The sequence below is a fragment of the Pseudomonas kuykendallii genome (assembly GCF_900106975.1).
GTDB classification, from domain to species: Bacteria; Pseudomonadota; Gammaproteobacteria; order Pseudomonadales; family Pseudomonadaceae; genus Pseudomonas_O; species Pseudomonas_O kuykendallii.
In genome coordinates, this window is the sequence record NZ_FNNU01000008.1 from 111,530 (window position 1) to 157,922 (window position 46,393).

Consider the following 46,393-nt stretch of genomic DNA (forward strand, 5'->3'; position numbering starts at 1 on the left):
TGAGCATGCTGGCGTGCAGGCACAGGCGTTCATGCGCGGCCAGCGCCTCTGGGTTGGCGTAGAGGCGGTCGCCCAGCAGCGGGTGGCCGATCGACAGCATGTGCACGCGCAACTGGTGCGAGCGCCCGGTGATCGGCGTCAGCTCGACGCGGCAGTGCCGTTCGAAGCGTTCCAGCACGCGCCAGTAGGTGAGGGCGTGCTTGCCCTGCTCGAAGTCGACCACATGGCGAGGCTTGGTCGGCGGGTCGTAGCGCAGCGGCAGCTCGATGCGCCCGCTGTCGAGCTCCGGCTGACCCCAGCAGAGCGCGGTGTAGGCTTTTTCCGTTTCGCGGTCGTGGAACTGGCGGGACAGCTCGCGGTGGCTGTCGGCGTCTCGGGCGAGCACGATCAGGCCCGAGGTTTCCCAGTCCAGGCGATGCACGATCAGCGCCTCGGGATAGCCGTTTTCCTGCAGCCGGGTGACCAGGCAATCCTTGTTGTCATCGGCGCGGCCGGGGACGGAGAGCAGCAGGGTCGGCTTGTTGATGACCAGCAGGGCGGCGTCCTGGTGGACGATTTCGATCTGGCTAAGCGGCATGGGCGTTCTGTGGGTTGGGCGATAAAAAACAAAAGGCGGCCTCGGCGGCCGCCATTCGTTCAACTTGGACAAAAATCCATCCCAGGCTCTGCGAGCTAGAGGCCCGCGCAGCAAGCCGAATGTATTTAGCGGTCCGGCAGGGTGATGTTCAGCTCAAGGATCGAGCAGCTGCCCTGGCTTTCCAGTGCGACCTGAACCTGATCCTGTTCAATGTTCACGTACTTGCGAATCACCTCGACCAGCTCCTTCTGCAGGGCGGGCAGGTAGTCCGGCTGGGTACGCTGGCCGCGTTCGTGGGCAACGATGATCGACAGACGCTCCTTCGCGATCGATGCAGTGGATTCCTTCTTGCGATCGCGGAAGAAGTCAAAAATGTTCATTCGCGACCTCCGAACAGTCGTTGCAGGAAGCCGGGTTTCTTGACGTCCAGGAAACGATGCGCGAGGTCCTTGCCGAGCAGGCGGTCGACCGCGTCGCTGTACGCCTGGCCGGCGTCGCTCTGCTCGTCGAGGATCACCGGGACGCCCTGGTTGGAAGCTTTGAGCACGGCCTGCGATTCGGGAATCACGCCGAGCAGGTTGATCGCGAGGATTTCCTCGACGTCTTCAACGCCGAGCATCTCGCCCTTGGTGACGCGCTCCGGGTTGTAGCGGGTCAGCAGCAGGCGTTCCTTGATCGGGTCGAGGCCCTGTTCGGCACGGCGCGATTTGCTCGCCAGCAGGCCGAGCATGCGGTCGGAGTCGCGTACCGAGGAGACTTCGGGGTTGGTCACGACGATGGCTTCGTCGGCGAAATACATCGCCAGGTGCGCGCCTTTCTCGATGCCGGCAGGCGAGTCGCAGATCACGTACTCGAAGGTTTTCGACAGTTCGTCGATGACCTTGCCGACGCCTTCCTGGGTCAGTGCGTCCTTGTCGCGCGTCTGGCTGGCGGCCAGCACGTAGAGGTTCTCCAGACGCTTGTCCTTGATCAGGGCCTGGGTCAGCGTCGCCTCGCCGTTGATGACGTTGACGAAGTCGTACACGACGCGGCGTTCGCAGCCCATGATCAGGTCGAGGTTACGCAGACCGACGTCGAAGTCGACGATGACGGTCTTGTGCCCGCGCAAGGCGAGGCCGGTACCGATGGCGGCGCTGGTGGTGGTTTTGCCCACGCCACCCTTGCCGGAAGTGACTACGAGGATCTTGGCCAAGGTGATTAACCCCAAAATGTAAGGAAGAGTGGGCATCCGCGGCCGGCGCAGGCCTGCGAATCGCCCTTGTATGGTCCTGACTGCCGGTGAGGATCGACCGCGTCCGATGGCGTCGTGAGCGGCTGCCGAAACCCGCTGCAGGTACCTGAAAAAGTGGCGGCAGTATCCGTTAAAGGCGGGTGATGTTCAACACGTCGCCCGCCAGGCCGACCTGCACCGGCTGGCCCCACAAGGGCTCGCGGCGGAGGTCTTCGGCGACCTTGTAGTGGCCGGCCACGGAGACCATTTCGGCGGCCAGCTGCTGGCAGAAAATGCGTGCCTTGGGGTCGCCCTTGACCCCGGCCAGGGCGCGTCCGCGCAACGGGCCGTAGACATGGATATTGCCGTCGGCGAGAAGTTCCGCCCCCGGGCTGACCGCCGCGATGACCACCAGATCGCCGCCCTGGGCATAGATCTGCTGGCCGCCGCGGATCGGCGTGGTAATTACCCGCGTCGGCTTGGCGACCGGTTCCGCCGGTTTCTCCGGCTTCTTCACCAGCGCCGCACCGGCGGTCGGATCGAGCGGCCGTTCGCGCGCGCCCGACGGTGGCAGCACCGGCAGATCCATGGAGTCGGCGGCGGCCACGTGCTCGAAGGTGTTGGAGCGGATCGCCAGGGTGCGCAGGCCGTGACGACGGCAGACGCTCATCAGCGCGGCGAGATCGAGACGCCCCTCGCTGGGCGACAGCTTGTCCAGCGCGAGGACCAGCGGCGTATTGCTGAAGAAGGCCGGTGCCTGTGCGACTTTGGCCGCCAGCTGGCGGTCGAGCCGCTGCAGGTCGTTGTGCGCCAGCTCCATCACGGTGATGGCGAGCATGCTGCCCTTGAGCTGGAACACGGGTTCTTGGTCGAGTAGGTCGGTTTGGCTCATGGTTTGCCCGAAACGTTGAATCGCGAGGACTTATAACGGGAAACGCGCTGCCCCGCCATAGCGCGGGGCGGCCCTCGGCCCTGCGTATCCGTCGGCGCGGCTTTCGGCGCGGCCCTCATTTGTCGCTAGAATGCCGGCTTTCTTCGCTGCCCGAGACCCGCATGGATCGTCCGCAATTCAGCCCCGCTTTTCTCCATCCGCGCTTCTGGTTGCTCTGGCTCGGGCTGGGGCTGCTCTGGCTTGTAGTGCAATTGCCGTACGCGGCGCTGCTCGCCCTCGGGCGCCTCGGCGGAGCAGCGATGTTGCGCCTGGCGGGGTCGCGTCGGCGCATCGCGGCGCGCAACCTGGAACTGTGTTTTCCCCATTTGTCGGAGAGTGAGCGAAAGGCGCTGCTCAAGGCCAATTTCGCCTCCATGGGCATCGCCTTCTTCGAAATGGCGATGAGCTGGTGGTGGTCGCGCGAGCGGCTCGCCCGGCTCGCCCATATAGAAGGGATCGAGCACCTGCAGCAGGCCCAGGCGCAGGGGCAGGGCGTGATCCTGATGGCGCTGCACTTCACCACGCTGGAAATCGGCGCCGCGCTGCTCGGCCAGCGCCACACCATCGACGGCATGTACCGCCAGCACAAGAACCCGGTGTTCGACTACGTGCAGCGCCGCGGTCGCGAGCGGCACAACCGCGACGCCACCGCCATCGAGCGCGAGGACGTGCGGGCGATGCTCAAGGTCCTGCGCGCCGGGCGGGCGATCTGGTACGCGCCGGACCAGGACTATGGCGCCAAGCAGAGCCTGTTCGTGCCACTGTTCGGCATTCCCGCCGCCACCGTCACCGCCACCAGCAAGTTCGCCCGGCTCGGCCGCGCCCGCGTGGTGCCCTTCACCCAGGAACGCCTGGCCGATGGCAGTGGCTATCGGCTGACGCTGCACCCGCCGCTGGCGGACTTCCCCGGCGAGAGCGAGGAGGCCGACTGCGCGCGTATCAATGCCTGGGTCGAGCAGGCGGTCAGCCAGTTACCGCAGCAGTACCTGTGGGCGCACCGGCGTTTCAAGACGCGTCCGCCGGGGGCGCCTAAGCTCTACTCCTAAAGTCCCCAGGATGAGCCATGAGTGAAAGCAAAGCCGCGCCGGTCACCGGTTTGATTCTTTCCGGCGGTGGCGCCCGGGCGGCCTACCAGGTCGGCGTGCTGGCGGCGATCGCTGACCTGTTGCCGGATACCGCGCGCAATCCGTTTCCGGTGATCGTCGGCACGTCCGCCGGTGCGATCAACGCGGTCGGCCTGGCCTGCGGCGCGCTGCATTTTCCCGAGGCGATCCGCAATCTCACCCAGGTCTGGCAGAGCTTCCATAGCGCCCAGGTGTACCGCAGCGACTGGCCGGGCGTGCTGCGCCAGGCCGGACGCTTCGTCTCCAATGCGTTGTTCGGGCTCGGGGGAGCGGCGCCGGTGGCGTTGCTGGACAGCGCGCCGCTGCGTGAGCTGCTGGCCGAGCGCCTGGATTTTTCCGGGATCGCCGCGGCGGTGGCGCGCCGTCAGCTGCGCGCGGTGGCGGTTTCCGCGTTCGCCTACGAGTCGGCGCAGGCGGTGACCTTCTACCAGGGCCGGGCGGCCATCGATCCGTGGTTTCGCCATCGTCGCGTCGGCGTGCCGACGCGTCTGGCCGTCGAGCACCTGATGGCCAGCGCGGCGATTCCGCTGATCTTTCCGCCGGTGAAGATCAACCGCGAGTACTACGGCGACGGGGCGGTGCGCCAGTCGGCACCGATCAGCCCGGCGCTACACCTGGGCGCGACGCGAGTGCTGGTGGTCGGCGTCAGCGGCAAGTCGCGTGGCAGCCTGGACGACGTGCAGATCGACAGGCCGCCCGTCGCGCGCAGCCAGCGCCCGCCAAGTCTGGCGCAGATCGGCGGGCACATGCTCAACAGCACCTTCATCGACAACCTGGAAAGCGACATCGAGCTGCTCGAGCGGCTCAACTACATGGGCGCGCTGGTGCCGGACGACGTCCGCCGGCGCGGCCTCGGGCTGAAACCGGTGGAGGTTCTGGTGGTGGCGCCGAGCAAACCGCTGGACCAGATCGCCGCGCGCCACCGGCGCGAGCTGCCGGCGGCGTTGCGGCTGTTCCTGCGTGGTCCCGGCGCGACCCGGGCGAGCGGCGCGGGGGTGCTCAGCTACCTGTTGTTCGAGGCCGGCTACTGCAACGAACTGATCGAGCTGGGCTACCAGGATGCCATGGCGCAGAAGGCGGAACTGCTGCGCTTTCTCGCCCTGGAGCCGAGCGTCGAGGCCCAGGCGTCCACGCGCTGAGCGCGTTTCAGGCCAGCACGCCGTTATGGAAGTCGCGTAGCGCCTGCTCGATTTCCTCGCGGCTGTTCATCACGAAGGGTCCGTACTGCACGATCGGCTCGCCCAGCGGCCGGCCGGCGAGCAGCAGCACGCGCGCGCCCTGGGCGCTCGACAGGCGCAGTTCGCCCTGTTCGGAGAGCCGCGCCAGGCGTCCCTGGACCACTTCCGCCGGCGCGTCGCCAGCGACCCGCAGCGTGCCTTCGTAGACGTAGAGCATCGGCCGCAGGCCGTCGGCGAGGCGCAAGTTCAGCTCGGCGCCGGCCGGTATCACTAGGTCGAACAGGTGAGGCTCGCTGTGCGGACGCTGCACGATGCCGTCGAGTTGCTGCTCGCCGTCGTCGAAGCGACCGGCGATGACCTTCACCTCGACGCCGCTTGCAGTGCGCAGGCGGGGGATTTCCGCGGCATCGAAGTCGCGGTAGCCGGGCTCGCCGAGCTTGTCCTTGCCCGGCAGGTTCAGCCAGATCTGGAAGCCGCGCATGGTGCCCTGTTCCTGCTCGGGCATCTCGCTGTGGATCACGCCGCGCGCGGCGGTCATCCACTGCACGCCGCCGCTCTGCAGCAGTCCGACGTTGCCCATGTGGTCTTCATGGCGCATGCGTCCCTCGAGCATGTAGGTGATGGTCTCGAAACCGCGGTGCGGGTGCGGCGGGAAGCCGGCGATGTAGTCGTCCGGGTCGTTGGAGCCGAACTCGTCGAGCATCAGGAAGGGATCGAAGCGCTCGATACCGGCGCCGCCGATCACACGGTTCAGGCGCACGCCGGCGCCGTCGGAGGCCGGTTGGCCGATGTGCTGGGCGATCACGCTGCGAAACGACGTCATGGGAATCTCCACGAAAGACAGGTGCCTATCTTAAGCGAAGGATTCGATCCGATGGTTGCGATTATCGCGGGATAACTATCGAAGAACTAGATGTTTCAGAGGCCCTCCCGCGCCGCAGCGTGGGAGGGTGGTTGGATCACTCGGCGATCTGCAGGTCGCGTGCGCGGGTGTAGACGTAGCGGACCTTCTCGTACTCGAACGGCGAGTTCAGCTGGCCGTAACGGAAGTTGGTGGTGTAACGCGCGTTGATCGAGCGCAGCAGGAAGATTTCCGGGTGATCCTCGGTGGCTTCGGCGACGTTGAGGAAGTTGACCTCGCTGTCGACCGCGAAATCGAACACCCGGCCACCGGCATCGCGCACGTTGGACGGGCCGAAGAACGGCAGCACCAGGTAGGGACCGTCGCCGACGCCGTAGAAGCCGAGGGTCTGGCCGAAGTCTTCGCTCTGCTTCGGCAGGCCGATGCGCGATGCCGGGTCCCACAGGCCGAACACGCCGACCGTGGTGTTGACCAGCAGCCGCCCGGTGGTTTGCAGCGAACGCTTGCCCTTGAGCTGCAGCGCGCTGTTCAACAGGTTGGGTATGTCGCCCAGGTTGCCGAAGAAATTGCTCACGCCGCTGCGCACGAAGCGCGGCGTGACGTACATGTAGCCGCGCACGACGGGCAGCAGCACCCATTCGTCGAGGCGGTAGTTGAAGTGGTACATGTGCCGGTTGAAGCGCTCCCACGGATCGTAGATTTCCAGCGCTTCGAGGGTCGCGCGCTCGAATTCGGTCTGATCCAGGCCGGGGTTGAACTTCAGGCTGTCCAGCGGACGGGTGAAGCCGTCGGGGTCGGTGTCCGCCTGGGCGGCCATCGGCAGCAGCAGGCTGAGGGCGAGCAGCAGCGGTTTGGCGAGGCGAGCGAGTTGCACGTATGGGGTCGTCATAATGCGATCGTTCCCTGAATGGGCCGGCGCCTGGGCGCGAAGGTGAGCGTCAGCCACGGAAGAAGTCCAGCATGGCCTGGGTGTTGACCTTGTAGTTGAGGTTGCCGAGGTGGCCGCCGTACGGGTAGACGGTCAGCCGCTCGCCGAAGGTGCGGCGCAGGAAGCCAAGGTCGCCGGGACCGAGAATCACGTCGTCGGCGTTATGTAGCACGGCGATCTTCGGGCTGTTGCGCAGGTAGTCCTCGAGCCCGTAGAGGCTCACCGCATCGACCAGTTGGGTGAAGCTGCCGCCGTTGTGCCGGGCGCGCCACATCGGGATCAGCTGGTTGGTCATGTAGCAGTCGAAATCGCACTGCAAGGCGCGCTTGAAGAACGGCGTCAGGCTGGTGCCCTCGGTGATCGGGTAATTCGGCGGAATGATCAGCCCGCGCCGGTTGATCAGGTCCGAGGTGAAGGCGATGTCGGCCGAGGCGAAGCGGAACACGGTGCCGATCAGCATCGCCATCTGTTCGTTGGTCAGGCGCTGCCTGGACTGCTGGAAGTCGTAGAGCATCGCCTCGCTGAGGTCGATGTAGCCCTTCTGCTGGAAGTACAGCGAGAGCTTGCGCAGCATCAGTTCGTAGAAGGTGGTGCTGTCGGTGACGCCTTTCACCTCGGTCTGCACCAGGCGGTCGAGGTTGCTCACCGAGGTGTTCAGGTTGACCGGCGGGTTGATCAGCAGCACGCGCTTGAAGTTGAAGCTGCGCCGGGTTTCATCGAGATGGCTGACGAACGCCGCCTGCAGGCCGCCGAGGCTGTAGCCGGTGAGGTAGTACTCGGTCACCGGCAGGTCGGGATGCTGCGCGCGCACCGCCTGCATGACCCGGTAGAGGTCGTCGGCATCGTCGGCGGAAATACCCGGCGTGGCGTAGCGCGAGGCGGAGGCCATGAAGTCGTAGCTGGTGGGCGAGGACAGCTGCACGACGTGGTAGCCGGCCTGATAATAGAGCTTCTTCAGGAAGTCCATGGTGCTGTTGGCGTAGTTCGAGCCCGTGCCGGCGATGATGAACATCAGTGGCGCCGGCTTGCTCTGCTGGGCGAGCCGGTAGTGCATCTTGGTCACCGGCCAGAAGTTCTCCGGCAGCTCGAACTCGCGCTCCGGCCGCAGCAGCAGGGCGTAGTCGGCCTGGTCGATGTCGGTGTCGAAGGGCAGGGCGGGACGCAGCGCCGTGGGCGTAGTGGCGATGGTCGCCTCGAACGGGTTGTGCAGCGGGAAGCCGTAGGTGGCCGGATCGACATCCGCGGCCCACAGCGGCGCACTCAGTAAGCTGCCAAACAATGCGGCTAAGCGAAGAATACGTGGCATGGAAGTTCCCTTTCGGAAAGAAGGCGTTCTGAGTAATCCGCAGGCTATGACAACCGCGGGACCAGCAAAGTGCCAGCAGTTCGGGAGGTGTCGTTCACGACCGCTACAGGGGCGCGAAAAACGCCCGCTGCGGCAGCAGGGCCCCGACCATCGTCCGCGTCCGGCACCTGACCGGATCGGTTTCCCGCCGCTATGCGGCTCACGAGGAAAGCTGAACCCATTCTACCCGCGACGCCGCCGGTAATAATTGCACCGGTGTGTGCGGTTTGCAGGGGCATGGCTGGCGGCTATTCTGTGCGCCTTTCTCGCCGGAGTCGCCCTTCATGCGCCGCAAGCCCGTGATCCTGCTGTTGATCTGCCTGTCGTTGTGGCTGGCCGCCTGTCTCGCCCTGCGCTACGGCTTCATGCAGGACAGCCGCTGGGTCGGTGCCTGCGCCGACGATCCGCTGCGCTGGGAGTGCCAGGTCCGTTCGGTGCTTGGGTTGACCATCCATTTCCGCATCCTGGCCTGGGCGGCGCTGATCACCGCCGTGCTCGGTTTTCTCCTGCCGGGGGTCGCCGGCCGCCGGGTCGCCCTGCTCGGCATGCTCTTCGCGCTGCCGGCGCTGATCCTTTATACCGCCAGCCTGGCGGTATTCGCCGTGGTGCTGTCGGCGCTGCGCCTGGTGCGCGCGCCACGGCAGATTGCGGCGCGCTGAACCCGCTGCTCAGCCCGCGATCGCCCTCGGCGGCTGGCGCAGGCAGCGGCACAGGGCAAGGGTCAGCAGCAGGCTGACGACAGCCCAGCCGATCGCCTGCTGGTTGCCCAGGGTTTCCTCGACCAGCTGCGGAACGATGCCCAGCCCGACGAACGCCGCCAGCAGCGTCAGCTCGCGGCGCGGGCCGGCGACCGGGCGGCACAGGTAGACCACCGCCGGCAGCAACAGCGCGGCGCTGGGAAAGCTGCGATAGCGCGCGTCGAAGACCAGCGCCAGCATCATCACCGCACCGGCGAAGCCCGCCGCCGCGATCCACCAGCCACCGCGCGCTTCCAGCCAGGCGAACGCTCGCCCGCGGCGCCCCAGGGCGAGCATGGCGTGAGCCAGCACCAGCAGGTTGAGCACCACCAGCGCCGCGGCCCACAGCCATTCGCCGACGAAACGGCTGGTGACCCAGGCCAGTTCGCACCACAGCGCGATACTGCCGGCGCCGAGCCCGGCCAGCAGAGGCAGCAGCAACGCCGAACGGGTGGATGACGGGCGCCCGCCCACGAGCAGTCCGGCGGCGAAGATCGCCAGCGAGAAGCCCAGCCAGATCGGCCAGTTCGGCAGGTTGGATACCGGGCCGGCGAGCACTGCCTTCTCCTGGCGGTCGGCGTCGAACAGGCCCCAGTAACCGCCCACCGCGCCTTCGCTGGCGCGCTTCCAGGGCTGGTCGAAGGCCTCGATCAGGTTGTAGCGCCAGCCGTGCTGCTCGGCCATGGCGACGAACCCGCGGATGAACTTGGCCTGGTTGACCAGGCTCGGTACGGCGGTTTCGCGCTGGCGGCCCTCGCTGGGCCAGCCGGTTTCACCGATGAGGATGTCCTTGGGGGCGAACTTCCTGCCGAATTCCTCGCGAATCTGCGCGACGTGGCCGAGCGCATCGTCGATGCCCGCCGGCTCGTCTTCCCAGTACGGCAGCAGGTGGATGGTGAGGAAGTCCACGGCCGGCGCGACTTCCGGGTGCTGCAGCCAGAATTCCCAGACGTCGGCGTAGGTCACCGGCTGGCTGACCTGGGCCTTGACCTGGCCGATCAGCTGCGCCAAGCGCGCGCCGGTGACTTCCTTGCGCAGCAGCGTCTCGTTGCCGACGATCACCGCCGTGACCACGTCGGGATTGGCCTTCGCCGCGGCGATCAGCGCGTCGACTTCCTTCTGCGTATCCACCGGGTTGCCGTTGACCCAGGCGCCGAGCATCAGCTTGAGCCCGTGTTTGCGCGCCAGGGCCGGGATTTCCTCGAGGCCGGTCATCGAGTAGGTGCGCACGCACTCGAAGCGCTTGGCGAGCAGCGCGAGGTCCGCGTCCATGCGCTCGGGGCGCAGGATGAAGGGCTGGTCGAAGGGCGACTGGTCCTTGTCGAACGGGCTATAGGAGGCGCATTGCAGCTTGTGCGAGGGCGTGGCCGCGTCGGGCAGCAGCACCGGCTGGCCGATGGCATACCAGAGGCCGAAAAGGGCAAAGACGGCGAGCAGGCTGGCGAACAGGTAGGGAAGAGCGGGGAAGGAGATTTTTTCCGGCATGATCGGCTGCGCCTGGGAACAAGTCGCGCATCTTACCCGCAATCCGGTGACCGATCAGCCCGGGCGGAGCGTTGCAAAATGCTTCACGCCAGGCGGTTTGATGGGCTTTCCGTCGGTGCGGGCCGATGGGCGGTGCGCGGGCGTCATCCGGCTGTCATCTGCCTTTCGTAGCGTCGCGCAAAACCACAGAAGAAGAGAATCCGCATGGACGATTACCAGGAAGAACTGCTCGAACGTCGCGCCGCCGAAGACGCCATGCTGGACACCAGCGAAGACGCCAGTGAGATGTGATCAGCCGACCTGGCGCTGGGCGCGGCGGAATTCGCCGGGCGTTTGCCCGCTCCAGCGCTTGAACGCGCGCTGGAAGGCTTCCGCCGAGGCGAAGCCGAGCAGGTAGGCGATCTCGCCGAAGGCCAGTTCGGTGTCGCGGATGTAGGCCATCGCCAGGTCGCGGCGGGTGTCGTTGAGGATGGCGCGGAACTGCGTGCCTTCCTCGGCGAGCTTGCGCCGCAGGGTCCAGGTCGGCAGTTGCAGGCGTGCCGCGACTTCCTCCAGGTCGGGCTCGCGGCCATTGAGCAACGGGCCGATCAGCCGGCCGATGCGCTCGCTGAGGCTGCGCGTGCGGGTCTGCTGTTCCAGTTCCGCTTCGCAGATTTCCAGCAGATGACGCCAGGTGCTCGGGCAGTGCTCGGGGTTGCGTAGCGCCAGGGTGTCGCGGCCGAGGCGCAACTGGTTGAATTCGCTGGAGAACTGCGCCGGGCTGCCGAACAGGCCGGCGTAGCGTTCCAGATACTCCGGCGGCGGGAATTCGATCTCGACGCGCTCGGCCACCAGGTGGCGGCCGACCAGCGCGCCCAGCTGGCTCAGCCAGCCGGCCAGCACCGAGTCGACGACGAAGCGGTTGTAGGCGTTGTACGGGCTGATCGAATAGAAGCGCAGCCAGGCCCCGCGGGTGTCCTCGTGGAAACTCGACTGGCCGCGGTAGTTGCTGGCATAGAGCGGCTCGTAGCGGATCAGCGCACGCGCCGCTTCGCGCACCGTCGGCGCCTGCGCGGCGCTGACGCCTGCCAGGCCGAGCTGTGGCAGCCGGCTCAGGCGACCCATGTCCAGGCCCAGGCCGGCTTCTCCGCTGAGGCCGATGGCGGCATGGCCCAGGCGCATGAACCGCGGGATGGACAGGCGCGCACGCGGTTCGGCGAGGCGCGCGGCATCCAGGCCGTAGCTTTCCAGCAATGCGCCGGCATCCTGGCCGCGTTCCTCCAGCGCGGCTGCCAGCCCGTGAACGAAACCGACCGAAAGGTCGCCCAGGCGCACGCGGCGGGCTTTCACTGCGGCGCGATCCACAGGTTGAGCAGCTGGCTGCCCGGCGCCTGGCCGCGCTGCATTTCCACGGGCGTCAGCTCCACCCGGCGTGGCGCGCCGCCGACCGGCCAGCTCAGTTTGCCGCGCAAGTACAGCGGCTCGCTGACCTGTTCGCCATTGGCCGTGAGTACCCGGCTTTGCGGGTAGCCGGGCTGCCAGTCGCGCTCGATCAGCAGCTCGCGCTCGCCGATGTGCAGGCGCTGCGGCTCGCGCCTGTCGTGCGGTTGCGGCCAGGCTTCGCTGTAGAGCTCGCCGAGCACCTGGCCATCCGGGCCGAAGGCCAGGCTGACGGTGCGCAGCGGGCCGTCGCCAATCGCCAGCTGGCCGTTTTCCAGGTGCGGCAGCGGCAGGAGGATCGAGCCGGCGAGCAGGTTGACCCGGTACTCGCGCGCCAGCCCGGAGAACAGCTGCTGATAGTCCGCCGCCATGCGCCGGGCCTTCATCCGTAACAGCGCCTCGTCGAGGCGTTCGGCATCCAGATTCTGCATCAGCACCTGCACCGCCAGCAGCGGGTTGCCCAAGAGCATCCAGTCGCGCACCTCCTGACGGTCGCGCGCCTGGTACAGCTCGGTTTTCTCGCCGGCGGCAATCAGCCAGGTGCCGATGTGTTCGGGCAGCACCACCAGGGTCTGCGGGCTGAGCAGGCCGGCGGCGCGGGCGCGATCCAGCGCCGCGGCGAGTTTCAGGCGCAGGTGCGCCGGGCTCTGGTAGTCCACCGGGAACAGCTGCGGGCGGATAAGCAGCAGGTTGCCGGACGCGCCGGGCGTGCCCGCGTCGGTGCTCAGCTCGCTGCGCAGATCGGACAGGTAGTGGCTGGGCGGGCGGCGCTCGGCCCAGCCGACGAAGGTCGCCAGGCCGGCGATCAGCGCACCCAGGATCGACAGCAATAGCAACTTGCGCATGGACGCTCCATGAAGACGGTCGCGCACAGGGTAGGGAGGTAGGCTCGGCTTGCGCAACCCTGCGCTGCGCGCTGCGATCAATAAGTTGTCACTTTCGATCATTGAGTGGGCCCGGCGCCCTGACTATCGTCTGCCCATCGATTCCCTCCACAGATGAGGGGACATCCGTGCCACAGCCGATTTCCGGAGAAGCCATGACTACGCCTTACCCGCACCTGCTCGCGCCCCTCGACCTGGGTTTCACCACGCTGCGCAACCGCACCCTGATGGGCTCGATGCACACCGGCCTGGAGGAGAAACCGGACGGTTTCGAGCGCATGGCGGCGTACTTCGCCGAGCGCGCCCGCGGCGGCGTCGGCCTGATGGTCACCGGCGGCATCGGCCCGAACCTCGAAGGTGGCGTGTATTCCGGCGCGGCGAAGCTGACCAGCGCAGAGGAAGCGGCCAAGCACCGCATCGTCACCCAGGCGGTGCACGAGGCGGGCGGCAAGATCTGCATGCAGATCCTGCATGCCGGGCGCTATGCCTACAGCCCGAAATCGGTGGCGCCAAGCGCGATCCAGGCGCCGATCAACCCGTTCAAGCCGCACGAGCTGGACGAGGAGGGCATCGAGAAGCAGATCCAGGACTTCGTCACCTGCTCCGTGCTGGCCCAGCAGGCCGAGTACGACGGCGTCGAGGTCATGGGTTCCGAGGGCTATTTCATCAACCAGTTCCTCGCCGCCCACACCAACCACCGCACCGACCGCTGGGGCGGCGCCTACGAGAACCGCATGCGCCTGCCGGTGGAAATCGTCCGCCGCGTGCGCGAGGCCGTGGGCCCGAACTTCATCATCATCTATCGCCTGTCGATGCTCGACCTGGTGGAAGGCGGCAGCACCTGGGACGAGATCGTGCTGCTGGCCAAAGCCGTTGAGAAGGCCGGTGCCACCATCATCAACACCGGCATCGGCTGGCACGAAGCGCGTATCCCGACCATCGCTACCAAGGTGCCGCGTGCAGCCTTCACCAAGGTCACCGCCAAGCTCAAGGGGGAGGTGAAGATCCCGCTGATCACCACCAACCGCATCAACACCCCGGAAGTCGCCGAACAGGTGCTGGCCGAGGGCGACGCCGACATGGTCTCCATGGCGCGTCCGTTCCTCGCCGACCCGGAATTCGTCAACAAGGCCGCCGCCGGGCGCAGCGACGAGATCAACACCTGCATCGGCTGCAACCAAGCCTGTCTGGACCACACCTTCGGCGGCAAGCTGACCACCTGCCTGGTCAACCCGCGCGCCTGCCACGAGACCGAGCTGAACTACATCCCCACCGCGCAGGTGAAGAGGATCGCCGTGGTCGGCGCCGGCCCGGCCGGGTTGTCCGCCGCCAGCGTCGCCGCCGAGCGCGGTCACCAGGTCACCCTGTTCGACGCCGCCGGCGAGATCGGCGGGCAGTTCAACGTCGCCAAGCGCGTGCCGGGCAAGGAAGAGTTCTTCGAGACCCTGCGCTACTTCAAGCGCAAGCTGGAAATTAGCGGCGTCGACCTGCGCCTGAACGCCCGCGTCGGCGTCGAGGAGCTGGTCGCCGGCGGCTACGACGAGATCATCCTCGCCACCGGCATCGTGCCGCGCACCCCGGCGATTCCGGGTATCGAGCATCCCAAGGTGATCAGCTACCTGGATGCCATCCTCGGGCGCAAGCCGGTCGGCCAGCGCGTCGCCGTGATCGGCGCCGGCGGCATCGGCTTCGACGTCTCCGAGTTCGTCACCCACCAGGGCCGCTCCACCAGCCTCGATCGCGATGCGTTCTGGCACGAGTGGGGCATCGACACCGCGCTGGAGGCGCGTGGCGGTATCGCCGGGATCAAGGCCGAGGTGCCGGCGCCGGCGCGCCAGGTGTTCCTCCTGCAGCGCAAGAAGACCAAGGTCGGCGACGGCCTCGGCAAGACCACCGGCTGGATCCACCGCACCGGGCTGAAGAACAAGCAGGTGCAGATGCTCAATTCGGTCGAGTACCTCAAGGTCGACGACGCCGGCCTGCATATCCGCGTCGGCGACGGCGAGCCGCAAGTGCTGGAGGTCGACACCGTCATCGTCTGCGCCGGCCAGGACCCGCTGCGCGACCTGCACGACGGTCTGCTCGACGCCGGCCAGCAGGTGCACCTGATCGGAGGCGCCGACGTGGCCGCCGAACTCGACGCCAAGCGCGCGATCAACCAGGGGTCGCGACTCGCCGCCGCCCTCTGACGCGCTCACTCGCCGCGTTCACTCGCTGCCCGGCCGCCTCGTGCGTCCGGGCAGTTCTGTTATCTGTGTCATGGAACGGGGATTATCCGCGACAATCGGTCTTGGCCGGTCGCTGGCTGCTAAGCCGGTCACAGCCTCCAGGCGGCTGCATGCCCTAGACTCGCCCAACCGCTGGGCCGGTTCTTGCAAGCGGGCTTCCTGCCCAGGGCGTGCCGCGTCGAGCTGGCGATTGCAGAACGAGGAACCGAAACGATGCAGAACAAGCCGCAGATGGTCGAGGCCGTACTGTTTTTCGATGAGCAGGGCGTCTGCAAACAGATGCTGTTCGCCGAATTCGAGGCGGTGCTCGACGGCGTGGTCGACCTTCCCGGCTTCGCCGACCGGCAGATGCGCGCCGTCTACGTGCTGATCAATCCGCGCCTGCAGGTGCGCTCGGCGGTGTTCTTCTTCCTCGATTTCGACCCGAAAGGCGCCGCCGACCCTGGCTGGAACATTCCCCTGCGCCACCTCGCGGACCGCGCCGGACGTGGCCCGGACCTCGGTGGCGGGCCGATTCGCCTGGCCTGTCGCAGCCAGACGCCGGTGGCCTGGCTGCAACTGCACCTGTGGGAGCCGAGCGTCGAGCGCGGTGACTTCCAGGCGATCCGCGACGCGGTGCGGCGCAACAGCCTGGGCCTGCTGGCCGAGGAAGAAACGGCGTTGCCGGCGATGGCGCCGGAGCGTCTGCAGGTCGCTGCCGAAGACGCCTGGTACGCCGACCCTTCGCAGGAACTGGTGGAAAAACTCACCGAGCAGATGGGCCTCGAGCACCGCCAGAAAATCGCCGTGCTGGTGAAGCAGCAGCGGCTGCGTCTGGCCAGCCTCGGGCAGAATCATGAAGAGGAGCTGGCGCGCATCAAGCAGACCGCCGAGCGCCAGCACGCGCGGCTGCTCGACGAGGTCGCGGCTCTCCAGCAGGCGCTGGCCGAGCAGGAAATGGTGGTGTCGCAGTGGCAGGCGCGTTTTGCCGAGCAGGCCGAGAGTTTCCAGAAAAGCCGCGAGGAAATGACCCGCCAACTGCGCGCCATCGAGCGTAACGGGCGCATCGAGGCCGATGTGCTGCGTGCGCAGTTCGAGGCCCAGCTGGAAGAAAGGATCGCCCTGGCAGTGGCCGACTACCGCGAGCAGATCGCGGTGCGCGACGTGGAGCTGGCGTACCGCGACGAGCTGGATACCCAGTTGCAGGAGGATATCGAGCGGCTCAAGCGCGAACAGACCCGAGCGATGGTCGCCGACCGGCGCCTCGAACAACTGGCCGAGCTGGGCGTGGTGCTGGTGGTCTACCACCCCGGCGCCGGGCACCTGACCATTCCTCAGCCGGACGTGCCGCGCTACCTGGAAAACCCGCAGGCCTACGCTGCCGGCAAGTGCTTCGTCAGCGAGGCGCAGTACCGCGAATGGCTGGCGCACTACCAGCAGCCGACCTGCGACGCCGTGCTGCCTGGCGGCGAGCGCTGCGACGCGGCGCTGGAGCGGGTCGACATTCCGGGGCGCTATGTGGCCGGGGAATCCTGCCGCTGCGATCGCCACAAGGCCAGCCAGCGGCTGCGCACCGCCGGTTGAGTTCGCCGCTCCTGCCCGCCTGGGCGCCCCGGGCCGATCTCCATCCGCTGGCCTTCGACTGGCTGCAACCGGCCGGGGTCGAACTCGCGGTGCTGCGCCTGGATCGGATCGACACGCTGGTCTCCGGCAACAAGTGGTTCAAGCTCAAACCCCACTTGGAGCTTGCCGCCGCTGCCGGCAGGCGCGGGGTGATCAGCCTCGGCGGCGCGCATTCCAATCACCTGCATGCGCTGGCCGCCGCCGGCCGGCGCTTCGGCTTCCCCTGCGTCGGCCTGCTGCGCGGCGAGCCGCAGGATACGCCGACCGCGCGCGACCTCATCGATCTCGGCATGCAACTGCACTGGCTAGGCTACGGCGGCTATCGCGCCCGCCATCAAGCGGATTTCTGGGAGCCCTGGCAGGCGCGCTATCCCGATCTGCAGCCGGTGCCCGAGGGTGGCGGCGGGTTGCCCGGAGCGCAGGGCTGCATCGAACTGGTGGACATGGCGCGGCGGCAGCTCGCCGCGCTCGGCTGGAGCGACTACGACGGCTGGTGGCTGGCTGCCGGCACCGGGACCACGCTGGCCGGGCTGGTGCTCGGCGAGGCGGGTGAGCGACCGGTGCATGGAGCGCTGGCGGTGCCGGACGATCACGGCGTGGCGCGGCGTATCGGCGAGGTACTCGCCCAGGCCGGGCGGGACGACCGCGGCTACCGGCTGCATTCGGCCAGCCGCGGCGGCTTCGCCCGCGTCGACGCGCCGCTGCGCAGTTTCATCGCCGACAGCGAGCGCCGCAGCGGCGTGCCGCTGGAGCCGCTGTATACCGGCAAGGCGCTGCTGGCCCTGCGCGACGCCGTCGAGGCCGGGCAGTTCGCCGCCGGCACCCGGTTGATCTTCGTTCACACCGGTGGGTTGCAGGGGCGCCGCAGCCTGTCCGGCGCCTGAGGCTCACTCGCCCAGATGCGGCCATCGATCGGCGATCAGAAACACCCGCTCGACTTCCTGCCAGGCGCCGTGGCCATCCGCTTCCAGCCGCACCAGCAGCTGTGCGCGACTGTCTGCCGGCAACGCCGCCAGCCATTCGCCAAACTGCGGCAGCTGCCAGCGTTCGTCGGCGGTCACCCGCGCGGGCGCCAGCCAGGCCTGGCGCGGCAGCGGTTGCCAACTGCCGGTGCCCTGCGAGGCGGCGAACGCCGGCCAGTCGCGCTGGCGGACCCAGCGCCCACGGTCGTGCGCCGGATGGGCGCCGAGCGGCGACGCGCAGCCGTCGGGCCAGGGGTAGAACAGGCAGCCGCCGAGCCACAGGCGGGCGTCGGCCTGGCGCACGCCCAGCGCTTGGAGCGCGGCGAGGCCTTCGGGGCGCGCGGAAAGAGGCAGTTGGTGGCTGCTCAGGCGCTCCAGTTTCAGATCGAGACGATCACGTCCGCCGGGCCCGATCCAGTTCGCCGGATCGCCGCCGTCGCGTTTATCGGGACCGAGGTAGAGCTTCATCGCCAGTTCCAGGTGATGCACGCCCGGGCCATCGCGCAGCAGCAGGTCGAGTTCGCCCAGCGTGCGGTTGCCTTCGCGGATCGGCAGGTTGGCGGCGATCAGTTCTATATCCGGCGCAGCGTGCAGGGCGAACTGCCAGAGCTGTTCGTAATACAGGCCGAGGCGGCGGATCGGGTGGCGCTGCAGCCAGTCGCGCAGCGTGCGGTCGTCGTCATCCAGTCTCCACAGCCAGGCGGCCAGGCGCTGCGGGTCGTCGGCCCAGGCGCTGCCGGCCAGCGGATGACGCTGCGCCCAGGGCGCATCCTGCAGCAGCGGCGCGGACAGCAGCGCCCAGGCCAGGTCGCGCACGGCGGCGGACTGGAAGCGGCGGGGCAGGTCGGCGAGCGGGGCGAAGGGCTGCATGCTGCGAGCATAGCGCAGGCTTCGGTGGCGCTGGCGCACGGGATAAAGCGCGCTGGCACGGTGGTCTCACGCCAGTGGCCGGTGGCTTTGCCGTTGGTCTGCGGCGGACCTTTCGCCCATAATCCGCCTCTCCGCTAGCCCGAGCCCTGGAATCCCCATGGAGCAATTTCGCAATATCGGCATCATCGGTCGCCTCGGCAGTTCGCAGGTACTGGAGACCGTTCGCCGACTCAAACGCTTCCTGCTGGACCGTCACCTGCACGTGGTCCTCGAGGAGTCCATCGCCGAAGTGGTGCCCGGGCACAACCTGCAGACCGCCTCGCGGCGCATTCTCGGCGAGATCTGCGACCTGGTGATCGTGGTCGGCGGCGACGGCAGCATGCTCGGCGCGGCCCGTGCGCTGGCCTGGTCGAAGGTCCCGGTGCTGGGCATCAACCGTGGCAGCCTGGGCTTCCTCACCGACATCCGCCCGGACGACCTGGAAGCCAAGGTCGGCGAGGTGCTCGATGGCCAGTACAGCGTGGAGAACCGCTTCCTGCTGGAAGCCGAGGTGCGTCGCAATGGCGACTCCATCGGCGAGGGCGACGCGCTCAACGACGTGGTGCTGCACCCCGGCAAGTCGACGCGGATGATCGAGTTCGAGCTGCACATCGACGGCCAGTTCGTCTGCAGCCAGAAGGCCGACGGCCTGATCATCGCCACGCCGACCGGCTCCACCGCCTATGCGCTGTCCGCCGGCGGGCCGATCATGCACCCCAAGCTGGACGCCATCGTCATCGTGCCGATGTATCCGCACACGCTGTCCAGCCGGCCGATCGTGGTCGATGGCAACAGCGAGCTGAAAATCGTCGTGTCGCCGAACATGCAGATCTATCCGCAGGTCTCATGCGACGGACAGAACCATTTCACCTGCGCGCCAGGCGATACCGTGACGATCAAGAAGAAACCGCAGAAGCTGCACCTGATCCACCCGCTGGACCACAACTACTACGAAGTGTGCCGGACCAAACTGGGCTGGGGCAGCCGGCTGGGCGGAGGCGACTGATGCTCGACCCGGCGCGCGGCTACGACCTGATCGGCGACGTGCATGGCTGCGCACGGACTCTCGAACGCCTGCTCGACGGGCTCGGCTATCACCGCCAGGCGGGCGTCTGGCGCCACCCGCGGCGGATGGCGCTGTTCCTCGGCGACATCGTCGACCGCGGCCCGCGGGTGCGCGAGGCGCTGCATCTGGTGCGCGACATGGTCGCGGCCGGGCAGGCGCTGTGCATCATGGGCAACCACGAATTCAACGCGCTGGGCTGGAGCACGCCGGCGCCTCCGGGCAGCGGCTGCAGCTTCGTGCGCGAACACACGCCGCGCCACGAGCGGATGATCCGCGAGACGCTGGCGCAGTTCGACGGCCACCCGGCCGACTGGCGCGACTTCCTCGGCTGGTTCTACGAGCTGCCGCTGTTCATCGACGCCGGGCGTTTCCGCCTGGTGCACGCCTGCTGGGACAGCAGCCTGATCGAGCCGCTGCGCGCGCAGTTCGCCGATGGCCGCGTCGACGAGCCGTTCGTCCAGGCCTCGGCGGTGAAAGGCAGCTTCGCCTGCACGGTGTTCGATCGCCTGCTGCGCGGCACCGACCTGCCGCTGCCGCACGGGCTGACCCTGACCAGCGAGGAGGGCTTCACCCGGCGCACGTTCCGCACCAAGTTCTGGGAGGAGAGCCCGGCCACCTATGGCGATATCGTGTTCCAGCCGGACGCGCTGCCGGACAGCGTCGCCGAGATGCCGCTGTCGGAAACCCAGAAGAGCCGGCTGTTCCTCTACGGCCCGCACGAGCCGCTGCTGTTCGTCGGCCACTACTGGCGCACCGGCAAGCCGGCGCCGATCCGCGGCAACCTGGCCTGCCTGGACTACAGCGCGGTGATGTACGGCAAGCTGGTCGCCTATCGCCTGGACGACGAGCGCCGCCTCGATCCGCACAAGTTCGTCTGGGTCGACGTCGAGCGGCCGGAGTCGCTGCGATGAGCCGCGTCGCCGCCATGCGCCTGCCGATTGCCACCGACCTCAGCGGCTTCGTCGGCCTGCTGCGTAGCCTGAACGTTCCGTACCGAGTCAGCGAGGAATCCGGCGAGCAGGTGCTCTGGGTGCCGGGCGAGGAACTGGCGGAGCAGGTCCGCGATCTCTACACGCGTTTTCCGCACGGCAATCCGGAGCAGCCACCGAGCCGTTTCGTGCGGCCGTCCGGCAGCCCGCTGGCGCGCCTGAAACGCAGCCCGGCGACCGCCGCCGTGCTGCTGCTGACGCTGATCGTCGCGGCGCTCACGTTCCTTGGCGACAACTTCTCCAGCATCCGCTGGCTGACCTTCCAGGACTTCCGCATCCAGGGCGACTACCTGCAGTTCGTCCCGCTGGCGGTGAGCCTGGATGCCGGCGAGTGGTGGCGGCTGGTCACGCCGATGCTGCTGCACTTCGGCTTCCTTCACCTGGCGATGAACGCGCTGTGGTACTGGGAGCTGGGCGGGCGCATCGAGGCGCGCCAGGGCGCTTCGATGCTGCTGGCGCTGACGCTGCTGTTCAGCCTGGCGTCGAACGTCGGGCAGTACCTGTTCGGCGGCCCGGCGCTGTTCGGCGGACTCTCCGGCGTGCTCTACGGGTTGCTCGGCCACTGCTGGATCTTCCAGCGCCTGGCGCCCAATCCGGCCTACCAGTTGCCCAGGGGCGTGCTGGGGATGATGCTGATCTGGCTGCTGGTATGCCTGTCCGGCGTGATCGGCGCGCTGGGCTTCGGCTCGATCGCCAATGCCGCCCACGTCACCGGCCTGATCGCCGGCTGCGCGACCGGCCTGATCGGCGGCCTGCTGGCCCGCCGCTCATTGCCGTAGCACCGTAGGGTGGGCTTCAGCCCACCCGCGTCGTCGCATCGCGAGCGGCGCTCGCCACGGCGGGCATTCCGGTAGAATGGCGGCATTCCCCGACTGCGGAGCTGCCATGTCGACTTTTTCCGAGATGATCGAGAACATCACCCCCGAGATCTACCAGAGCCTCAAGCTCGCCGTTGAGATCGGCAAGTGGCCGGACGGCCGCAAGCTGACCCAGGAGCAGAAGGAACTGAGCCTGCAGGCGGTGATCGCCTGGGAGCTGCAGAACCTGCCGGAAGAGGAACGCACCGGCTACATCAGCCAGCAGTGCGCATCGCACTCCAAGCCGGAGCCGCAGGTCCTGTTCAAGTCGAACACCGTGCATTGAGGTCCGAGTCGTGTTGAGCGAGCTGGGCCGCGGTGCCCTGAGCAAGATGTCGGTGCGCCTCGATGCACCGGTGCAGTACGCCTTTCGTCTCGGCGAGCGGGAGGTTCCGGTCAATCCGCTGATCGGCCGTTCGCTGCGCCTGGAATACCTCGGCGCGATCCACTGCAGCCATTGCGGTCGCCAGACCCGCAAGAGTTTCAGCCAGGGCTACTGCTACCCGTGCTTCACCCGGTTGCCGCAGTGCGACCTGTGCATCGTCAGCCCCGAGCGCTGCCACCATGAGCTGGGCACCTGCCGCGATCCCGAGTGGGGCAGCAGTTTCTGCATGACCGATCACGTGGTCTACCTGGCCAACTCGTCGGCGGTGAAAGTGGGGATCACCCGCGCCAGCCAGATGCCGACGCGCTGGCTCGACCAGGGCGCCAGCCAGGCGCTGCCGATCCTGCGCGTCGCCACGCGCTTGCAGTCCGGGCTGGTCGAGGACCTCCTGCGCAGCCAGGTCGCCGACCGCACCAACTGGCGCACGTTGCTCAAGGGCGATGCTCCGCCGCTGGACCTGATCGCCGAGCGCGACCGTCTGCTCGACCACTGCGCCGAAGGGCTGCTGGCCTTGCAGCAGCGTTTCGGTCTGCAGGCGATCCAGCCGATCACCGAGGTGGCACCGCTGGAGATCCGTTATCCGGTGCACGCCTATCCGACCAAAGTGGTCAGTTTCGATCTGGACAAGACGCCCGTCGTCGAAGGTACCCTGATGGGCATCAAGGGCCAGTACCTGATCTTCGATACCGGCGTGATCAACATTCGCAAGTACACGGCGTACCAGTTGCTGGTATCGGCCTGACCCCCATTCCCGCCTCGGCCCTCGCCGGGGCTGCCAGGAGCCGAAAGATGCGCACCGAGCAAGCCAAGACGATCTACCTGAAGGACTATCAGGCACCGGACTACCTGATCGACGAAACCACCCTGACCTTCGAACTGCACGAGGACCACACCCTGGTCCACGCGCAACTGGTGATGCGGCGCAACCCGGAGAAGGGCGCCGGGCTGCCGCCGCTGGTCCTCGACGGCCAGGAACTGGAGTTGCTCGCGGTATCGCTGGACGACCGCGAGCTTGCGCCCGGCGACTATCAACTCGATGACAGCCATCTGACCCTGCAGCCGACCGCGGCCCGGTTCACCGTCGACAGCACGGTGCGCATCCACCCGGAGAGCAACACCGCGCTGGAAGGTCTGTACAAGTCCGGCAGCATGTTCTGCACCCAGTGCGAGGCCGAGGGCTTCCGCAAGATCACCTACTACCTCGATCGCCCGGACGTGATGAGCAAATTCACCACCACGGTGAGCGCCGAGCAGCATCACTACCCGGTGCTGCTCTCCAACGGCAACCCGGTGGCCAGCGGCAGCGAGGAAGGCGGTCGCCATTGGGCCACCTGGGAAGACCCTTTCAAGAAGCCGGCGTACCTGTTCGCCCTGGTCGCCGGCGACCTCTGGTGCGTCGAGGACAGCTTCACCACGATGAGCGGGCGTAACGTCGCCCTGCGCATCTATGTCGAGCCGGAGAACATCGACAAGTGCCAGCACGCCATGGACAGCCTGAAGAAGTCCATGCGCTGGGACGAGGAGGCCTACGGTCGCGAGTACGACCTGGACATCTTCATGATCGTCGCGGTGAACGACTTCAACATGGGCGCGATGGAGAACAAGGGCCTCAACATCTTCAACTCCAGCGCCGTGCTGGCCCGCGCCGAGACCGCCACCGACGCCGCCCACCAGCGCGTCGAGGCGATCGTCGCGCATGAGTACTTCCACAACTGGTCGGGCAACCGCGTGACCTGCCGCGACTGGTTCCAGCTGTCGCTCAAGGAAGGCTTCACCGTGTTCCGCGATGCCGGCTTCTCGTCCGACATGAACTCGGCGACGGTCAAGCGCATCGAGGACGTGGCCTTCCTGCGTACCCACCAGTTCGCCGAGGACAGCGGCCCGATGGCGCATTCGGTGCGCCCGGATTCGTTCATCGAGATTTCCAACTTCTACACCCTGACCGTCTACGAGAAGGGTTCGGAAGTGGTCGGCATGATTCGCACGCTGCTCGGCGCCGAAGGCTTCCGCAAGGGCAGCGACCTGTATTTCGAGCGCCACGACGGCCAGGCGGTGACCTGCGACGACTTCGTCAAGGCCATGGAGGACGCCAACGGCGTCGACCTCACCCAGTTCAAGCGCTGGTACAGCCAGTCCGGCACGCCGCGCCTGGAGGTCAGCGAGGCCTATGATGCCGCCGCGCAGCGCTACACCCTGACGTTCCGCCAGAGCTGCCCGCCCACCCCGGGCCAGCCGACCAAGGAGCCCTTCGTGATTCCCGTGGCCCTCGGCCTGCTGGACGCGCAAGGCAACGATCTGCCGCTGCGCCTGGACGGCGAGGCCGCCGCCGGCGCCAGCAGCCGCGTGCTCTCGGTGACCGAGGCCGAGCAGTCGTTCAGCTTCGTCGGCGTCGCCGCCAAGCCGCTGCCGTCGCTGCTGCGCGGCTTCTCGGCACCGGTCAAGCTGAGCTTCCCCTACGACCGCGACCAGTTGATGTTCCTCATGCAGCACGACTCCGACGGTTTCAACCGCTGGGAAGCCGGCCAGCAGCTGTCCGTGCAGGTGCTGCAGGAACTGATCGGCCAGCACCAGCGCGGCGAGGCCCTGGTGCTCGACCCGCGTTTGCTGCATGCGCTGCGCAGCCTGATCGAGGACGAGTCGCTGGATCAGGCGATGGTCGCCGAGATGCTCTCCCTGCCGGGCGCCGCCTACCTCAGCGAGCTCAGCGAAGTGGCCGACATCGACGCCATCCACGCCGCCCGCGAGTTCGCCCGCGCGCAGATCGGCGAGGCCCTGTTCGCCCCGCTGTGGCGGCGCTACCAGGCCAACCGCGAGGTGTCGCGCCACTCGCCCTACGTCGCCGAGGAAAGTCACTTCGCCCGGCGCGCGCTGCAGAACATCGCGCTGTCGTACCTGATGCTGGGCAACAAGCCCGAGGTGCTGGCCGCCTGCGTGGATCAGTTCGACAACAGCGACAACATGACCGAACGCCTGACGGCGCTGGCGGTGCTGGTCAACTCGCCGTTCGAGGCCGAGCGCGGCAGGGCGTTGCAGCTGTTCGCCGAGCACTTCAAGGACAACCCGCTGGTGATGGACCAGTGGTTCAGCGTGCAGGCCGCCAGCTACCTGCCGGGCGGGCTCGAGCGGGTGAAGGAACTGATGAAACATCCGGCCTTCACCCTGAAGAATCCGAACAAGGTGCGCGCGCTGATCGGCGCCTTCGCCGGGCAGAACCTGATCAACTTCCACGCCGTCGATGGCAGCGGCTACCGCTTCCTGGCCGACCAGATCGTCACGCTCAACGCGCTGAACCCGCAGATCGCCGCGCGTCAGCTGTCGCCGCTGACCCGTTGGCGCAAGTACGACGCCGCTCGGCAGGCGCTGATGAAGGCCGAGCTGGAGCGCATTCTGGCCTCGGGGGAGCTTTCCAGCGACGTCTACGAGGTGGTCAGCAAGAGCCTCGCCTGAGTCGCCCAGGGCCGGGGAACCGGCTCCGATTCGTTACCGGTGGGTCAGAAAAAGGCCACGGCAGTCGCCGTGGCCTTTTTGCATCATGGCGCTGAATAAGCCGTCAATCACGGGGGTTTGGCCTTAACAAAACATAACGACACGCCGATTGTCACAGCCCGTCAAAGTCGGCAGCATAGGGGCGCTTCAACCGCACTATCACCAATAACAATAATGGGGGAAAGGTGTATGAGTGAGCCCACGTGGCGCACCCGGTCCGGTCTGTCTGCGGTTTTCCGCCGGCGGATTCTGCGACTCCACTCGCCGTTGACCAACGCACTGTCGTTGTGTGCCGCGTTTTCCATGCTGGGCCTGGGCGCCATGCCCCTGCAGGCCGAGGAAAGCGCCACCCGCGAACCCCTCTACGCCATCGAGTCGCCCAAGGCCGTGCAAAGCCTGCTGCTCGACATCGCCCACGCCGGCGCGCGCCTGGTGGCGGTCGGCGACCGTGGCCACATCCTCTATTCCGATGACGACGGCAAGAGCTGGCAGCAGGCCAAGGTGCCGACCCGGCAGATGCTCACCGCCGTGTTCTTCCTCGACGACACGCTCGGCTGGGCGGTCGGCCACGATGCGCAGATCCTCGCCACCACCGACGGCGGCAAGAGCTGGACGCTGCAGTTCGAGGACCTGCACCGCGAGGCGCCGCTGCTGGACGTCTGGTTCCAGAACGCCGATCACGGCATTGCGGTGGGTGCCTACGGCGCGCTGCTGGAGACCGAGGACGGCGGCAAGACGTGGAACGACGTCAGCGACCGCATCGACAACGAAGACGGCTTCCACCTCAACGCCATCACTGCGGTGAAGGACGCCGGGCTGTTCGTCGTCGGCGAATCCGGCTCGATGTTCCGCTCGCCCGACTGGGGCCAGACCTGGGAGAAACTCGAAGGCCCGTACGAAGGCTCGCTGTTCGGCGCGCTGGGCACCGCCGAGCCGAACAGCCTGGTGGTCTACGGCCTGCGCGGGCACCTGTTCCGCTCCGCCGATTTCGGCGACACCTGGGAGCGCATCGAGCTGAAGACCGCCAGCGGCGGCAAGCTGGAGTTCGGTCTGTCCAGCGGCTCCTTGCTCGCCGACGGCTCGCTGGTGGTCGTCGGCCACGGCGGCAGCGTCCTCAAGAGCAGCGACGATGGTCGCAGTTTCAGCGTCTTCAACCGTCCCGACCGGATTTCCCTGGCCGCGGCGACCGCGGGTGCCAACGGTGAACTGATCCTGGCTGGACAGGGCGGTGTGCGTGTCTCCTCACCGACAGGCGCCGTGCTGGTCGAAAAACAATAACGCCGGGAGAATTGAATGAGTCCTCACCAACAGAACAAGGCGAGCCTGCTCGAGCGCCTGATCTTCAACAACCGCCCGGTGGTAATCCTGATCTGCGTGCTGGTCAGCGTGTTCCTGTTCTACCAGGCCACCCAGGTTCGTCCGTCCACCAGTTTCGAGAAGATGATCCCGCTGCAGCACCCGTTCATCCAGAAGATGATGGAGTACCGCAACGACCTGTCCAACCTCGGCAATACCGTGCGCATCTCGGTGGAAGCCACCGATGGCGACATCTTCTCCAAGGAGTACATGGAGACGCTGCGCAAGATCCAGGACGAGGTGTTCTACATCCCCGGCGTCGACCGTTCCGGGCTGAAGTCGCTGTGGAGCCCCAGCGTGCGCTGGAGCGAGGTCACCGAGGAAGGTTTCGCTGGCGGCGAAGTGATTCCGCAGACCTACGACGGTTCCGAAGCCAGCCTCAACGACCTGCGCAACAACGTGCTCAAGTCGGGGCAGATCGGCCGGCTGGTGGCGAACAACTTCAAGTCGAGCATCATCGACATCCCGCTGCTGGAGAGCTTCCCCGACCCGAATGACCAGGGCAAGCTGGTCAAGCTGGACTACCGCGAGTTCTCCCATCAGCTCGAAGACAAGATCCGCAACGAGTACCAGGCGCAGAACCCGAACGTGAAGATCCACATCGTCGGCTTCGCCAAGAAGGTCGGCGACCTGATCGACGGCCTGCTGATGGTGGTGGTGTTCTTCGGCATCGCCTTCGTCGTCACCCTGGTGCTGCTCTACTGGTTCACCTGGTGTATCCGCAGCACCATCGCCGTGCTCTCGACCACGCTGATCGCGGTGATCTGGCAGCTCGGCCTGATGCACACCGTCGGCTTCGGCCTCGATCCTTACTCGATGCTGGTGCCGTTCCTGGTGTTCGCCATCGGCATCTCCCACGGGGTGCAGAAGATCAACGGCATCGCCTTGCAGTCGAGCGAGGCGGAAAACGCCCTGACCGCCGCGCGGCGCACCTTCCGCCAGCTGTTCCTGCCGGGGATGATCGCCATCCTCGCCGATGCCGTGGGCTTCATCACCCTGCTGGTGATCGACATCGGCGTGATCCGCGAGCTGGCCATCGGCGCCTCCATCGGGGTCGCGGTGATCGTCTTCACCAACCTGATCCTGCTGCCGGTGGCGATCTCCTACATCGGCATCAGCAAGAAGGCCATTGAGCGCAGCAAGCGCGACGCGGTCACCGAGCATCCGTTCTGGCGCCTGCTGTCGAACTTCGCCAGCGCCAAGGTCGCGCCGGTGTCGGTGATCCTCGCGCTGATCGTCGCGGCCGGTGGCTTCTGGTACCAGAAGCAGCACCTGCAGGTCGGCGACCTCGACCAGGGCGCGCCGGAGCTGCGGCCCGATTCGCGCTACAACCAGGACAACGATTTCATCATCCGCAACTACTCGACCAGCTCCGACGTGCTGGTGGTGATGGTCAAGACCGAGGCCGAGGGTTGTTCGACCCACGCCACCCTGGCGCCGATCGACGAACTGATGTGGAAGATGCAGAACACCCAGGGCGTGCAGTCGGCGATCTCCCTGGTCAGCGTCTCCAAGCAGATGATCAAGGGGATGAACGAGGGCAACCTGAAATGGGAAACCCTGTCGCGCAACCAGGACGTGCTGAACAACTCGATCAGCCGCGCCGAGGGCCTGTACAACAGCGACTGCTCGCTGGCGCCGGTGCTGGTGTTTCTCGAGGACCACAAGGCGGCCACGCTCAAGCGTGCGATCCAGGCTGCGGAAGAGTTCAAGGCCGAGCAGAAGCCGGGCGGCCCGGAGTTCCTCCTCGCCGCGGGTAACGCCGGGATCGAGGCGGCCACCAACGAGGTGATCGCCAAGTCCGAGCTGACAATCCTCACCCTGGTCTACCTCTGCGTCGCCGGGATGTGCATGATCACCTTCCGTTCGTTCGCCGCCACCGTGTGCATCGTGCTGCCGCTGATCCTCACCTCGATTCTCGGCAACGCCCTGATGGCCTTCCTCGGCATCGGCGTGAAGGTCGCGACCATGCCAGTGATCGCGCTGGGCGTGGGCATCGGCGTGGACTACGGCATCTACATCTACAGTCGCCTGGAAAGCTTCCTGCGCGCCGGGCTGTCGATGCAGGAGGCCTACTACGAGACGCTGAAATCCACCGGCAAGGCGGTGCTGTTCACCGGCATCTGCCTGGCGATCGGCGTGGCCACCTGGATCTTCTCGGCGATCAAGTTCCAGGCCGACATGGGCCTGATGCTGACCTTCATGTTCCTGCTCAACATGTTCGGTGCGTTGTGGCTGCTGCCGGCCCTGGCGCGCTTCCTGATCAAGCCGGAGAAACTCGCTGGCAAGACGGGCGGGAGCCTGCTGTCGCACTGATCGTCGACGATGCGAAAACAACCGCGGCCCAGGCCGCGGTTTTTTTTCATGCGCCGTAAAGATAAGCGGGCTCGTGCAGGCGAGGGTTTGCCCCAGGCCGGGTGCAACCCGTGACTGGAGTGCACGGCGCAACGCCGCCCGCGTGGGTTTCACCCACCCTACGGATGGATCGCCGTGCGCAGCTCCCAGAGCAACCTCAGGCAAACACCGCCCACGTCGGTCGCGATCGACAGCCTCGCATCCAGGCGAATGCACCTGGCGGGAATGAACCTCAGCGTGGGTAGAGCGGCGGCAGGGGGCTGGGTTCCTGGGGCGTGGCGGCGGCTTCGGCGGGGGGCAGGGTGCGGATCGCCAGCCACAGGTCTTCGCCCTGCCAGTGCTGCCCGGTTTCGCTGTAGAGCGAGCCGTTGAGGCCGTCCAGCGCGTCCGACAGCGGGGTGAAACGCGCGGCCATGTCGGCGAGGGTCTCCGGCTGCTGGCGGGCCCAGGCGTCGAGCGCCTGGCGCGTCGCCTGAGTGTCGTTGGCCAGGCAGGCGCGCTTGAGATCGTCGAGCAGCGTGCGTGGGCTGGGCCCGGTGGGCGCCACCCGTTGCACGGCGGGTTGCCGGCGCGCGTGCCACCAGAGGCCGAAGCCGAGCAGCGTGGTGCAGGCCAGCAGCGCGCTGAGCACCTGCCAGGGCCACAGCGGTGCGGCGTACTCATCGGCTTGCGGCGCATCGGCGGGCGGCAGGGCGGGAGCCTCCAGAAGCGGATCGGCGACCACCTCGATGTGCCGTTCCGGCAGGGCGGTGCGTTCCAGGCGGTCCTCGGTGGTGTTCCACCAGACCACCTCCAGTGCGGGCAGGTCGATGCCGCCGCTGTGGATCGGCACCAGCGCCTCGCTCTGCTCGCGACTGCCGATCAGGCTCGAATCGGTGCTCTGGTTTGCCAGGCGGGGCTGGTCGGGATAGCGCCGCAGCGCATCGCTGCGGGTGTCGCCGATCGGCGGCAACTGGGCGCTGGAAAGGCCCTCGGCGCGCAGGATCAGGTTGCGCGTCAGCGAATCGCCGACCTTCACTTCGTTCGGCTCCGGGCTCCAGGCTTCCGACAGGCTGAGGGCGCTGGCCGGCAGCCAGGGGGCATCGGCCGGGTAGCTGGCCGGCTTGGGCAGCACCTGCAGCGGGATTTCCGGCGACTTCACCCGCGTCAGCCGGCCCGAGTGCGAGCCGAACGGCAGCAGGCCGCTGTTGGGCGCGTTCTCCACCAGGGTCGCGCTGAACGCCAGTGGCGGTATCTTCAGCGCGCCGCTCTGCTGCGGGAAGATCGCATAGCGCATCTCGATCACGCCGTGGCGCACTCCGCCGATTTCCTTCTCGTAGGTACGCGGTTCGCCGAGAGGCTCGACCCGAGCGTCGTCCATCTGCAGCGGTGTCAGGCTGCTGTCGTCGTACAGCGGCACCGAGTGGTAGATGCGCAGGGTCAGCACCAGCTGCGCCTGCACGTAGACCTTTTCGCGGTCGACGCTCGCATCGATGTACACCGGCGCCATCTTCGCGCTGCCGCCGCTGCCGGCCGGCTCGATGTACAGGGTGATCGGCTGGCTGCTGGCGTCGCCGAGCCTGAGCGGCGGGATCACCACATAGCCGGTCTGCTTGGGTTGCAGGGTGACGATCCAGCGCGTGACCTGGCGGGTTTCGCCATTGACCACGGCGAGGCGGTTGACCTGGCGCGTGCCGAGCACGTCGAACTGCGTGTCGAGGGCGCTCAGATCGGGCTTGCCGAACTGCGCGACATCGTCCGACTCCAGCGCCAGTTCCAGGGTGTCGCCCTCGTCGAGACGGGTGCGGTCGACGCTGGCGTTGAGTTCCAGTGCCTGGGCGAAGCCGGGCAGCAGGGCCAGCAGGAGAATGCCGAGCAGGCGCATCATGGTTGGTTTTCCTGGCGTTTCTTCTGTTCGTACCAGAACTTGCGGCGCAGCAGTTCGGCCGGATCGTCCGGTATCTGCCGCAACCATTGTTCGAGTGCCTGGCGCCGCTCGCCGTCCAGCGGCGAGTCGTCGGGGACGGGTCTCTTGGTGGTTTCTTCTTCGCCGGGCGGTGGGCTGGCGTCCTTCGGCGTCGGCTGCGGGTCCGGCGCGGCATCGCCGGCCGGTTGCGCGGGCGGTTTCTCGCGGTCATCGCTCGACGGCGGCGCGGGGCTGGAGGTGCGGTCGGGCGGTGCCTGTTCGCCAGGCTGCGCCTCCGGCGAGGGGCTGCCCTGGCTCGGGTTCTGCGGCTTTTCCTGCTGGCGCTGGCGCAGCAGCTCTTCCACCAGGGCCTTGTTCTTCTGCGCCGCGCTCAGGTCCGGCTGGCGTTCCAGTGCCGCATCGTAGGCGTCGATGGCTTCTTCCAGCTCGCCGCTTCTGGCCAGCGCGTTGCCGCGGTTGTAGTGGTCGGCGGCGCTGCTGCCCTTGGCGAAACGTTCGGCCGCCGCCGGATAGTCGCCCGCGCGATACAGCGCCTGCCCCTGCCAGCGCGGGTCTTCGAAGCGTTTTGCGGCTTCCGCCGGACGCTGCGCGTCGAGCAGGCGCTGGCCCTGCTGGTCGGGGCGCAGCCAGAGATCGTCGAAGCCGAAGGCGAACACCGGCTGCGGCAACACGAACAGCAACGGCAGGCAGAACAGCCAGCCGCGCCGGCCGGCGCAGGCAGCGATCAGCAGGAGCGGCAGCAGCAGCCAGTGCCCTTGGTCGGCCCACAGCGCCAGCTGGGTGACCTCGCCGTCCTCGCGCAGCCCCTGTGGCATGTCCAGCAGGCCGAGCTGCCGCAGGTCGGCCTCGTCGATGCGCGCCTGCGCGTAGCGGCCGTGCAGTTCGCCGGCGAAACGCTGCAGGCCGTTCTCGTCCAGCTTGGGCAGGAGAATCGCGCCCTGGTCGTCCTTGAGGAAACCACCGCCTTCGAGGGCGATCGGTGCGCCCTGGGGCGTGCCGACGCCGAGGATCAGCAACGCCGAGGCATGCCCGTCGAGGGCCTGGCGGATGCCCTGGCGCTCGCGTTCGTCGAGGCTGCTGCCGATCAGCAGCAGGCGGCCGCGGCCCTGCGCGCCCTGTTCGAGCAGGGCCAGCGCCTGCGCCACGGCGAGGTCCGCGCGGCGCCCCGGCTCTGGCATGATCGACGGCTTCAGCGCATCGAGCAGATTGCGCGCGGTGGAATGGTCGTTGGACAGCGGCACCAGCGTGTGGGCGCTGCCGGCATAGACGACGATCGCGGTCTGCGCCTCGGAGCGGGCCTCCAGCAGGTCGAGCAGCTTGCGCCGTGCCTGGGCCAGGCGGTTCGGCGTGGCGTCGGTGGCGAGCATCTCCGGAGTGAGTTCGAGCAGCACCACCAGCGGGTCGCTGCGTTTCTGGCTGACCTGCTCGGTGCGTTGCCAGCTGGGGCCGAGCAGGGCCAGCAGGGCGAGCAGCCAGGCCAGGCCCAGGGCGACCCAGGGCAGCCGGCTGCTGCGACCGCGTCCGCCGGAGAGCAGCACGTCGTGGAAGGCGGACGGCAGCAGCATCTGCCAGCGTCCGCTGCGCTGTTCGCGGTGCCAGAGGCGCCACAGCAGCCAGCCGAACAGCGGCAGCAGGAGCAGCCAGAACGGCCGCAGCCAATGTGGCCAGAGCGCGATCATGGGCGGCGACTCCAGCGCGGACGCTTGGCGAACAGCGGCTTGAGCCGCGTCAGTTTGCGCGGCAGGCGCTGGGCGAAACGCGGGTGCGGCCAGAGGGCGTGCGCCACCAGCGCCAGGCTGAGCAGCACCGCGGCGGCCAGCGGCCAGCTGTACAGCGCGCGGGCCGGGCGCGCCTGGGTCGGTTTCTGCGCCACCGGCTCGAGCCGGTCGAGGCTTTCGCCGATGGCTTTGAGTTCGTCCTGCGAGCGCGCCCGGAAATACTCGCCGCCGGTGAGGCTGGCGATCTGGCGCAGCGTCGGTTCGTCCAGGTCCAAGCCGGGATTCAGCCCCAGCAGGCCGAGGGTGCCGCTGTCGGCGGGGTCGGCGCCGATACCGATGGTGTAGACCTTCACCTGTTCTTCGGCGGCCAGGCGTGCGGCAGTCAGCGGATCGATCTGCCCGCCGTTGTTGGCACCGTCGGTGACCAGCACCAGCACGCGGCTGTCGGCCGGGCGCTCGCGCAGGCGCTTGACCGCCAGCCCGATGGCGTCGCCCACCGCGGTGTTCTTGCCGGCGATGCCGATCAGCGCTTCGTCGAGCCAGGTGCGCACGGTGTGGCGGTCGAAGGTCAGCGGCGATTGCAGATACGCCTGGCTGCCGAACAGGATCAGCCCGACGCGGTCGCCGCGGCGGCCTTCGATGAAATCGCCGAGCAGGCGCTTGACCAAGGTCAGGCGGCTCGCCGGCTGCTCGTCCCACTGCATGTCGGCGTAATCCATCGAGCCGGACACGTCCACCGCCAGCAGCAGGTCGCGGCCGCTGGCCGGCAAGGGCAGGGGTTCGCCGACCCACTGCGGGCGCGCCGCGGCGAGCAGCAGCAACAGCCAGAGCGCGGCGAACGGCGCCTGCTGGCGCCAGGCCGGCAGGTTGGCGCGGGCGCGTCGTCCGGCGAGGCCTTCGAGTTCATCGAGGAAGCTGACGTTGAGCGCCGCCTCGCCGCTGTCCGCGGGCGGCAGCAGGATGCGCAGCAGCCAGGGCAGCGGCGCGAGCAGCAGCAACCACGGCCAGGCGAACTCAAACATGCTTGCGCACCCAGATGTCGATGGCCTGCTGCAGGCCGGCGATGGCCTTGTCGTCGAGCCGGCATTGCGGCCGGTAGGCGCCGTCGACGAGGACCATCCAGCGCGTCAGCCCGGCCGCCGGGCAGCGGTTGTCGAGGAACGCCAGCCAGGCGCGCCCGCTGAGGGTCTCGCAGTGGTCGTTCGGGTAATGCGCCAGGCACAGGCGCTTGAGCAGCGCGTTGAGTTGCTGCAGCCAGGGGCCGGCCGGCGCGTCGTCGTAGGGCTTCGGCAACTGCTCCAGCTCGTGCAGGGCGGCCTGGCGCAGCGGGTCGAGACGTACCTCGGTGCGGCGTTCGCGGCGCCGCTGCGGTATCCGCCCGCGCAACCGCCAGAGCCCCCAGAGCGCGACCGGCAGCAGCGCCGCCAGCAGCCACCAGCCAGGTGCTGGCGGCCAGGCGGAAACCGGCGGCGGCGCGATCAGGGGCTGGAGTTGGTCGAGCGGGTTCATTTGCGTTTTTCCGAGCGCTGCACGTAGAGGTGGTCGCGCAACTGGTCGACCAGATCGCTGGCCGTGCTCAGCGGCAGCAGCGGCACGCAGAGCTTCTGCGCCAGGCGCTGCCAGCGCTGCCCGCGCTCTTCGGCCTGGGCGGCGTAGACCAGCCGCAGCTCGGCGGCGTGGGTGTCGAGTTCCAGCCGCGCGCCGCGCTCGGCGAAGCGCAGCAGCCCGGCCGCCGGCAGCTCGTGGTCGAGCGGATCGGAGAGCGGCAGCAGGACCAGGTCGGTGTGTCGCGCCAGGAGGGAAAGCTGCTGCTCGGCGGCCTCGGACAGCGCGCGCTCGTCGCACAGCACCAGCATCAGGCTGCCAGGGCGCAGCACTTCGCGGGCGCGGCGCAGGGCCAGGCCGAAGGCGTCGCGGTTCGGCTGCGCTTCGCTGTGCAGCGCCTGGTTGGCGCGCACCAGCCGGTTGAGCAGTTGCAGCAGGCTCTGCTTGCTGCGCCGCGGGCGGATTTCGTGGTGCTCGTGATCGCCGAACACCAGCCCGCCGATGCGATCGTTGTGGCCCAGCGCGGCCCAGCCGATCAGCGCCGCCGCGCGCGCGGCGAGCACCGACTTGAATTGCAGTGCAGAGCCGAAGAACAGCCGCCGGCTCTGTTCCACCAGGATGAACACCGGGCGTTCGCGCTCCTCGTGGAACAGCTTGGTGTGGGGCTCCTGGGTGCGCGCGGTGACGCGCCAGTCGATGGTGCGCACGTCGTCGCCGGCCTGATACACGCGCACCTGGTCGAAATCCACGCCGCGCCCGCGCAGCTTGGAATGATGCAGGCCAATCAGCGGGCTGCGCCGGCTCGGCGTGGAGAACAGCTGCACCTCGCGCACCCGGTGGCGCATGTCGATCAGCTCGGCGAGGTCGCTGCGAATGCCAGGCTGCAGCGGCAACGGGTGGGTGGTCACGCCACCGCCACCACGTCGAGGATGCGCTGGATCACCTTGTCCTGATCGACGCCCGAAGCCTCGGCCTCGAAGGACAGGATCACCCGATGGCGCAGCACGTCGAAGAGCATCGCCTGGATATCTTCCGGGCTGACGAAGTCGCGGCCGGCCAGCCAGGCGTGCGCGCGCGCGCAGCGGTCGAGGGCGATGGAACCGCGCGGGCTGGCGCCGTAGGCGATCCACTCGGCGAGTTCGGCGTCGAACTTGGCCGGGGTGCGCGTGGCCATGACCAGTTGCACCAGGTATTCCTCCACCGCATCGGCCATGTACAGACCAAGGATTTCCTTGCGCGCGGCGAAGATGGCCTGCTGGCTGACGCGGCGCTCGGGCAGGCTTTCGCCGTTCAGCGCTTCGCCGCGGGCCTGGGCGAGGATCTTGCGTTCGACGCTGGCGTCGGGGAAGCCGATCTTCACGTGCATGAGGAAGCGGTCGAGCTGCGCTTCGGGCAGCGGGTAGGTGCCCTCCTGCTCGATGGGGTTCTGCGTCGCCATCACCAGGAACAGCGGCGACAGATCGTAGGTGCTGCGGCCGACGCTGACCTGGCGCTCCGCCATGGCTTCGAGCAGCGCCGACTGCACCTTCGCCGGGGCGCGGTTGATTTCGTCGGCGAGCACCAGGTTGTGGAAGATCGGCCCCTGCTGGAACACGAAGCTGCCGGTTTCCGGGCGATAGATCTCGGTGCCGGTGATGTCCGCCGGAAGCAGGTCGGGGGTGAACTGGATGCGGTGGAATTCGGCCTCCAGGCCCTCGGCCAGGTCCTTGATGGCCTTGGTCTTGGCCAGCCCAGGCGCGCCTTCGACCAGCAGGTGGCCGTCGGCGAGCAGTGCCACCAGCATGCGTTCGACGAGCTTTTCCTGGCCGAGGATCTGGCTGGAGAGAAATTGTCGCAGCGCGACTAGCGCCTCGCGGTGTTCCATGGGGTCGATTCCGGATGAATGGCGAGCCAGAGCCGCTCGTCGAAGGCGTCGTATCTTAATCGAAGGCGGCGGGCGTAGCTAAGGCTGCATGCACCGCCGCGGGAGCGTTCCGGGGGTGTTCCGCCGTGGTGCGCCACCTGGCCGGAACGTGTCCTGGCGGTGCGAAACCGGCACGGATTTTTGCGACCTGAAGGTGCATTGGTGTGAGTGGGTGTACGTGTGTGGTGCAAAACACTACTTATTAGTTAAATGTCCAGATAGTTTGTTGCAGCTGTCTACTTTGTTGGGTATATCTCTCGCAACCACGGGAGAGACCGGTCAGATGCCGGCGCCGAAGGAGCAACCGCCCCGGAAACTCTCAGGCAAAAGGACCGTGGGGCTCACCGCATTCTGGAAAGAGGCGCCGCATGCGCCCGCCGACGGGATAACGCTCTCAGGCAACCATGACAGAAGGGGCAGATGGCCGATGATTCGGTTGGAAGTCTGCCGCGTTGCCCTTTTGTCAGTGCCACTGCGCTCGATCTCCTTCCTCTTCGATTGGCCATTCTTCGCGGATCAAGCGGCGCGGGCAGGCATCCTCCGGTGTCTGTCCTCGTCTGTTCAATAGCGGATCGGGGTCAGTTCATGACAAGCACAAAGCAGTCAGGCGGCATGAAGAAGAAGGGTCTGTTGGGCGCGGGCATCTGCGTACTGGCGGCGTGGGTTTCGCTGGTCAATGCGCAGGAACTGGAGGGCACGCTGAAGAAGGTCGCGGACTCCGGCAGCATCACCGTAGGTCATCGCGATGGCGGCATTCCGTTCTCCTACTACGACGACAAGCAGCAGCCCGTGGGCTACGCCATGGACCTGTGCGGTAAGGTGGTCGATGCGGTGAAGGCCAAGCTCGGCAAGCCCGACCTGAAGGTCGAGTACGTGCCCGTGACCGGCACCACGCGCATCCCGCTGCTGGCCAACGGCACCATCGACATGGAGTGCGGCACCACCACCAACAACGCCGAACGCCAGCGCCAGGTGGCGTTCTCCACCACCTACTTCGTCGCCGGCGTGCGCATCATGGCGAAGAAGGCTGACCACATCACCAGCCTGCAGGACCTCAAGGGCAAGACCATCGTGACGCCGGCGGGCACCACCAGCGTGCGTCTGCTCAACGAGGCGAACAACAAGGACGACCTGGGCATGCGCATCCTGTCCGCCAAGGACAATGCCGAGGCGCTGCTCACCGTGGAAACCGGCCGCGCGGTCGCCTACGTGTTCGACGACGTCTCCCTCGCCGGGGTGATCGCCTCGTCGCGCTCCCCGGAAATCTGGGAGATCGTTGGCGATGCACTCTCCGTGGAGCCCTACGGAATCATGCTGCGGCGCAACGATGCGCAGTTCAAGGCGCTGGCCGACGAGACCCTCGGCGCGCTCTATGCCAGCGGCGAGATCAACGCGATCTATGACAAGTGGTTCCTGCAGCCGATTCCGCCGCGCGGCATCCTGATGAATCTGCCGATGTCGGAGCAGTTGAAGAAGGTCGTCGCCGCGCCGACCGACAGTGCCGACCCGCAGGTCTACCAGTAAGCCGCCGCCGGGGCCGGTTCGCCGGCTCCGGTGTTTCGCGCAGGCCGGTTCCGGCCCGCGTCCGCTGCCCTTCGCCCGGATACCCGCATGGATTACACCTGGAACTGGAGCGCCCTCTGGTCGCTCTCCCTTGACGGTCGCCTGACCTATTTCGAGACGCTGCTGCTGGGCCTGGCCTGGACCCTGGCGACGGCGCTCTCTGCCTTCGTTCTTGCGCTGCTGGTCGGCTCGCTGCTCGGCGTGATGCGCAGCGCGCCGGTGGCCTGGATGAACCGGGTCGGCGCCTGTTTCGTCGAGCTGTTTCGCAACGTGCCGCTGCTGGTGCAGATGTTCCTCTGGTACTTCGTGTTGCCCGAGTTGCTGCCCGACGCCGCCGGCGACTGGCTCAAGCAACTGCCGGACGCGCAGTTCTACACCGCGGTGCTGTGCCTGGGCTGCTACCACGGGGCGCGGGTCGCCGAAGTGGTGCGCTCGGGGCTGGGCAGCCTGTCGCGCGGGCAGGGCATGGCCGGCCAGGCGCTCGGCCTGACGCTGCCGCAGACCTATCGCTACGTGCTGTTGCCGATGGCCTACCGGATCGTCGTGCCGACCCTGACCTCGGAATTCCTCAGCACCACCAAGAACACCTCGGTGGCGCTGGCCATCGGCCTGGTCGAGCTGACCGCCAGCGCGCGGGCGATGCAGGAGGGCACGTTCCAGGTGTTCGAGGCGTTCGCCGTCGCCACCGTGCTGTACCTGGCGCTGAACCTGGTCATTGTGTTCCTGATGCGCGTGCTGGAACGCAAGGCGCAGGTTCCGGGGTATGTCAGCGGCCATGAGAAGGGAGGGCGCTGAGATGTTCGCCGGTTTCGATTTCGATGTGATCGTGCGTGCCCTGCCGTACCTGTTCCTCGACGGCATGGCCTTCACCCTGACCCTCACCGTGCTGGCAACCCTGGGCGGGATCGTCCTGGGCACGCTGCTGGCGCTGATGCGGCTGTCGCGCTTCGCCGTGCTCTCCACCTTCGCTGCCAGCTACGTCAACCTGATGCGCTCGCTGCCGCTGGTGCTGGTGATCTTCTGGTTCTATTTCCTGATGCCCTACGTCGGCCAGTGGGTCACCGGCGCGGCCAACCCGGTGCGCGTCGGCCCGTTCTGGTCGTCGCTGGTGACCTTCACCCTGTTCGAGGCCAGCTACTTCTGCGAAATCATCCGCTCCGGCATCCAGTCCGTGCCACGCGGGCAGGTGATGGCTTCCCAGGCGATGGGCATGACCACCGCGCAGACCATGGGCTACGTGATCCTGCCGCAGGCGTTCCGCAACATGCTGCCGATCCTGCTGACCCAGACCATCGTGCTGTTCCAGGACACCTCGCTGGTGTACGTGCTGTCGATCACCGACTTCCTCGGCGCCGCGGCGAAGGTCGCCCAGCGCGACGGCCGCCTGCTGGAGATGTACCTGTTCGCCGCGCTGGTCTATTTCGCGATCTCCTTCACCGCATCCTTTTTCGTGCGCCGCCTGCAAAGGCGCGTCGCCATCGTTCGCTGAGGTTTCCCATGTCCATGATCGCCATCAAGCAGGTTTCCAAGTCCTACGGTGATTTCCAGGTGCTGAAGAATTGCTCGACCGAGGTCGCCAAGGGCGAGGTCGTGGTGGTCTGCGGCCCGTCCGGTTCCGGCAAGTCGACCCTGATCAAGACCGTCAACGGCCTGGAGCCGATCAACCAGGGCGAGATCGTCGTCGACGGAACCACGGTCACCGACAAGGCCACCAACCTGCCGCAGCTGCGCTCGCGGGTCGGCATGGTGTTCCAGCATTTCGAACTGTTCCCGCACCTGAGCATTGCCGAGAACCTCGCGCTGGCGCAGATGAAAGTGCTCAAGCGCTCGCGCGCCGAGGCGCTGGCCAAGGGTGCGGCGCTGCTGGCGCGAGTAGGGCTGTCGGCGCATGCGGACAAGTTCCCCGGCCAGCTCTCCGGTGGCCAGCAGCAGCGCGTGGCCATCGCCCGTGCCCTGGCGATGGACCCGGTGGTGATGCTGTTCGACGAACCGACTTCGGCGCTGGACCCGGAAATGGTGACCGAAGTGCTCGACGTGATGGTCGAACTGGCCAACGAAGGCATGACCATGATGGTGGTCACCCACGAGATGGGCTTCGCGCGCAAGGTCGCCAACCGCGTGGTGTTCATGGACGCCGGCGAAGTGGTGGAGGATGCCGACAAGGAGGCGTTCTTCGCCGAACCGCGCAGCGAGCGGGCGCGGCAGTTCCTGTCGAAGATTCTCGCGCATTGACGGACAGGGCGCGGCCGGTATCGGCACGCCTGATTCGACGCCGGTCGCACATCCCTTTCTGACGGAGCCACGACGTGGACATTTCCCTCCAGGCGCTGCTCGACAGCGCCCAGCAGCGCCAGCAGGTGCTTTCCCGCGAGCGGCTGATGCTCTACGCCGGCGCCAACCTGCCCAGCGCCGAGGCGCAGCAGGCCTACGCCGCGGGCCTCAGCGCCTACCCGGCGATGGGCCTGCCGTTCCACAAGGAGCAGCCGGACACCGACCTGGTTTCGCAGCTGGAAGTAGAGACGGCGGCGGCCGCCTGCGCACTGTTCGGCGCCACCTGGGCCGAGGTGCGCCTGCCCAGTTGCACGCTGGCCAATCTCGCGGTGTTCCATGCCTTCGGCTCGCCCGGCGACTTGCTGCTGGCGCCGGCCGCGGCGCACGGCGGGCATCTCAGCCAGCGCCGCGGCGGTACGCCGGAACTGGCCGGGCTGCGTTGCGCCGAACTGGCCTACGAGGTCGCACGCTTTCAGCTGGATGCCGAGGCGGCGGCGCGTCAGGTGCGCGAGTGGCGGCCGAAGCTGGTGCTGCTGGGGCGCAGCATCATGCTCACACCGGACCGGCTGGAGCCGGTGATCGAGGCGGCACGCGAGGTCGGCGCGCTGAGTATCTTCGACGCCTCCCACGTCAGCGGGCTGATCGCCGGCGGCGTCTACCCCAATCCGCTGGAAGCCGGGGTGGACGTGATGACCAGTTCCACCTACAAGACCCTGCCGGGGCGGCCGCAGAGCCTGATCCTCGGCCGCGACGCGCAGATCGGGGCGAAGCTCACCCGACTGCTCGACACACGGATGCTGGCGAACATCGACCCGGCGCGGCTGGCATCGCTGCTGGTCACCCTGCGCCAGGCGGGCGAGCGCGGCGTGGATTACTCCTCGCGCATCCTCGCCAACAGCGCGGCGCTTGCTGAGGCCTGGCGCGCACGTGGCCTGCCGATCATCGCGCCGGCGGCGGGGGAGACCTTCACCCACCAGCTGCTGTTGCCGCTGGATTCCGCCTGCGATGCGCGCGCCGCGATGACCTTCCTCGAACGCCACGGCGTGCTGATCGGCACCTGCGTAGACCCGACGACAGCCGGCCAGTCGGCGTTGCGCCTGGGCACGCAATTCATCACCACGCTGGGCCTGGGCGTGGCGGACATGACGGTGGTCGCCGGCCTGCTTGCCGACCTGTTGCTGCCCACCGCCACCGGGCGCCTGAGCGTCGCCGGCGAAAGCGCGGCGTCGAAGGCGGGCATTCAGGCGCGCCTGCGCGCCCTGCTGGCGACCTCAGGCTAGCGTCCACTCCGTCCGCCGGCGCCAGGCTGGGGCGTCGGCGGTGAAGCGCGGCATTCCCCTGCGCCGCGAATGGGCTCTGCTGAACGAATATGTCGCGGCGTGGAAAGCACGCCGGCGCTGGCGCGTTCTATGGTTCTCAGGAATGACCGGTGAGTTCTGCCAGCCGCCGGTCATCGGCCCGATGTCGGTTTCTTGTTCCGCCCTGTCGTGCAGCGATGCGCCGTGCAGCGAAACCGAAACAGACCCCGGGTAAAAGCTGAACCACCGATAAAACCGCAAGTCTTCTCCCTTTAGCGGCCTGCCTGGCCGCCACAATAAGTCCAGTGGAGCAAAAACATGGCGTTCTTCAGCGCAGCCAGCAAGGCCGACTTCCAGCACCAACTGCAAGCGGCGTTGGCGCAGCACATCGACGAAAAAGCGTTGCCACAAGTGGCGCTGTTCGCCGAGCAGTTCTTCGGCATCATCGCCCTCGACGAGCTGGTCCAGCGCCGGCTTTCCGACCTGGTCGGCTGCACGCTCTCTTCCTGGCGGCTGCTGCAGAACTTCGAGCGCAGCGCGCCGCAGGTGCGGGTGTTCAATCCGGACTACGAGAAGCACGGCTGGCAATCCACCCACACCGCGGTGGAAGTGCTGCACGCGGACATCCCGTTCCTCGTCGATTCGGTGCGCATCGAGCTGAACCGCCGTGGCCACAGCATCCACACCCTGCAGAACAGCGTGCTCAGCGTGCGCCGCGATGCCGCCGGCGAGCTGCTGGAAATCCTGCCCAAGGGCGTCAGCGCCGAAGATGCCCGCCAGGAGTCGCTGATGTTCCTGGAGATCGACCGCTGCGCCGGCGCCGGCGAGCTGCGCGCCCTGGAGCGGGCGCTGCTGGAGGTGCTCGAAGAAGTGCGCCTGGCGGTCGCCGACTTCGAGCCGATGAAGGCCAAGGCCGCCGAGCTGCTGGCCGGGCTGGAAGCGGGCGGGGCGCCGCTGAACGGCGAGGACCTGGCCGAAATCAAGGTGTTCCTCGGCTGGCTGCTGGACAACCATTTCACCTTCCTCGGCTACGAGGAGTTCAAGGTCGTCGACGAGGCCGACGGTGGGCGCATGGTCTACGACGAGGCATCGCTGCTGGGCCTGTCGCGGCGCCTGCGGGCGGGCCTGAAGGACGAGGAACTGCACATCGAGCCCGAGGCGGTGCGCTTCCTGCGCGAGCCCGCGTTGCTGTCCTTCGCCAAGGCCGCGGTGCCGAGTCGCGTGCACCGTCCGGCCTACCCGGACTTCGTCTCGATCCGCCAGCTCGACGCCGACGGCCGGGTGCTCAGCGAATGCCGTTTCATGGGCCTCTACACCTCCGCGGTGTACAGCGAGAGCGTGCGGCAGATTCCCTTCATCCGTCGCAAGGTCGGCGAAGTGGAACGCCGTGCCGGCTTCGAGAACAGCGCGCACCTGGGCAAGGAACTGGCCCAGGTGCTGGAAGTGCTGCCGCGCGACGACCTGTTCCAGACGCCGGTGGACGAGCTGTTCAACACCGCCATCGCCATCGTGCAGATCCAGGAGCGCAACAAGCTGCGCCTGTTCCTGCGCAAGGACCCCTACGGCCGTTTCGCCTATTGCCTGGCCTACGTGCCGCGCGACATCTACTCCACCGAAACCCGGGTGAAGATCCAGCAGATCCTGATGGAACGTCTGCAGGCCAGCGACTGCGAGTTCTGGACCTACTTCTCCGAATCGGTGCTGGCGCGCGTGCAGTACATCCTGCGCGTCGACCCGAAGAACAAGCAGCCCGTCGATACCCAGCTGCTCGAGCGTGAAATCGTCCAGGCCTGCCGCACCTGGCAGGACGAATACGCCAGCCTGGTGGTGGAAAGCCTTGGCGAGGCGCAGGGCACCACGGTGCTGGCGGACTTCCCGAAAGGCTTCCCGGCCGGCTATCGCGAGCGCTTCGCCGCGCATTCCGCGGTGGTCGACATGCAGCACCTACTGAGCCTGTCCGAGCAGCGCCCGCTGGTGATGAGTTTCTACCAGCCGCTCAGCCAGGGCGACCAGCTGCTGCACTGCAAGCTCTATCACGCCGACACGCCGCTGCCGCTGTCCGACGTGCTGCCGATCCTGGAAAACCTCGGCTTGCGCGTGCTCGGCGAATTCCCCTTCCGCCTGCGCCGGCAGAACGGCCGCGAGTTCTGGATTCACGATTTCGCCTTCACCTACTCCGAGGGGTTGAACGTCGACATCCAGCAGCTCAACGAGACGCTGCAGGACGCCTTCGTCCACATCGTCCAGGGCGACGCCGAGAACGACGGCTTCAACCGCCTGGTGCTGACCGCCGGCCTGGCCTGGCGCGACGTCGCGCTGCTGCGTGCCTACGCGCGCTACCTCAAGCAGATCCGCCTGGGCTTCGACCTCGGTTACATCGCCAGCGCGCTGCTCAACCACACCGACATCGCCCGCGAACTGGTGCGGCTGTTCAAGATGCGTTTCTACCTCTCGCGCAAGCTGGCCGCCGACGACCTCGAGGACAAGCAGCAGCGCCTGGAGCAGGCGATCCTGGCGGCGCTGGACAACGTCGCGGTGCTCAACGAGGACCGCATCCTGCGGCGCTACCTGGACCTCATCAAGGCGACCCTGCGCACCAACTTCTACCAGACCGACGCGGCCGGGCAGAGCAAGTCCTACTTCAGCTTCAAGTTCGACCCCAAGGCGATTCCGGAGCTGCCGCGGCCGGTGCCGAAGTTCGAGATCTTCGTCTACTCGCCGCGCATCGAAGGCGTGCACCTGCGCTTCGGCAACGTCGCCCGCGGCGGCCTGCGCTGGTCCGACCGCGAGGAGGACTACCGCACCGAGGTGCTCGGCCTGGTCAAGGCGCAGCAGGTGAAGAACGCGGTGATCGTGCCGGTCGGCGCCAAGGGCGGCTTCATCCCGCGGCGCCTGCCGGTCGGCGGCAGCCGCGACGATATCCAGGCCGAGGCCATTGCCTGCTACCGCATCTTCATCTCCGGGCTGCTCGACATCACCGACAACCTCAAGGACGGCGCGGTGCTGCCGCCGGCCAACGTGGTGCGCTTCGACGATGACGACCCCTACCTGGTGGTGGCCGCGGACAAGGGCACCGCGACCTTTTCCGATATCGCCAACGGCATCGCCATCGACTACGGCTTCTGGCTCGGCGATGCCTTCGCCTCGGGCGGCTCGGCCGGCTACGACCACAAGAAGATGGGCATCACCGCCAAGGGCGCGTGGGTGTCGGTGCAGCGGCATTTCCGCGAACGCGGCATCGACGTACAGCAGGACAGCATCAGCGTGATCGGCATCGGCGACATGGCCGGCGACGTGTTCGGCAACGGCCTGCTGCTTTCGGACAAACTGCAGATGGTCGCCGCCTTCAACCACCTGCACATCTTCATCGACCCGAACCCCGACGCCGCCAGCAGCTTCGCCGAACGCCAGCGGCTGTTCGACCTGCCGCGCTCGTCGTGGACCGACTACGACGCGCGCCTGATCTCCGCCGGCGGCGGCATCTTCCCGCGCAGCGCGAAGAGCATCGCCATCAGCCCGGAAATGCAGCAGCGCTTCGACATCAAGGCCACCAAGCTGACCCCGACCGAACTGATCCACGCGCTGCTCAAGGCGCCGGTGGACCTGATCTGGAACGGCGGCATCGGCACCTACGTGAAAGCCAGCAGCGAGAGCCACGCCGACATCGGTGACAAGGCCAACGACGCACTGCGGGTCAACGGCAACGAACTGCGCGCCAAGGTGGTGGGCGAGGGCGGCAACCTCGGCATGAGCCAGCTCGGGCGCATCGAGTTCGGCCTCAACGGCGGCGCCAGCAACACCGACTTCATCGACAACGCCGGCGGCGTGGACTGCTCGGACCACGAGGTCAACATCAAGATCCTGCTCAACGAGAGCGTCGCCGCCGGCGACATGACCGGCAAGCAGCGCAACGCCCTGCTGATGGAGATGACCGATGCGGTCGGCAACCTGGTGCTGGGCAACAACTACAAGCAGACCCAGGCGCTGTCGCTGGCGCAACGCCGTGCGCGCGAACGCGTCGCCGAGTACCGGCGGCTGATAGGCGACCTGGAAAGCCGCGGCAAGCTGGACCGCGCGCTGGAATTCCTGCCGTCCGACGAGCAGCTCGCCGAGCGCATCAGCAGTGGCCAGGGCCTGACCCGGCCGGAACTCTCGGTGCTGATCTCCTACAGCAAGATCGACCTCAAGGAAGCGCTGCTGGAATCGCCGGTGCCGGATGACGACTACCTGATCCGCGACATGGAGACGGCCTTCCCGCAACTGCTCGGCGAACGCTTCGGCGAGGCCATGCGCCGCCATCGGTTGAAGCGCGAGATCGTCAGCACGCAGATCGCCAACGACCTGGTCAACCACATGGGCATCACCTTCGCCCACCGGCTCAAGGTTTCCACCGGGATGACCGCGGCGAACGTCGCCGCCGCCTACGTGATCGTGCGCGACGTGTTCCACCTGCCGCACTGGTTCCGCCAGATCGAGGCGCTGGATCACCAGGTGCCGGCCGAGGTGCAGCTGAACCTGATGGAGGAGCTGATGCGCCTCGGTCGTCGCGCCACCCGCTGGTTCCTGCGCAGCCGGCGCAACGAGCTGGACGCCGCGCGCGACGTGGCGCACTTCGGTCCGCGCATCGCCGCGCTGGGGCTCAAGCTCGACGAACTGCTGGAAGGCCCGACGCGCGAGCTGTGGCAGGGTCGCTACCAGGGCTACGTGGAGGCCGGCGTGCCGGAACTGCTGGCACGGATGGTGGCGGGTACCAGCCACATCTACACGCTGCTGCCGATCGTCGAGGCTGCCGATGTGACCGGCCAGGACGCGGCGCTGGTGGCGAAGGCCTACTTCGCCGTGGGCAGCGCACTGGACCTGACCTGGTACCTGGCGCAGATCACCGGGCTGCCGGTGGAAAACAACTGGCAGGCGCTGGCCCGCGAAGCCTTCCGCGACGACCTCGACTGGCAGCAGCGTGCGATCACCGTGTCGGTGCTGCAGGGCGAGGGCGGGGCGGACATCGATGCGCGGGTGGCCGCCTGGGTCGAGCGCAATCTGCCGCTAGTGGAACGCTGGCAGGCGATGCTCGCCGAGCTGCGCGCCGCCAGCGGCACCGACTACGCGATGTACGCCGTGGCCAGCCGCGAACTGATGGACCTGGCCCACAGCGGCAGCCAGGCGGGATGCATGCCGTGACGCGTGCGCACGCGGGTTGCACCCGCCCTGCGTTTTCGTCGGGTGGGTTAGCTTCGTAGGGTGGGTTAGCCGCCACGCGCAGGCAGCGGCATTCGCGGGAAGCGTGCGGCGGCGTAACCCACCGGGCGGAGGTTGG

The 46,393-nt window shown here is 67.4% G+C and carries 37 protein-coding genes and 1 riboswitch (1 of these 38 only partly in view); of the genes, 20 read left to right on the forward strand and 17 right to left on the reverse strand.

Annotated elements, in window-relative coordinates:
* The 4 genes from BLV15_RS20660 to minC all read right to left on the reverse strand — a co-directional run.
* Nucleotides 1-577: the 5' portion of an RluA family pseudouridine synthase gene (locus BLV15_RS20660; protein WP_090231611.1), read on the reverse strand. Its footprint begins 59 nt before the window's first position; only the first 577 of its 636 coding nucleotides appear in the window; its start codon is at nt 575-577; the stop codon falls past the left edge of the window.
* A gap of 125 nt (nt 578-702) precedes the next feature.
* The gene (gene minE, locus BLV15_RS20665) at nt 703-957 is read right to left on the reverse strand and encodes a cell division topological specificity factor MinE (RefSeq protein WP_090231612.1); all 255 of its coding nucleotides are present in this window, start codon (nt 955-957) and stop codon (nt 703-705) included.
* Nucleotides 954-1,769, reverse strand: a complete 816-nt coding sequence (minD, locus tag BLV15_RS20670; RefSeq protein ID WP_090231613.1) for a septum site-determining protein MinD — start codon at nt 1,767-1,769, stop codon at nt 954-956. Before minD ends, minE begins: the two co-directional genes overlap by 4 nt.
* A gap of 169 nt (nt 1,770-1,938) precedes the next feature.
* Nucleotides 1,939-2,679 carry a septum site-determining protein MinC gene (minC, locus tag BLV15_RS20675; protein ID WP_090231614.1) on the reverse strand — a complete coding sequence of 247 codons (741 nt, stop codon included), beginning with the start codon at nt 2,677-2,679 and terminating at the stop codon, nt 1,939-1,941.
* Nucleotides 2,680-2,840: 161 nt separating this feature from the next.
* On the opposite strand from minC, the gene BLV15_RS20680 reads away from it, so the two are divergent.
* Together BLV15_RS20680 and BLV15_RS20685 are read left to right on the forward strand one after the other, a co-directional pair.
* Nucleotides 2,841-3,764 carry a lipid A biosynthesis lauroyl acyltransferase gene (locus BLV15_RS20680; protein ID WP_090231615.1) on the forward strand — a complete coding sequence of 308 codons (924 nt, stop codon included), beginning with the start codon at nt 2,841-2,843 and terminating at the stop codon, nt 3,762-3,764.
* Between the two features lie 17 nt (nt 3,765-3,781).
* On the forward strand, nt 3,782-4,981 hold the full coding sequence (locus BLV15_RS20685; RefSeq protein WP_090231616.1) for a patatin-like phospholipase family protein: 1,200 nt from the start codon (nt 3,782-3,784) through the stop codon (nt 4,979-4,981).
* A 7-nt stretch (nt 4,982-4,988) separates the two neighbouring features.
* On the opposite strand, the gene BLV15_RS20690 is transcribed toward BLV15_RS20685, so the two are convergent.
* The 3 genes from BLV15_RS20690 to BLV15_RS20700 all read right to left on the reverse strand — a co-directional run bounded on the left by BLV15_RS20690 (nt 4,989) and on the right by BLV15_RS20700 (nt 8,116).
* Entirely contained in the window at nt 4,989-5,843 is an 855-nt protein-coding gene (locus tag BLV15_RS20690; protein WP_090231617.1) for a pirin family protein, read from the reverse strand.
* 136 nt (nt 5,844-5,979) lie between these two features.
* Nucleotides 5,980-6,771, reverse strand: a complete 792-nt coding sequence (locus tag BLV15_RS20695) for an MlaA family lipoprotein (protein ID WP_175534410.1) — start codon at nt 6,769-6,771, stop codon at nt 5,980-5,982.
* A 49-nt stretch (nt 6,772-6,820) separates the two neighbouring features.
* On the reverse strand, nt 6,821-8,116 hold the full coding sequence (locus BLV15_RS20700; RefSeq protein ID WP_090231618.1) for an alpha/beta fold hydrolase family protein: 1,296 nt from the start codon (nt 8,114-8,116) through the stop codon (nt 6,821-6,823).
* Between the two features lie 323 nt (nt 8,117-8,439).
* Between BLV15_RS20700 and BLV15_RS20705 the strand changes: the two genes are divergently transcribed.
* On the forward strand, nt 8,440-8,814 hold the full coding sequence (locus BLV15_RS20705) for a hypothetical protein (protein ID WP_090231619.1): 375 nt from the start codon (nt 8,440-8,442) through the stop codon (nt 8,812-8,814).
* Between the two features lie 9 nt (nt 8,815-8,823).
* On the opposite strand, the gene BLV15_RS20710 is transcribed toward BLV15_RS20705, so the two are convergent.
* The 3 genes from BLV15_RS20710 to BLV15_RS20720 all read right to left on the reverse strand — a co-directional run bounded on the left by BLV15_RS20710 (nt 8,824) and on the right by BLV15_RS20720 (nt 12,641).
* Nucleotides 8,824-10,377 carry a glycoside hydrolase family 17 protein gene (locus tag BLV15_RS20710; RefSeq protein WP_090231620.1) on the reverse strand — a complete coding sequence of 518 codons (1,554 nt, stop codon included), beginning with the start codon at nt 10,375-10,377 and terminating at the stop codon, nt 8,824-8,826.
* A gap of 291 nt (nt 10,378-10,668) precedes the next feature.
* On the reverse strand, nt 10,669-11,706 hold the full coding sequence (locus tag BLV15_RS20715) for an AraC family transcriptional regulator (RefSeq protein WP_090231621.1): 1,038 nt from the start codon (nt 11,704-11,706) through the stop codon (nt 10,669-10,671).
* A complete protein-coding gene (locus BLV15_RS20720) occupies nt 11,703-12,641 on the reverse strand; it encodes a carbon-nitrogen hydrolase family protein (protein ID WP_090231622.1) in 939 nt (312 codons plus the stop codon). Before BLV15_RS20720 ends, BLV15_RS20715 begins: the two co-directional genes overlap by 4 nt.
* A 194-nt stretch (nt 12,642-12,835) precedes the next feature.
* Between BLV15_RS20720 and BLV15_RS20725 the strand changes: the two genes are divergently transcribed.
* From BLV15_RS20725 to BLV15_RS20735, 3 genes are all read left to right on the forward strand, one after another.
* Complete coding sequence (locus BLV15_RS20725) at nt 12,836-14,869, forward strand: NADPH-dependent 2,4-dienoyl-CoA reductase (RefSeq protein ID WP_090231623.1); 2,034 nt, start codon at nt 12,836-12,838, stop codon at nt 14,867-14,869.
* A gap of 252 nt (nt 14,870-15,121) precedes the next feature.
* The gene (locus tag BLV15_RS20730) at nt 15,122-16,471 is read left to right on the forward strand and encodes a chromosome partitioning protein ParA (RefSeq protein ID WP_090231624.1); all 1,350 of its coding nucleotides are present in this window, start codon (nt 15,122-15,124) and stop codon (nt 16,469-16,471) included.
* Nucleotides 16,468-17,394, forward strand: a complete 927-nt coding sequence (locus BLV15_RS20735; protein WP_090231625.1) for a 1-aminocyclopropane-1-carboxylate deaminase/D-cysteine desulfhydrase — start codon at nt 16,468-16,470, stop codon at nt 17,392-17,394. Before BLV15_RS20730 ends, BLV15_RS20735 begins: the two co-directional genes overlap by 4 nt.
* A gap of 3 nt (nt 17,395-17,397) precedes the next feature.
* Here BLV15_RS20735 and BLV15_RS20740 read toward each other — a convergent pair whose 3' ends face one another.
* On the reverse strand, nt 17,398-18,342 hold the full coding sequence (locus BLV15_RS20740) for a DUF1853 family protein (RefSeq protein ID WP_090231626.1): 945 nt from the start codon (nt 18,340-18,342) through the stop codon (nt 17,398-17,400).
* Nucleotides 18,343-18,499: 157 nt separating this feature from the next.
* On the opposite strand from BLV15_RS20740, the gene BLV15_RS20745 reads away from it, so the two are divergent.
* The 8 genes from BLV15_RS20745 to BLV15_RS20780 all read left to right on the forward strand — a co-directional run bounded on the left by BLV15_RS20745 (nt 18,500) and on the right by BLV15_RS20780 (nt 28,836).
* Nucleotides 18,500-19,387 (forward strand): NAD(+) kinase, encoded by an 888-nt coding sequence (locus BLV15_RS20745; RefSeq protein WP_090231627.1) that lies wholly within the window; start codon nt 18,500-18,502, stop codon nt 19,385-19,387.
* Nucleotides 19,384-20,358: a metallophosphoesterase gene (locus BLV15_RS20750; RefSeq protein WP_407072461.1), complete on the forward strand. Its 975-nt coding sequence runs from the start codon at nt 19,384-19,386 to the stop codon at nt 20,356-20,358. Before BLV15_RS20745 ends, BLV15_RS20750 begins: the two co-directional genes overlap by 4 nt.
* The gene (locus tag BLV15_RS20755) at nt 20,355-21,215 is read left to right on the forward strand and encodes a rhomboid family intramembrane serine protease (RefSeq protein WP_090231629.1); all 861 of its coding nucleotides are present in this window, start codon (nt 20,355-20,357) and stop codon (nt 21,213-21,215) included. The genes BLV15_RS20750 and BLV15_RS20755 overlap by 4 nt, the downstream gene beginning before the upstream one ends.
* Before the next feature lie 106 nt (nt 21,216-21,321).
* On the forward strand, nt 21,322-21,579 hold the full coding sequence (locus tag BLV15_RS20760; RefSeq protein ID WP_090231630.1) for a YeaC family protein: 258 nt from the start codon (nt 21,322-21,324) through the stop codon (nt 21,577-21,579).
* Between the two features lie 13 nt (nt 21,580-21,592).
* Nucleotides 21,593-22,420 carry a DUF2797 domain-containing protein gene (locus tag BLV15_RS20765; protein ID WP_090231631.1) on the forward strand — a complete coding sequence of 276 codons (828 nt, stop codon included), beginning with the start codon at nt 21,593-21,595 and terminating at the stop codon, nt 22,418-22,420.
* Nucleotides 22,421-22,467: 47 nt separating this feature from the next.
* Nucleotides 22,468-25,125, forward strand: coding sequence for an aminopeptidase N (gene pepN, locus BLV15_RS20770; protein ID WP_090231632.1), 2,658 nt, complete (start codon nt 22,468-22,470; stop codon nt 25,123-25,125).
* A gap of 228 nt (nt 25,126-25,353) precedes the next feature.
* On the forward strand, nt 25,354-26,442 hold the full coding sequence (locus BLV15_RS20775) for a WD40/YVTN/BNR-like repeat-containing protein (protein ID WP_090231633.1): 1,089 nt from the start codon (nt 25,354-25,356) through the stop codon (nt 26,440-26,442).
* A 15-nt stretch (nt 26,443-26,457) separates the two neighbouring features.
* On the forward strand, nt 26,458-28,836 hold the full coding sequence (locus BLV15_RS20780) for an efflux RND transporter permease subunit (RefSeq protein WP_090231634.1): 2,379 nt from the start codon (nt 26,458-26,460) through the stop codon (nt 28,834-28,836).
* A gap of 271 nt (nt 28,837-29,107) precedes the next feature.
* Here BLV15_RS20780 and BLV15_RS20785 read toward each other — a convergent pair whose 3' ends face one another.
* Genes BLV15_RS20785 through BLV15_RS20810 form a run of 6 tightly spaced genes read right to left on the reverse strand, consistent with a single transcriptional unit; the run spans nt 29,108 to nt 35,908 of the window.
* Entirely contained in the window at nt 29,108-30,742 is a 1,635-nt protein-coding gene (locus BLV15_RS20785) for a BatD family protein (protein WP_090231635.1), read from the reverse strand.
* On the reverse strand, nt 30,739-32,460 hold the full coding sequence (locus BLV15_RS20790; RefSeq protein ID WP_090231636.1) for a VWA domain-containing protein: 1,722 nt from the start codon (nt 32,458-32,460) through the stop codon (nt 30,739-30,741). The genes BLV15_RS20785 and BLV15_RS20790 overlap by 4 nt, the downstream gene beginning before the upstream one ends.
* Nucleotides 32,457-33,521, reverse strand: coding sequence for a vWA domain-containing protein (locus BLV15_RS20795; protein WP_090231637.1), 1,065 nt, complete (start codon nt 33,519-33,521; stop codon nt 32,457-32,459). Before BLV15_RS20795 ends, BLV15_RS20790 begins: the two co-directional genes overlap by 4 nt.
* Nucleotides 33,514-34,008: a DUF4381 domain-containing protein gene (locus BLV15_RS20800; protein WP_090231638.1), complete on the reverse strand. Its 495-nt coding sequence runs from the start codon at nt 34,006-34,008 to the stop codon at nt 33,514-33,516. The genes BLV15_RS20795 and BLV15_RS20800 overlap by 8 nt, the downstream gene beginning before the upstream one ends.
* The gene (locus BLV15_RS20805; protein WP_175534411.1) at nt 34,005-34,889 is read right to left on the reverse strand and encodes a DUF58 domain-containing protein; all 885 of its coding nucleotides are present in this window, start codon (nt 34,887-34,889) and stop codon (nt 34,005-34,007) included. Before BLV15_RS20805 ends, BLV15_RS20800 begins: the two co-directional genes overlap by 4 nt.
* A gap of 59 nt (nt 34,890-34,948) precedes the next feature.
* A complete protein-coding gene (locus tag BLV15_RS20810) occupies nt 34,949-35,908 on the reverse strand; it encodes an AAA family ATPase (protein WP_090231640.1) in 960 nt (319 codons plus the stop codon).
* 295 nt (nt 35,909-36,203) lie between these two features.
* A riboswitch (glycine riboswitch) is annotated at nt 36,204-36,292 on the forward strand.
* Between the two features lie 267 nt (nt 36,293-36,559).
* Here BLV15_RS20810 and BLV15_RS20815 point away from each other — a divergent pair.
* The 6 genes from BLV15_RS20815 to BLV15_RS20840 all read left to right on the forward strand — a co-directional run bounded on the left by BLV15_RS20815 (nt 36,560) and on the right by BLV15_RS20840 (nt 46,257).
* A complete protein-coding gene (locus BLV15_RS20815; protein WP_090231641.1) occupies nt 36,560-37,471 on the forward strand; it encodes a transporter substrate-binding domain-containing protein in 912 nt (303 codons plus the stop codon).
* Between the two features lie 87 nt (nt 37,472-37,558).
* A complete protein-coding gene (locus BLV15_RS20820) occupies nt 37,559-38,305 on the forward strand; it encodes an amino acid ABC transporter permease (protein WP_090231642.1) in 747 nt (248 codons plus the stop codon).
* A gap of 1 nt (nt 38,306) precedes the next feature.
* Nucleotides 38,307-38,999, forward strand: coding sequence for an amino acid ABC transporter permease (locus BLV15_RS20825; protein ID WP_090231643.1), 693 nt, complete (start codon nt 38,307-38,309; stop codon nt 38,997-38,999).
* 14 nt (nt 39,000-39,013) lie between these two features.
* Nucleotides 39,014-39,742 carry an amino acid ABC transporter ATP-binding protein gene (locus tag BLV15_RS20830; protein WP_090231651.1) on the forward strand — a complete coding sequence of 243 codons (729 nt, stop codon included), beginning with the start codon at nt 39,014-39,016 and terminating at the stop codon, nt 39,740-39,742.
* A gap of 74 nt (nt 39,743-39,816) precedes the next feature.
* Entirely contained in the window at nt 39,817-41,061 is a 1,245-nt protein-coding gene (locus BLV15_RS20835; RefSeq protein ID WP_090231644.1) for a glycine hydroxymethyltransferase, read from the forward strand.
* 336 nt (nt 41,062-41,397) lie between these two features.
* The gene (locus BLV15_RS20840) at nt 41,398-46,257 is read left to right on the forward strand and encodes an NAD-glutamate dehydrogenase (protein WP_090231645.1); all 4,860 of its coding nucleotides are present in this window, start codon (nt 41,398-41,400) and stop codon (nt 46,255-46,257) included.
* Nucleotides 46,258-46,393 lie beyond the last annotated feature (136 nt).

Bases quoted from the DNA above. Each gene is read 5' to 3' on its own strand.
- minE (WP_090231612.1), bottom strand. From the start codon at position 957: ATGAACATTTTTGACTTCTTCCGCGATCGCAAGAAGGAATCCACTGCA.
- minC (WP_090231614.1), bottom strand. From the start codon at position 2,679: ATGAGCCAAACCGACCTACTCGACCAAGAACCCGTGTTCCAGCTCAAG.
- BLV15_RS20680 (WP_090231615.1), top strand. From the start codon at position 2,841: ATGGATCGTCCGCAATTCAGCCCCGCTTTTCTCCATCCGCGCTTCTGG.
- BLV15_RS20685 (WP_090231616.1), top strand. From the start codon at position 3,782: ATGAGTGAAAGCAAAGCCGCGCCGGTCACCGGTTTGATTCTTTCCGGC.
- BLV15_RS20690 (WP_090231617.1), bottom strand. From the start codon at position 5,843: ATGACGTCGTTTCGCAGCGTGATCGCCCAGCACATCGGCCAACCGGCC.
- BLV15_RS20695 (WP_175534410.1), bottom strand. From the start codon at position 6,771: ATGACGACCCCATACGTGCAACTCGCTCGCCTCGCCAAACCGCTGCTG.
- BLV15_RS20700 (WP_090231618.1), bottom strand. From the start codon at position 8,116: ATGCCACGTATTCTTCGCTTAGCCGCATTGTTTGGCAGCTTACTGAGT.
- BLV15_RS20705 (WP_090231619.1), top strand. From the start codon at position 8,440: ATGCGCCGCAAGCCCGTGATCCTGCTGTTGATCTGCCTGTCGTTGTGG.
- BLV15_RS20710 (WP_090231620.1), bottom strand. From the start codon at position 10,377: ATGCCGGAAAAAATCTCCTTCCCCGCTCTTCCCTACCTGTTCGCCAGC.
- BLV15_RS20720 (WP_090231622.1), bottom strand. From the start codon at position 12,641: ATGCGCAAGTTGCTATTGCTGTCGATCCTGGGTGCGCTGATCGCCGGC.
- BLV15_RS20725 (WP_090231623.1), top strand. From the start codon at position 12,836: ATGACTACGCCTTACCCGCACCTGCTCGCGCCCCTCGACCTGGGTTTC.
- BLV15_RS20730 (WP_090231624.1), top strand. From the start codon at position 15,122: ATGCAGAACAAGCCGCAGATGGTCGAGGCCGTACTGTTTTTCGATGAG.
- BLV15_RS20740 (WP_090231626.1), bottom strand. From the start codon at position 18,342: ATGCAGCCCTTCGCCCCGCTCGCCGACCTGCCCCGCCGCTTCCAGTCC.
- BLV15_RS20745 (WP_090231627.1), top strand. From the start codon at position 18,500: ATGGAGCAATTTCGCAATATCGGCATCATCGGTCGCCTCGGCAGTTCG.
- BLV15_RS20755 (WP_090231629.1), top strand. From the start codon at position 20,355: ATGAGCCGCGTCGCCGCCATGCGCCTGCCGATTGCCACCGACCTCAGC.
- BLV15_RS20760 (WP_090231630.1), top strand. From the start codon at position 21,322: ATGTCGACTTTTTCCGAGATGATCGAGAACATCACCCCCGAGATCTAC.
- pepN (WP_090231632.1), top strand. From the start codon at position 22,468: ATGCGCACCGAGCAAGCCAAGACGATCTACCTGAAGGACTATCAGGCA.
- BLV15_RS20775 (WP_090231633.1), top strand. From the start codon at position 25,354: ATGAGTGAGCCCACGTGGCGCACCCGGTCCGGTCTGTCTGCGGTTTTC.
- BLV15_RS20780 (WP_090231634.1), top strand. From the start codon at position 26,458: ATGAGTCCTCACCAACAGAACAAGGCGAGCCTGCTCGAGCGCCTGATC.
- BLV15_RS20785 (WP_090231635.1), bottom strand. From the start codon at position 30,742: ATGATGCGCCTGCTCGGCATTCTCCTGCTGGCCCTGCTGCCCGGCTTC.
- BLV15_RS20790 (WP_090231636.1), bottom strand. From the start codon at position 32,460: ATGATCGCGCTCTGGCCACATTGGCTGCGGCCGTTCTGGCTGCTCCTG.
- BLV15_RS20795 (WP_090231637.1), bottom strand. From the start codon at position 33,521: ATGTTTGAGTTCGCCTGGCCGTGGTTGCTGCTGCTCGCGCCGCTGCCC.
- BLV15_RS20800 (WP_090231638.1), bottom strand. From the start codon at position 34,008: ATGAACCCGCTCGACCAACTCCAGCCCCTGATCGCGCCGCCGCCGGTT.
- BLV15_RS20805 (WP_175534411.1), bottom strand. From the start codon at position 34,889: ATGCGCCACCGGGTGCGCGAGGTGCAGCTGTTCTCCACGCCGAGCCGG.
- BLV15_RS20810 (WP_090231640.1), bottom strand. From the start codon at position 35,908: ATGGAACACCGCGAGGCGCTAGTCGCGCTGCGACAATTTCTCTCCAGC.
- BLV15_RS20815 (WP_090231641.1), top strand. From the start codon at position 36,560: ATGAAGAAGAAGGGTCTGTTGGGCGCGGGCATCTGCGTACTGGCGGCG.
- BLV15_RS20820 (WP_090231642.1), top strand. From the start codon at position 37,559: ATGGATTACACCTGGAACTGGAGCGCCCTCTGGTCGCTCTCCCTTGAC.
- BLV15_RS20825 (WP_090231643.1), top strand. From the start codon at position 38,307: ATGTTCGCCGGTTTCGATTTCGATGTGATCGTGCGTGCCCTGCCGTAC.
- BLV15_RS20830 (WP_090231651.1), top strand. From the start codon at position 39,014: ATGATCGCCATCAAGCAGGTTTCCAAGTCCTACGGTGATTTCCAGGTG.
- BLV15_RS20840 (WP_090231645.1), top strand. From the start codon at position 41,398: ATGGCGTTCTTCAGCGCAGCCAGCAAGGCCGACTTCCAGCACCAACTG.